Origin of the sequence: Brevundimonas pondensis (genome assembly GCF_017487345.1) — a bacterium.
Classification (GTDB): domain Bacteria; phylum Pseudomonadota; class Alphaproteobacteria; order Caulobacterales; family Caulobacteraceae; genus Brevundimonas; species Brevundimonas pondensis.
In genome coordinates this window covers 805,846-863,516 of the sequence record NZ_CP062006.1, presented here as the reverse complement: position 1 = coordinate 863,516, position 57,671 = coordinate 805,846, and the positions used below count along the sequence as shown (strand labels likewise).

The window sequence follows — 57,671 nt, the reverse complement described above, 5'->3', positions numbered from 1 at the left end:
ACCGTCCTTGTCTCGATCCACGATCTGGGCGGTGGTGTAGCTGTAGATGCGTCCCAGCCTGGCGTCCGTGCCGATCACCGCATCTTCGGGCCGCAGCAGACCGGTCATGGTCTTGTCGACCTGGCTCAAACGGGTCGAGTTCCGGCTCGTGTCATTGCGGAAGTTCAGGCGATTGCCGAACTCGTCCTTGGCGTACTCATTGAACTGACCCCGCAGGTGAAAGTCGTGGTCCGCGCCGCGATAATCGAGGCTGGCGTTCAGGCCATGACGCTCAACCTCGGTCTCGCCGAAGCCCAGGTTCACGCCGCGCATGACGAAACTGGCGGTGTCCCAGCCCATGGTCTCGCTGTCGGCGTACCAGACCGGCGGCTGATTATCGCCGTCCACCCCGTTCTGCTCGAACTGAGACTTGCGGCGCGACCAGCTGCCGGTGACGAACAGGCCCCAGTTGTCGTTGAACTGTCGGCCGAACGAGCCCGAAATCTCGCCCGACTTTTCGTCGTCGAACTTGTCCAGCATCCCGGCCGAGGCCGACAGGACGCCATAGACCGGATCATGGTCAAAGGCCGTCGGCGTGCGGATGTCGATAGTCCCGCCCAGGGCGTCGCCGTCACGATCCGGCGTCAGGCTCTTGATGACGGTGATCGAGTCGATGCCCTCGGGCGGCAGAAAGCTGAGACGCACGCCGCGATAGAAGTTGTCGCCCGGCGAGCCGGCGCCGCCCATGCGGACGCCGTTCATCGTGTAGTTGTTCAGTTCGGTCGACAGGCCGCGGATGGTGATGCGGTCGCCCTCGCCCGTGGTGTGGTTGCGCACGGCGTTGACGCCGGGCAGGCGCGACAGGGACTCGGCCACGTTGTTTGCCGGTAGGTCGCCCATGTCGTCGGCGCTGATGACGTCTGAAATGAAATCGGCCTTGCGCTTGGCGTCCAGCGAACGACGCAGGCCCGCGGCGTAGCCGACCACCTCCACCTCCTCCACCTCGAACGCTTCGGGCGAAACCTCGCCCAGATCGGCCGATTGACGCACCAGGGTCAGAACGCCGCGCACCTCGCGCGCCTCGACGCCCGAGCCGGCGATCATGCGGCGCAACGCCTCGCGCGGCGCCAGCGCCCCCGCAACGGCGTTGGACACCCGCCCACGCGTCAAAGCGGGATCAAAGATGATCTGCAGCCCCGTATCTCGCGAAAGGGTCTGCAAGGCGCGGCCCAGGTCCTGGGCCGGAATGGAAACGGCGACGCGCGCCTCAGCGCCGCTGGCCGCCTGACGGGCGTGCGCCGGTGCGGCGGCGGAGGCCAGCACAGCGATAGCGGCCGCCGTCAGCAGACCGGTCTTGTGGATACGCATGCGATAAATCCCCTGCGATCGAACGTGATCGTCACGGGGTTAGACGAGCAGAGAAGCGGTCCTGACACCTGTCATGAAAACTTGCTCTGGCGGTCGCCTAACCTTCGGAAATCTCGAACCGATCCGGCCCCTTTCGGGTCAAGGTCAGACCATGAAGCCGCGCGATCGCCTCCAAGGCGTTCTCAGGCTGATCATAGGCGAAGCGACCGCTGACCTGAATGCGCCGCACCGCAGCGCCCTTCAAGTCCACCTGAACCCCCGAAGCCCGCTCAAGGTCCTCGGCCACCCGGCCCAGGGAGGCTTCATTGAATTCCAGCCATCCCTTGGCCCATGAGGGAATATCCGTGCTGGCCTCGGGGCGGATCAGGGAGGCCCGCTCGACCACGCCCCCGGATACGATCGCCTTCTGGCCCGCACGAACACGCATGGACATGCCCCGGTCAGATGTGACGTCCACGACGCCCTCAAACACCACGACCTCTACAGCATCGCCGCCAGCCGACTTGCGCTGATCGACGTTGAAGCGGGTGCCGACGGCGGTGACCCGCACCCCGTCCACATCCACGGAGAAGGGACGGGCCTTGTCCGCCGCCACCTCAAAGAAGCCCTCGCCTTTCAGGTGCAGCAGGCGCTCCTGGCGTCCCAACTCAACCCGCACCTCGCTCAATCCGTTGAGACGCACCTCCGAACCATCGGCCAGCACAACCGGCGCCGGCGTCCCGGGCGTGCCGACAAGCCGTTCGCCTCTCGGCAGCATGTTGACGCCGATAATGATCGTCACGGCCGCCGTCGCCAGACCCGCGCCCATCGCCGCCACGAGCCGAGGTTGTTTGAACCAGGTTTCCCGCCGCGCCTGCCGGGTGTTTCGAGCCTGTCGCAGGTCGCGCCCGGCGCGTGCGAGAGCGGGGTCGTCGATCAGCGCCTCATGGCGACGCAGCAACGCCTGGCGATCCGGCCGATCCTTCAGCCACGCGTCCAGTTGCACCTGTCGCTCCGTCGTCCAGCCAGATGCGCGTTTCATATCCGCCCAAAGCGCCGCGGCCCGGTCCTCCGAGGGTCTGATGCGTCTGGTTGTCATTGATCGCCCCCCGCCGCCTTACGCAAATCCCGGGCAGCGCGGCTGTAATGCTTCTGCACCGCAGCGACCGATATCCGAAGATCGCGCGCAATGGAATCATAAGACTGCTCATCAGCCCGACGGCGCAGGAAGACCTCACGTCGCAAGGGCGACATCTCCTCAAGAGCCCTGCGATACGATTCCAGACGCTGGCTCATCTCCAGCGCCTGGAACGGCGTGGCCGCACTGTCGACGGGAAGCTCCGCCTCATCCAGATCGTCAAGCCCCAGGCTCTCATCTCGCCGCGCCCGGTCCGTCAGAATGTTCCGCGCCGCGCGTCGCACATAGGACATGGGGTCAAGGATCAGGGTTTCGCGCGCCCGCGCCAGAACGCGCATGACCGCTTCCTGCGCCACGTCCTCAGCGTCAGCGCCGGAAGAGACCCGACGACGCACATAGGCCAGCAACGTCCGGCTATGCGTCGCCAGCGCGCGCCCCACCTCCTGCTCGTGACTGACCAACGCAACGCTCCCCGTTGGCGCCCCTATAGGGATGGCACGTTACGGTAGCCGCGCCCTTCGGTGTCAGATTTGCGTCAAACATAGGTTTGCAGAGCAACGAGGCATGTCGTCATATCGACGGAGATCGTGATTCCTGGGGGCTTTATCATGAAACATCTGCTGGTCGGCCTGTCGGCCGTCATCCTCGCCACACCCGCGCTGGCGCAATCTGTTGATCGCGCCGCGATCAACGGCATCATCGATCAGGGTTTGAACCACAGCGAGGTGATGCAGACCGCCGCCTACCTGACCGACAGGATCGGTGGTCGCATGACCAATTCGCCGCAGATGCGCCAGGCCGAACAGTGGAGTCAGCAACGCTTCCGCGACTGGGGACTGTCCAACGTCCGCGCCGAGGGCTTCGAGTTCGGACGCGGCTGGTCCATCGTCCGTTCCAGCGCGCGCATGACGTCGCCGCGTCCGATCGAATTGCGCGCCATTCCGGTGGCCTGGACGCCCTCGACCAATGGAACCGTCAGCGCCGGCGTCGTCGTGGCCCCCATCACCAAGGTCGAGGACTTCGACAGGTGGCGCGGCAAGCTGTCCGGCAAGATCGTCATGCTGACCCGTCCCGACACCGGCTCGGAACCGACCGAGCCGGCCTTCCGCCGCTGGACCGACGCCGAACTGCGCGACCGCAACACCTACATGCAGCCGCAGCACGTCCACGTTCCGGTCGAACGCCAGCTGAAGATGGCCGAGTTCAGCGGCCGACTGGACGCCTTCCTGGCCGAAGAAGGCGCCCTGGCCTGGGTACGGATGTCGCAACGTGACGGCGGTCTGCTGCACGGCACGGGCTATACCTACCAGGTCGGCGCTACGCCCAAGCTGCCTGGCATGGAGATCGCCGCAGAGGATTACCGTCGCCTCGCTCGTCTGGCCCTGACCGACACGCCGCCGACGCTGGAACTCGTCAGCGAGGTCCGGTTCCACGATGAAGACGTCAACGCCTACAACATCCTGGCCGACATTCCCGGCTCGGACCGCTCGGGCGAGTACGTCATGGCCGGGGCTCACCTGGACAGCTGGGTCGCCTCGGACGGCGCCCAGGACAACGCCGCCGGCAGCGCAGTCGTCATGGAGGCTGCTCGCATCCTGTCGCAGTTGAAGGTCAAGCCCAAGCGCACCATCCGCTTCGCCCTGTGGAACGGCGAGGAGCAGGGCATCCTGGGCTCCCTGGCCTATGTCGATCGCTATCTGGCCACGCGCGCGCCGTCGTCGGACCCGGCCCTGGCCGCCCTGCCCAGCAACCGCACATGGCGCAACCGCTGGCCGATCGAGCCGCGCCCCGGCTATCGCGACCTGGTCGCCTATTTCAACCTCGACAACGGCTCGGGCAAGATCCGCGGCATCAACGCCGAGGGCAATGTCGCCGCCGCCCCGATCTTCCAGGAATGGCTGGCCCCCTTCGCCAGCATGGGCGCCACCACTGTCTCGCTGCGGCCCTCGGGCGGCACCGACCACGTCTACATGCAGACGGTCGGCGTCCCTGGTTACCAGTTCATCCAGGACCCGCTCGACTATTCCAGCCGCATCCACCACACCAGCATCGACAGCTATGACCACCTGAAGCCCGAAGACCTGCGTCAGGCCGCGGTGATCCTGGCCAGCTTCCTGCTGAACGCGGCCAACCGCGACGCGCCCTTGCCGCGCATGCCGCTGCCGACCGAGCCGACGCCGACCGATCCGTTCGCCTACCCCGCGGCGGACTGACCACGACTGCGGTGAGCGAGCGCAGGCCCGCTCACCGCCCCTCTCCCATAAAGATGCGGAGTTCCCGATGACCGTTCAGCCCCGGCCTCTTCCACGCCGCGCCCTTTTGGGCGCAGGTCTGGCGCTCGCCGCAAACGGATGCGTTACACCCAGGAACGTGGCTGCGGCGTCGTCACCCGACATCTGGACCTTCGACCGTCTGACAGCCGTCGGGGGCCATGCCGTCACTGCCGAAGGCCAGCCGCTTCTGATCGACTCTCCCTATGGGCGCGCCATCCGGTTCGACGGTGTCGACGACGCCCTGTTCATCGACAACCACCCTCTGGCGGGGGCCAGGCATTTCACCTTCGAAGCCCTGTTCCGGCCCGACGGCGGGGCGCACGAGCAGCGCTGGTTCCACCTGCAGGAGGCGCCCCCGACGACGGACGCCACGCAATGGCCTGGTACGCGTTTCCTGTTCGAAATCCGGGTCTATGACCGCCAGTGGTCGCTGGACGCCTTCACCAAGGGGCCCGGCTATAACCAGACCCTGCTCTTCCCGGACCGGCTGCACCCGGTCGGTCAATGGGCCCACGTCGCCCAGACCTATGACGGGACGACCTATCGCAGCTTCGTCAACGGCGTGCTGCAAGGCGAGGCCCCGCTGGCCTTCCAGCCACAGGGCGCGGGCGCGACCTCCGTCGGCTGCCGCTTCAACCGTGTGAACTACTTCAACGGTGCTGTGCGGGCTGCGGCCTTTTCGCGTCGGGCTCTGGCGCCTTCGGCTTTTTCCCTGTTGAAGTCATGACACCGGTTTCTCAGACGTCACCGTGACGACAGGAATGTTCCGATGCTGACCCGCCGATCCGCCCTTTTGACCGGTCTCACCGCCGCGGCCCTGCCCTCAACCAGCCTGGCCGGAGCTCAGTCCAGCCCGCGTGCGAACACCCGGGTCGGCCCCGTCATCGGTCGCCGTCAGGAGGGGATCAGCGTCTTCAAGGGTCTGCGCTACGGCGCGCCGACACGGCGCTTCCAGCCGCCCGCGCCGCCGACGCCCTGGCGCGACCCGGCTGCCGCCTTCGACTATGGCGCCGCCAGCCCACAGCGGGGCGACGAGCCGAACCAGAGCGAAGACTGTCTGTTCCTGAACGTCTGGACGCCCGGCGTCGACGCTGGCCGCCGCCCTGTCATGATCTATATCCATGGCGGGGCCTATTCGAGCGGATCAGGATCGGAGCCGCTCTATGACGGGACGCGGCTTGCCTCGCGCGGCGACGTGGTGGTGGTGACGCTGAACCATCGGCTGAACGCCCTGGGCTACGCCTATCTGGCGCGGCTGGCGCCGGGGTTCGAGGACTCGGGCAATGTCGGCCAGCTGGACCTGATCCTGGCCCTGCGTTGGGTGCGCGACAATATCGCGGCCTTCGGCGGCGATCCCGGCCGGGTCATGGTCTTCGGCCAGTCGGGCGGCGGCGCCAAGATCGCGACCCTGATGGCCATGCCCGCCGCCAGGGGCCTGTTCCACTGCGCCGCCACCATGAGCGGCCAGCAGGTCACGGCGTCCGGCCCCGTCAACGCCACGACCCGCGCGACCGCCTGGCTGAAGGCCCTGGGCCTGACTCCCGACCGCGCCCACGAAGCAGCCGACCTGCCCGTTGAGCGTCTGCTGGAAACGCAATCGGTCGAAGACCCCATCCTCGGCTACGGCGGGCTCTACTTCGGGCCGGTGCTGGATTTCCGCAGCCTGCCGCGCCACCCCTTCTATCCGGACGCCGCGCCGCAGGGCCTGACCATCCCCATGATCATCGGCAACACGCGCGAGGAAACCCTGGGCTTCATGGGCAACGACCCGAAGAACCTCGGCCTGACCTGGGACACGCTGGCCGCGCGGATGCCGCCCGGCGTCATGCGGATCGACATCACCCCCGAAGCCGTGATCACCGCCTATCGCCGGATGCATCCCGACTGGTCGCCAGATCAGGTGCTGATCGCCGCAACCACGGCGGGTCGTTCATGGCGCGGCGCGGTGATCGAAGCCCAGGAACGAGCCCAGGCGGGCGCCCCGGCCTGGGTCTATCAGCTGGACTTCCCAGGCGAGACGGCCTCGGGCCGGAAGGGCGCCTTCCATACCGCCGACATCCCTCTGGTGTTCGACAATGTGAATGCGCCGGGGTCGCGCACCAGGGGACCGGGCGCGCAGGTGGTAGCCGATCGCATGAGCGACGCCTTCATCGCCCTCGCTCGCGACGGCGATCCCAACCACGCGGGCCTGCCGCGCTGGGATCGCTACGAGTTGCCGACGCGCCAGACCCTGCTGTTCGACGTCGAGCCGAGAATGGCCAACGACCCGCGTGGCGACGAGCGGGCCTTCTTCTCGGCCATCCCCTACATCCAGCCGGGAACCTAGAGGGGAAAGTCCAGGCGGGCGGCCCAAGCGCGCGCCAGCTCCGGCCAGACCGCAGCCGGCCGCCCCTGGATCAGGCGGACGCCGAAACCGTGGCCGCCTTCCTGGAACAGGTGGACCTCGGTCTTCACCGAGGCGGCTTTCAGCGTGGTCAGCAGCATCAGACTGTTCTCGACCGGCACCGAGGCGTCGTCCATAGCGTGCAGCAGGAAGACCGGCGCCGCCTCGGTCCAGTTCATCCGTTCCAGAGAATAGGCGGCGATCCGCTCCGCCGTCGGCGCCTCGCCCAGCAGATGCATGCGCGACCCCGCGTGGACATGCGGACCGCTCATCGTCGCCACCGGATACATCAGCACCGTCAGATCAGGGCGCAGCGAGACCTCGTCCACCGCATCGACCGGGGCATAGGTCGCATCCGTCCGCGCGCTGGCCAATCCGGCCAGATGCCCGCCCGCCGACGCCCCCAGAACCGCGATCCGATCGGGCCGCACGCCGAACTCGGCAGCGCGGCTGCGGATCAGGCGGATAGCGCGCTGCGCATCCTGCAAGGGCGCATCCGCTCCCGCCGACCAGCCGTCTGCGGGCAGGCGATAACGCAGGACGAAACAGGTCGTGCCGCTGGCGGCGAAGACGCGGGCGACGTCGAAGCCTTCCTTGTCCAGAACCGACCAGCGGTAGCCTCCGCCGGGGATCAGCAGCATGGCCGAGCCATTGGGCTTGTCGGGCCGCATCACCGTCATGATCGGGTCGGTGGTGTATTGGGCGTAACGGTCGCGATAGGCGGGATCGGTCGAGCGTTCGGGGACGATGGGGCTGACCGTCACCCCCTCCCCGCCCGGCGCGCCGTTCGGCCACAGACGGACGACCTCGGTCGGATCGGGCGGCGCAACGGTCTGCGCCCCGACGCTGACGGGCAGGGCCGTCGCCAGAGCAGGGGCTGCAGCCCCGATGATCAACAAACCACGCCGGTTCACATCCATTGCCGCCTCCTGTCGGAATTGAAGAAGGGCGCTCGCCCCCTCAGACGAGCGCCCCTCTCGGCGTCAGGTCATCAGACCTTGGCCGGTTCGTATCGTGGCGAGATCAGATGGATCACCAACAGGGCCACCAGATAGGCCGAGGCCGCCACCACGAAGATCGGGGTATAGGTGCCGATCTTGTCCAGCACGAAGCCGGCGTACTTGGCCATGATCATGCCGCCGATGCCGCCCAGCATGCCGCCGATGCCGACGACCGATCCGACAGCGCCACGCGGGAAGACGTCGCCCGGGAAGGCGTAGAGGTTGGCCGAGAAGCCCTGGTGAGCCGCCGTGGCCAGACCGATGATCAGCACCGCGATCCACAGGTTGGACGCGAAGGCGGCGAAAGCGACCGGAACTGCGCACAGGGCGCACAGCAGCATGGTAAGCTTGCGCGCCTTGTTCAGGCTCATGCCCTTGTGCATGAACCGTGACGACAGCCAGCCGCCGCCGACCGAACCGACGTCGGACAGCAGATAGATGGCCACGATCGGCGGACCGAAGGTCTTCAGGTCCAAACCATAGCTCTTGCCCAGGAAGTCAGGCAGCCAGAACAGGAACATCCACCAGATCGGGTCGATCAGGAACTTGCCTGCGGCGTAGGCCCAGGTTTCCTTGACCGTCAGCAGCTTCTTCCAGCCGATCTTCTCGACGGTGTCGGCGGGGTCCTGCTCGATCCATTCCAGCTCGGCCGTGGACAGCGTCTTCATTTCGCGCGGGCGGCGATAGACGATCAGCCAGATCGGCAACCAGATCAGGCCCAGCAAGCCGGTAATGACGAAGGCCATCTGCCAGCCGAAGCTGAGCACCAGAACCGGAACCAGCAAGGGCGTGACAATGGCGCCGATATTGGTGCCGGCGTTGAACAGGCCGGTGGCGAAGGCGCGTTCCTTCTTGGGGAACCACTCGGCCACGGCCTTGATGCCGCCCGGGAAGCCGCCAGCCTCGCCGACACCCAGGATCATGCGGGCCATGATGAAGTGCGACAGATCGCGGGCCCCGCCGTGCATCATGTGGCCGATCTGCCAGATGAAGAAGGCGACCCCCAGGCCCCAGCGCGCGCCGATCTTGTCCATCACCCGACCGAAGATCAGGTAGAAGACGGCGTAGGAGGCCTGGAACCAGAAGACGATGTCGGCATAGTCCGTCTCGGACCAGCCGAACTCGGTCGACAGCGTCGGCTTCAGGAAGCCGATCATCTGGCGATCGACATAGTTGATGACCATGGCCGCGAACAGCAGCCACATCACAATCCAGCGGTACTTGCCCGCCGGCGGCGCCGTCACGCGGATCGGCCCCTCCCCGGCGGGTGCGGCTTTCGAAGCGTCACTCATGGTACGAGACCCATTCCCTTTGGTTTCCTCGGCGCGCCCCGTCTTCTTGACCATCCTGAACGGCGGACAGGTTCGCGCAGTGATTAGATACTAGTCTGACGTCGGATGCGGCGCGGCCTTCACGACCGTGCAACGGACTTCCCCCACGCCTTCGAACACGCACGTCGACTCACTGCCGGCGTAGATGCGATGCACGCCGGTGACGGCGCCGGTCGAAACCAGCGTCCCTGCCGTCAGCGGACGGCCCCAGCGCGCGCAATGCTCCAGCAGGAAGCGCACCGATTCCAGCGCACCACCGGCCAGCGAGGGCGAGCCTCCCCTGCCGACGCTGACGCCGTCGATGACGGTTTCGACCTGGATCGCATCCATGCGATCGCGCCAATCGGTCAGTTCCGGGCCGATCACCAGACCCCCGTTGTTGCCGAAATCCGAGGCGACCACGGCCGAGCCCAGATCGTTGATGGCGGACAGCGGACTGCCCGCCAGTTCCACGCCGATGAAGACGGCGTCGATCTGATCGGCGGCCTCCTCGATGGTCCAGTCTGTCTTGGCGGGGTCTGCGTCGGCGCCGATGCGGGCGATGAACTCGGCCTCAACCGCCGCGAATCCGCCCTCGATGGCGGGCAGAGGGGTCGGCGCCTCGCCCGTGGTCCAGACATTGCCGGCGAATATGGCGCCGGCCAGACGGTGGATGCCCAGGGTCGACTGCTGCGCCGGAGGCACGCCGCCGACCTTCCAGCCCACGACCTTGTCCGGGTACAGGGCGATGGCGGCGTCCTGAATGGCGTAGGAGCGCGCCATCTGCCCGGGCGCTTCCCCCGGATAGCCCGGCACAGCGCGCGCAGCGAGACGCGCGTTGACGAAGGTCTCGGCGACAGCCTGATCGGCGTTCGGCGTCTGAACGGGAGCCGCCGTCATGCCTGGCGCTCCGAAAGAATGATCTGGTCGGTCAAATGACGCCCCATTGGAAAACGCCCGATAATGGGCGGGTTAGGAAACCGGTGTCAATCCGCCTTGAAAACTGCCCATGGCGCGCGACGCCAAGCGGGGCTATGCCTAGTGTCAAACAAGAACACGAAGGGGAACGCTGTTGTCGCAAGACGATTCGCGCTCAGCCAAACCGGGCAAGCGAGCCACCATCAACGACGTCGCCCGCGTGGCCGAGGTCTCGAAGAAGACGGTGTCGCGCGTCATCAACCAGTCGCCCTTCGTGCGCGAGGACACGCGCGAGCGGGTCCAGGCCGCGATCGACGAACTGGGCTTCATCCCCGACCCGCAGGCGCGGGGCCTGGCCTTCCGCCGGTCCTTCCTGGTCGGCATGATCTACGATCAGCCCAGCCCGACCTATGTCGTCAACATGCAGCAGGGCATCCTGGACGCCCTGAAAGGATCGGGCCTCGAGCTGGTCGTCCATCCTTGCAGCCGGAACTCCCCTACCCTGCTCAAGGACATTCGCGGCTTCGTCGAGCGTCAACGCCTGTTCGGCGTCATCATGCCGCCCTCGGTGTCCGAAGACGATGCAGTGATCGAACTGTTGCGCGAACTGGACTGCCCCTATGTCCGCATCGCCTCTCTGGCTCTGGATGAGCCGCAGAACATGGTTGTGACCAACGACTGGATCGGCGCCGCCGAAGCGGCGCGTCATCTGGCTGATCTGGGCCATCGCCGTATCGCCCTGGTACGCGGCCTCGCCTCATTCCGGTCCTCCGCCGTGCGCGGTCAGGGCTTCATCGACGCCCTGGCGGAACGCGGCATCGCCCTGACGCCGGAATATGACCTTCAAGGCGCCTATACCTACGAATCCGGCGTCGAGGCGGGCCACGCCCTGCTGTCCCTGCCCCAGCCGCCGACCGCCATCTTCACCCTGAACGACGACATGGCCCTGGGCGTCATGCAGGCGGCGCGCGAACGGGGCATGGAACTGCCGCGCGACCTGTCGGTAGTCGGTTTCGACGACCTGCCCATGGCGGCGCGGGTCTGGCCCAACCTCACATCAGTCCGGTTGCCGATCCGCGAAATGGGCCAGATGGCGGCTGAAAAGCTGCTGGCCCCCATGCGCGGTGTCGATCCTGCCAAGCTGCAGCAGCCTGAGGTCCGGCCGGCGCTTGTGGTGCGCAGCTCCGCCGCGTCCCTGGGCTGACGATCCCGCTTGAAAGACAGAGGCGGTCGACGCCTGCGCGCCGACCGCCTGTTCTTGCGCCCTTCAGAGCACGGATTACGCGCTGACGACGCTCTTCAGATTCTCGCGAATGCCCTCGTCGGTGGCGTTGGCGAAGAAGTATTCCTGGAACTTTTCACCGGCCACAGTCGCCTTCAGCAGGTCCTGGTCGATGGACTTAAGCACGGTCAGCATGTCGTTGCAGGTGACGGACTTCAGGTCCTTCAGGATGCCGCGGTTCTTGGCCATGATCTCGGCGCGCTCCTTGGGATAGCCCAGACCGCGCTCGCCCTCGAACAGCTTGCGATAGACGTCCTGCAGGTTCAGCTCGGCCGCCCAGCCGAAGCCCTTGGCGTAGGGCATGGAGATGGCGTTTCCGTCGTTGATCTGACCGAACAGGAAGGCGTCGGTGGGATCGATCACCAGGCCGCAGAAGACGCCCGGCATGGAGTTGGCGGCCAGCATGGAGCCCATGCCCGTGCCGCAGCCCGTAACGACGAAGTCGGCGGCGCCCGAGTTCAGCAGGATGCCCGCCAGAAGCCCGTTCATGACGTAGGTCAGCGAGACCTTGTCCTCAGGCGTGTACATTCCATAGTGAAAGACCTGATGGCCCAGAGGTTCTGCAACGGCGGTCAGGGCGGCATGCACTGTCTCGCTCTTCGCAGCCTGGCTGTTCTCGATGATAAGCGCGATCTTCATTGGGTTTCCTCTCGGGCTAGGCAATCTGCTGCCGACTGTCGGCGAATTTCGGGCGCCCCAGGTGCGACATGGCAGCGTGAGCGATCCAGAGGTGTTTTCAGCTATGGCCTAGCCATCCGGGTCGGTATATGACACCGGTTTCCTACCCAGACAAGCCGGGACCCGTCCCGACGTCAAAACGACATCTAGAGGAAATGTCCACGTCATGAGCAATCCGTTCGACTTGACTGGCAAGGTCGCCCTGGTCACCGGGGGCAACACGGGCCTGGGTCAGGGCATCGCCCTGGCGCTGGCTGCGGCAGGCGCCGACGTCGCCTCGGTCGCCCGGCGCGCGTCTGACGACACGGTCGGCAAGGTGCTGGCGAAGGGGCGCAAGGGCGTCTCGATCCAGGCGGATCTGACCTCGATCGAACCGGTCGAACGGATTCTGGACGAGGCGACCGCCGCTCTCGGCCCTGTCGACATCCTGGTGAACAACGCCGGCATCATCCGCCGCGCCGACGCCGTGGACTTCTCGGAGCAGGACTGGGACGACGTCATGAACGTCAACCTCAAGGTCCTGTTCTTCCTCAGCCAGGCGACCGCCAAGCGCATGATCGCCGACCAACGCGGCGGCAAGATCATCAACACCGCCTCGATGCTGTCCTATCAGGGCGGCATCCGCGTGCCTTCCTACACCGCGTCGAAATCCGGCGTGGCGGGCCTGACCAAGCTGATGGCCAATGAGTGGGCCAGACACGGCATCAACGCCAACGCCATCGCCCCCGGCTACTTCGCCACGGACAACACCCAGGCGCTGCAGGACGACCCGGTGCGCTCCAAGGAGATCCTGGGCCGCATTCCGGCCGGGCGCTGGGGCGATCCGACGGACCTGGGCGGCGCCGCCGTCTTCCTGGCCAGCCGCGCCAGCGACTATGTGCAGGGCATCACCCTGCCGGTCGACGGCGGCTGGCTGGCGCGCTGATCCCGCGCTAGCGTCCAGACCATGACCAAAGACCAGTCAGCAGCAGCCAGGCCTCAAGCCGCGAGCGACCGCGTCGCGAGCCTAGGCCCCAAGAATGGCGGCCGTATCCTTTGCTTCGGCGAGATGCTGCTGCGGTTCAGTCCGAATCAGAACGAACTGCTGCTGCAGTCCCCGGCCCTGACCGCGCGTCCGGGCGGGGCCGAAGCCAATGTCGCCGTCGCCCTGGCCCGCTTCGGCGCGCCGGCGGCGATGGCCACCGTCCTGCCCGACAACGCCCTGGGTCAGGCGGCGCGCGACGAGGTGCGGCGCTACGGCGTGGACACCGCGCCCGTCATCTTCGCGCCGGGCCGCATGGGTCTCTACTTCCTGACGCCCGGCGCCGTTCGCCGTCCGTCCGAAGTGCTCTACGACCGCGCCGGTTCGGCCTTTGTCGAGCGCGTCGCCGACGCCTTCGACTGGGACGCCCTGCTGGACGGCTATGAGTGGCTGCACGTTTCCGGCGTCACCCCGGCCACCGGCCCCAACGGTTCACGCGCGGCCGTTGAGCTGGTCGAGGCTGCCGTCAGCAAGGGCGTTCGCGTCAGCTACGACGGCAACTTCCGCGGCAAACTGTGGGAACAATGGGCCGGCGATCCGCCCGGAACCCTGAGCCAGATGCTGGCCGGGGCCGAGATCGCCTTCGCAGACGATCGCGACTTCGCCCTGGTGCTGAAGACGAAGTTCGAGGACGCCGATCCCCATGCCCGGCGCCGCCTGGCCGCCGCCGCCGCCTTTGACGCCTATCCCCGCCTGCAACGCATCGCCTGCACCCTGCGCGTGCAGGAAAGCGTCGCCGATCAGGCCCTGTCGGCGGTCATGCTGACGCGCGGCGCCGATGGCGAAGTCGTCGAGACCTCAACCGAGGCCATCCACATGACCGGTGTCGTGGACCGGGTCGGCGGCGGCGACGCCTTCGCCTCGGGCGTGCTGTTCGGCCTGTGGAGCGGCTGGTCGGATCAGGAAGCGCTGGACTTCGGTCTGGCGGCGGCGGGTCTGAAACACTCGGTGCCGGGCGATTTCAACCTGTTCACCGCCGCTGAGGTGCGCGCGGCCATGGGTGACGGCGGCTTTGACATCCGTCGCTGACGGCTTCGTGAAAACCAACGCGTTTCCAGTCGCGCATCGGCACTAGGAAACCGGTGTCAATCATGATTAGCTTCGCTGAATTCAAGCAGCCGCGAGAGCTGCGAGGCGACGCATCCGAGGAAGACACCATGACGCTCATGAACCGCCGCGCCCTGCTGGCCGCCGGCGCCGCCGCGACCTTCACGGCCGCCTCCGCCCCTGCCCTCTCCCCTGCTCTGGCCAAGACTGTGCTTCAGGCCGCGCCCGACCGCGCCGCCGTCATTGCCGCGATGAAGCGCGCGACCCGCTTCATGACCGACGAGGCCGCCGTCGAGGGCGGCTATGTCTGGAACGTCCTGCCCGACTTCTCGCGCCGCTGGGGCGAACTGGAAGCCTCGCCGACGATGATCTGGGTTCAGCCTCCGGGCACGGCGACGGTCGGTCACGCCTTCCTCGACGCCTATCACGCCACCGGCGACGAGCAGTTCTACGAGGCGGCCAAGTCCGCGACCGACGCCCTGGTGCGCGGCCAGCACCCGGCGGGCGGCTGGAACTACGTCATCGACACGGCGGGCGAGGAGTCGCTGAAACGCTGGTACGCCACCTATGGCAAGAACGCCTGGCGGATGGAGGAATTCCACCGCTACTACGGCAACGCCACCTTCGACGACGCGGGCACGGCCGAGGCATCGCAACTGCTGCTGCGGGTCTATCTGGAGAAGCGCGAGCGCAAGTATCGCGCCCCGCTGGACAAGGCGATCCAGTTCGTCCTCGACGCCCAGTACGCCAACGGCGGCTGGCCCCAACGCTATCCCTTCGTCCAGGGCGGCGGCGTTCACGGCCACGAGGACTACACCCCCTACATCACCTTCAACGACGATGTGGCCGGCGAGAACCTGGAGTTCCTGCTCTACGCCTATCAGGGGCTGGCGGTGAACGGTCGCGGCGATGCGCGCCTGCTGGACGCCATCCATCGCGGCATGGACATCTATGTGAAGACCCAGCAGCCCATGCCTCAACCGGCCTGGGGCCTTCAGCACTTCCCCGACACGCTGAAGCCGGCCGGCGCTCGCACCATCGAGCCGCAAGCCTTCGCCACCCACACCACGGGCGCCAATATCAAGTCGATGCTGGGCTTCTATCGCCTGACCGGCGACCGCAAATACCTGACGCGCCTGCCCGAGGCCCTGGACTGGCTGGATCAGGTCAAGACGCCCCAGAACCTGATCGCGCCGGGTCGCACCCACCCGACCTTCATCCTCGAAGGCTCGAACACCCCAGTCTATATCCACCGGCGCGGGTCCAACATCACCAACGGCCAATATTATGCGGACGCCAACCCGAACAACCTGATCGTCCACTACGGCTCATTCCGCAACGTCGACACCGCCGCCCTGCGTCGCGAGTACGAGGAACTGGCCGCCCAGTCGCCCGAGGAAGCCAGCCGCAACTCGCCGCTGAAGGCCCGCGCCGGGTCGCTGAAACTGCCAAAATACTTCACCCTGCAGGACGTGGACGTCTGGGACATGTCGTCGGACGCGCGCCGTCTGGCCAAGCCCGCGCCAGGCCGCGCCGCTGAACTGGTCGCGGGCCTGAACGCGCGCGGCTACTGGCCCTCGCCCCTGACCACCACCTCGAACCCCTATATCGGCGAGGCCCCGGCGGCGGTGACGGGCGGCGAGTATCAGACCACCCGCGTCGGCGACCTGTGGGACACCTCGCCCTACAATACCGACTATCCGGTCGAGTGCGTCTCGACCCAGGTCTTCATCCGCAACATGGGCGAACTGATCGAGACCCTGGCGGGGTGATCAGCGGTAAAGTTGGCGCCTAGAGATAGGCGCCGACCTGCCAGGGCACGAACTCGTTGTCGCCGATGCCCAGAGCCTCGGACTTGGACGGCTCGCCCGAGGCCACGGCCAGCATCCGCTCGAAGATGGCGCGACCGACCGCCTCCATCGCCACTCCCGTCAGGACCGGCGAAGCGTCGATGTCCATGTCCTCGTCCATCCAGCTCGCCAGTTTGGCGTTCGAGGCGACTTTGATCGACGGCGCGGGCTTGGCGCCGAAGACCGAGCCACGTCCCGTGGTGAAGACGATCAAATTGGCGCCCGAGGCGATCTGGCCCGTCGCCGAGCAGGGATCATAGCCGGGGCTGTCCATGAAGCTCAGGCCCTTGGCCGTCAGCGGCTCGGCGTAACCGATCACGTCGTTCAGCGGCGTCGAACCCGACTTGGCCACCGCGCCCAGCGACTTCTCCAGAATGGTCGTCAGTCCACCCTTCAGGTTACCGGGCGACGGATTGTTGTTCAGCTCCATGCCGTGTTTGTCGGCATAGGTGCGCCACCATTCCAGACGGGCGTTCAGCCTGTCCGCTACCTCTTGCGAGGCCGCACGGCGCAGCAGCAGGTGCTCCGCGCCCCAGATCTCGGGCGTCTCCGACAACATGGCCGAGCCGCCGTGCGCGACCAGCAGGTCCACCGCAGCCCCCAGCGCCGGATTGGCTGTCACGCCGGACCAGCCGTCCGACCCGCCGCATTGCAGACCGACCGTCAGGTGCGAGGCCGACACCGGCTGACGCTCGACCTTGGCGGCCTCCGCCACCAGTTCGCGCACGACTTCGATGCCCGCCTCGATGGCGCGGGCCGTGCCCCCGGCCTCCTGAATGGTCAGGGCGCGCAGGTGCGGTCCAGCCTCCAGACCCTCATTGGCCAGCCAGGCCGGGATCTGATTGGCTTCGCAGCCCAGGCCGACAATCAGGATGGAATGGAAGTTCGGATGCCGGGCGTAGCCCGCCAGCGTCCGCTGCAGCAGGGTCGTGTCGCTGGACAGCGACGACCCGCCGCAACCGCCCTGATGGGTGAAGGCCACCACCCCGTCCACGCCCTTGGGCAGGCTGGCGTCGGGGAAGGCGTCGGCGATCCGCCGCGCCACCGTGGCCGCGCAGTTCACGCTGGTCAGGACGCCGATGTAGTTGCGGGTGCCGACCCGGCCGTCAGCGCGGACGATGCCGTTGAAGGTCGCGCCGGACAGCGGCGTCGGCGCATGGACGTCCGCCCCCACCTCGGCCTCACGCCCGTCCTCGGCCATGGCCAGGTTGTGGACGTGGACATGATCGCCTACCTCGATGGGGGCTATCGCCCGCCCGATGACCTGACCATAGCGGCGGACCAGACCGCCCGCCTCCACGGCATGGCGAGCGATCTTGTGCCCGGTGGCGATGTCGGCGCGCGCGGGCGCAGCCAGACCCTCGGGCGTGTCGCCTGCAGCGATGTCATCCAGAGCGATGGCCACATCATCGGCGGGGTTCAGGATCAGGACGCGGCTCATGCTCTACTCCGTCACACGGCGCGCGGCCTCGACGGCGCCGTTCTCTCTCAAGGACAGGAAGGCGCCCGTTACCGCCTCGACAAAGCGCCGATCGGTCGCCAACGATGCCGGGAAGACCGCTGACAGGGTCAGCAGGGCGCGGACCTCGGCCTCGTCGTTCTCGGACGCCGCGATCAGTTCGGCTGTGCGCGCCGCCAGAGGGTCGTCGACCACCACGGTCTCTCCGCTCTCGGTCACGCCCTCCTGCCAGCGCATCCAGGCGGCGACGCCCAGCGCCAGGGCTTCGATCCCCTGCCCGGCGGCCAATCGCTCGGCGGCGCCGGCCAGCAGCCGTTGCGGCAGCTTCTGCGAGCCGTCCATGGCGATCTGGCGCGTCCGATGCATCAGAGCCGAGTTGGAGAAGCGGGCCATCAGTTCGTCGCGATAGGCCGACACGTCCAGCCCCGGCGGCGGGTTCAGCGTCGTCTGCGCCTCGTCCCACAGAGCCTCGATAAAGGCGCGGAAGGCCGGGACAGCCACGGCCTCATGCACATGCTCATTGCCCGACAGGGCGCCGAGATAGGCCGTCGCCGAATGGGCGCCGTTGAGCAGGCGCAGCTTGGCGTCTTCCCACGGCGCGACCGCGTCGGTCAGTTGCACGCCGAAGGCGACAAAGTCGGGCCGCTCGCCCGCGAACCAGTCCTCGATCACCCACTGGGTGAAGGGCTCGGCCTTGACCATGCCCTGGTCCTCGAGACCGAGGCGGGCGCTCAGCCGGGCCACGTCGTCGGGGATGGTCGCCGGCACGATCCGGTCGATCATGGTCTGGGGAAAGGCGCCCTCGGCCTCGATCCAGTCGGCCAGCGACCGATCAACATGGCGAGCCATGGCGATGACCCCGGCGCGGATGCGCTGGCCGTTATGCGGAAGATTGTCGCAGGAGATGACGGTGAAGGGCTTCAGCCCCGCCGTCTTGCGCGCCTGCAAGGCCGCGACGATGAAGCCCGGCGCGGTGCGGGGCGCGGCGATGTCGGCCAGATCCGCCGCCACCTCCGGATCGTCCATCAACAGGACGCCGGTCGCCGGGTCGAGGCGATAACCCTTCTCGGTCACGGTCAGGGTGACGATATGGACGTCGGCGTCGGCCATGGCGGCGACCAGGGCTGCGGGGTCTTCCGCCCCCACCAGAACCCCTCGTCCGGCCCCGATCACCCGCAGGTGCTCATCCGAGCCGTCGCGAACGACCAGGGTGTAGAGGCCGTCCTGCGGGTTCAGTTGGTCGCGCACGCCCGGCGAGCGCAGCGAGGCGCCCAAGACGCCCCAGCGCAGGTCGCCGCTCTTCAGCGCATCGTCGAACACCACCGCCTGGTGGGCGCGGTGAAAGGCGCCGATGCCCAGATGGACCACGCCGGTCTTCACGTGACTACGGTCATAGGCGGGGCGCGCGACCTCGGCGGGCAGGCCCTTCAGGGCCGCGTCGTTCAGGCGGGTCACAGCTTGTAGGCCGCCTTGACCAGACCATAGGTCAGGGCATGGGCCAGCTCATGGGCCTCGTCCTCCTCCATCCGGTGTTCGACCACCATCTTCGCCAGGAAGCCGCAGTCCATGCGCCGGGCCACGTCGTGACGCGCCGGGATCGACAGGAAGGCGCGCGTGTCGTCGTTGAAGCCGACGGTGTTGTAGAAACCCGCCGTCTCGGTGACCTGTTCGCGGAAACGACGCATGCCCTCGGGGCTGTCATGGAACCACCAGCTCGGCCCCAACTTCAACGCCGGATAGTGACCAGCCAAGGGGGCCAGTTCGCGGCTGTAGGAGGTCTCGTCCAGGGTAAACAGGATCAGGGTCAGGCGCGTGTCAGACCCGAACCGATCCAGCAGCGGCTTCAGCGCCCGCACATAGTCGGTCTGGGTCGGAATATCGCAGCCCTTGTCGCGGCCAAAGCGGTTGAACACCGTGGCCGAGTGGTTGCGGAAGCTGCCGGGGTGAAGCTGCATCACCAGACCGTCCTCGACCGACATGGCGGCCATCTCGGTCAGCATCTGGCCGCGGAACAGTTCGGCGTCTGCTGGCGTCGCCGGGGCGGTCGAGACCCGCTTGAACAGGGCCTCGGCATCCGTTTTCGACAGGTCGGCGGTGAAGGCGGTCGGGTGGCCGTGGTCGGTCGAGGTGGCGCCCATCTCGATGAAGAAGGCCCGGCGGTCGCGCAGCGCCTGCAGATAGCCGCCCCACGACATCGTATCGCGGCCGGTCTGCTCGGCCAGGATCTTCAGATTGTCGCGGAAGCCCTCGTAGTCCGGGTCCAGAACCGGGTCGGGGCGATAGGCGGTCAGGACCCTGCCCTTCCAACCCGAGGCCTTGATGACCTTGTGGTGTTCCAGCGCGTCGAGCGGGCTTTCCGTCGTGGTCAGGACCTCGATGTTGTAACGGTCGAACAGGGCGCGCGGCTTGAAGGCGTCGGTCTGCAGCGCCGCGTCGATGACGTCGTAGTAGTGGTCCGCCGTCTCGGCCGACAGGCGCACGTCGATGCCGAAAGCCTCGGCGTAGACCCAGTCGTGCCACATGCGCGAGGGCGTGCCGCGGAACAGGTGATAGTTCTCGGCGAAGCGGCGCCAGATCTTGCGCGGATCAGCCTCGACCGGGCCGCCGTCGGCGCGCGGCACCCCCAGGTCCTCCATCGCCATGCCCTGCGAGTGCAGCATGCGAAAGACGTAGTGATCAGGCGTGATCAATAGCTCGGCCGGGTTGGCGAAGTTCTCATTGCCCGCGAACCAGGCAGGGTCCGTGTGGCCGTGCGGGCTGATGATCGGCAGCCCCTTCACCTCGGCATAGAGACGGCGCGCGACGGCGCGGGTGTCGGCGTCAGCCTGAAACAGACGGTCGGGGTTCAAGCGCAACGGCTGGGTCATGCGAACTCTCGAAGCGGAGATACAGGCCCGCGGATGCTCGGGCTGGTGAAAGACGATTCGCATGTCGTGGCAGACGCGCGGGGCTGGGTCGGCATGATCATCTCCCTGTGCGCCGCCCGCCTCGATGCGGTCGGTCATGGTTTTTCTGTGCGCGGTCAGGACGTTTGCACCCCGCCGGATCGACGTTCGCCATCGCCTTGCCACACGCAGAAAACTATGCGTAGCTATGTATGACACCGGTGCCATAGCGTGACAAACGCAAATGACACCGGTTCCCGCGATCGCGGCGGCTGGAACGGGGACGTGCGATCCCCGAAAGGCTCAACTGGGAGGAGGATATAGATGACCCACCACGCTACCCGTGCGCGCCATGCGCTGACCCTCGGCGCCTCTTTGGGCGTTCTGACGCTCGCTCTGGCCGGCGCCGCGCAGGCGCAGCAGGCCGAGCCGGAAACGACAACCGTCGATGAAATCGTCGTCACCGGCTTCCGCGGCAGCCTGGCCCAGGCCCTGAACGTCAAGAAGCGCGAGGCCGGCGCTGTCGATGTTATCGTCGCCGAGGACATCGCCGACTTCCCGGACCAGAACCTGGCCGAAGCCATCCAGCGCATCCCGGGCGTCGCCATCACCCGCGACGCCGGCGAAGGCCGCAACATCTCGGTGCGCGGTCTCGGCCCCGATTTCACCCGCATCCGCATCAACGGCATGGAGGCCCTGGGCACCACCGGCGGCACAGACAGCTCGGGCGGCACCAACCGCGGCCGCGGTTTCGATTTCAACGTCTTCGCCTCGGACCTGTTCAACAGCATCACGGTGCGCAAGACCGCCTCGGGCGAAACCGAGGAAGGCTCGCTGGGCGCCACGGTCGATCTGCGCGCCGCGCGTCCCTTCGACTACAAGGACGGCCTGACGGTCGCCGTCTCCGGGCAGCTCGGCTACAATGACCTGGCCCAGAACGCCGACCCGCGCGGCGCCTTCCTGATTTCCAACACCTGGGCCGACGGCAAGTTCGGCGCCCTGCTCTCGGTCGCCTATTCGACCCGCGAGGCCCTGGAAGAAGGCCACAGCACCGTGCGCTGGCAGGGCGGAAACATCGGCCGCGCCGGTCAGGGCCAGGGCGTGATCAACGCCTTCACCCCTCGCCTGCCGCGCTACGGTATTCTGGAACACGATCAGGACCGCCTGGGCGTCACCGCCGCCCTGCAATGGCGCCCCAGCGATGCGACCGAAGTCAGCCTGGATGTCCTCTACGCCGACTTCAGCGCCACTCGCTTCGAACACTTCCTGCAGGCGCCGGACTTCAGCGCCAGCGGAAACGCCGGCCGCAACGGCATCATCGTTCGCGACTCCTTCGTCGACGCCAACGGCAACATGCTCTATGGGCGCTTCGACAACGTCGATGTGCGCTCAGAGTCCCGCTACGACGAGTTGTCGACCGAGTTCACCCAGGTCACGCTGAACTTCAAGCATGACTTCAACGACCGCTTCCGCATGGACGCCCTGGTCGGCTCCAGCAAGTCCGAGCACGACAACCCGATCCAGACGACCCTGCTGTTCGACAAGACGGACTCGCAGAATTACGTCTATGACTATCGCCAGAACTCGAACCTGCCGCTGATCACCTACGGCTTCGACGTCAACGATCCGGCCCAGTGGCGCCTGTCGCAGATCCGCATGCGGCCGCAGACGGCTGACAACACCTATGACACCGTCCAGGTGAACACGGTCTTCGACATCAACGACAACGTCCAGCTGAAGACCGGCTACTTCTTCAAGGACTATACCTTCGCCACGACGGAACAGCGCCGCGATCCGGCCAGCTGCACCCCGCCGCTGGCGGTCACAGCCAATGCCGAGGCCTGCATCCCCGCCGCCGTGGCTGCCGCGGCGATCGGAAGCTACAGCCGCTCGGTCGGCTTCTCGGACGGTTGGGACATTCCGTCGGGCACGGCACTGAACTGGCTGATCCCCGACTATCAGAAGGCGGCCGACCTGTTCGGCTTCGACAACTACGCCCTGAGCTGGATGCCCGCGAGCGGCAACAACCGCTCGGTCGAGGAAAAGACCACGGGCGCCTACGCCCAGGTCGACTTCGACCTCGACACCGCCTTGCCGATCCGTGGCAATGTCGGCGTGCGATACGTCACCACGGACCAGTATTCCAAGGGCTACCAGATCGCCGCCGGCACGCCGATCCAGGTGCGGTCGAGCCGCAGCTATGACGACTGGCTGCCCTCGGCCAACATCGTCATCGAACCGCGCGAAAACCTCCTGATCCGTCTGGCCGCCGCCAAGGTCATGGCGCGTCCGGGCCTGGGCAGCCTGACCCCCGGCGGCAGCGTCTCGGTGTCCGGCAACAACCGCACCGTCAACTCGGGCAACCCCCTGCTCGACCCGACGCGCGCCACCACCTACGACATCGGCGTCGAATGGTATTTCGCCCCGGAATCCATTCTGGCCCTGGGCGTCTTCCACAAGAAGATCGACAGCTTCGTCGCCACCAACGCCGTCACGGCCCCCTTCACCGGCAACGCCTTCGGCATTTCCGACAGCGTGGCCATCGCGGCCTGCGGCTCGGTGGCCGGTTGCTCGCCCTCGGCCGACTGGGTCTTCAACCAGCCAGTCAACACCGAAGGCGGCGACCTGACCGGCTTCGAAGTCTCCTACCAGCAGCCCTTCACCTTCCTGCCCGGCATCTGGTCCAACTTCGGCGTGATGGCCAACTACACCTTCGTGGACTCGGAGATCGAATATCCGAACGGCGTCACCAACACCCTGACCGAACTGTCCAAGAACGCCTACAACGGCACGCTCTACTACGAGGACGAGCGTTTCAGCGCCCGCGTCTCGGGCACCTACCGCGACGGCTACCTGACTCAGGTTCCGGGCCGCAACGGCAATGCGATCGAGGGCGTGGTCGACACCTTCAACGTCGACGCCTCGGCCTCGTGGCAGGTCAACGACAGCTTCACCCTGACGCTGGAAGGCATCAACCTGACCGACGAAGTGCCGACCCAGTACGTCGGCGACTACAACCTGGTCTCGGTGCACCACCACACGGGTCGTCAGGTGTTCGCCGGCTTCCGTTACAAGTTCTGAGCAGACTTCCACCGTACTCCTGAACGGTGAACTCGGCGCCGGCGATCTGATCGCCGGCGTCTTTTTTCGTGTGCTGACGGTAAGGAGGTCCTGAAACGGCCCGGAGAGGGTTATGAGGAAGGGGATTCCGAGCCTTGGCTCGCTATGCCTCGATCACGCCCCACGCAGGAGTCCCGAATGGGCCGCTGGAACACGCGCAAACGCCTTGATGAAACCCCGCGCGAGGGACAGGCCCTGGCGCGCACCCTGAGTTGGCCTCATCTGGTCGCCATGGGCGTGGGCGCTATCGTCGGCACGGGCATTCTGACCCTGATCGGCATCGGAGCCGACAAGGCCGGGCCGGCGGTCCTGCTCTCGTTTCTCATCGCAGGCTTCGTCTGCGCATGCGCAGCCCTGACCTATGCCGAAATGGCGACGATGATCCCGGCCTCGGGCAGCGCTTACACCTACAGCTATGTGGTCATGGGTGAAATCGCCGCCTGGATCGTCGGCTGGAGTCTGATCCTGGAGTACAGCCTGGTGGTCAGCGCCGTGGCTGTCAGTTGGTCCGGTTACGCCGCGCCTCTGCTGCAGAACTGGATCGGCATGCCCATGGCGCTAATGCAGGGCCCCCACGCAGGCGGCATCGCCAATCTGCCGGCGCTGTTCATCATTATGGCCGTCGGCGCCCTGTTGATCGCCGGCGCTCGCAAGAGCGCCTCCCTGACCCTGCTCCTGGTGGTGGTGAAGCTGTCGGCCCTGGCGCTGTTCGTCTGGTTCGCCCTGCCTCACTTCAACGCCGCCAATCTGGAGCCCTTCAGCCCCTACGGCTTCACTCGCGCGATGGGCCCCGACGGCGTCGAACGCGGGATCATGGCGGCGGCGGCTATCATTTTCTCGGCCTTCTACGGCTTCGACGCCATCGCCACGGCGGCCGAGGAGACCAAAAATCCCAAACGCGACCTGGCCATCGGCATAATCGGCTCCATGTTCGCTTGCGCCGCGATCTACACCCTGATCGCCGTCGCCGCGCTGGGCGCGACACCCTTCACCCGTTTCGCCAACAGCCCGGAGCCACTCGCCCTTATCCTGCGCGAAATCCAACAGCCGGGCGCCGCCCGCTTCCTGGCGATCACGGCGGTCATCACCCTGCCGACAGTCATCATGGCCTTCTTCTACGGGCAGAGCCGCGTCTTCTTCGTCATGGCCCGCGACGGCCTGCTGCCCCATGGCCTTTCAAAAGTCTCGGCGCGGGGCGCACCGGTTCGCATCACGCTTTTCACAGTGGCGATCGTCGGCGTCATCGCCGTCTTCCTGCCGCTCGACGAAATCGTGGCCCTGGCCAACGCCGGCACGCTGGTGGCCTTTACCGCCGTCGCGGTCTGCATGCTGATCATGCGCCGGCGCGTTCCTGACGCGCCTCGGGGCTTCCGCACGCCTCTCGCCTGGATCATCGGCCCCATAGCCGTGCTCGGTTGCCTCTATCTGCTTTTCAGCCTGCCGCAGACGACCCACTTTGGGTTCCTGATCTGGAATCTCGTCGGGCTTGGCTTCTACCTGCTCTATGGTCGGCGACACAGCCGAGCAGGCACAGGCGGTTAAAGCGTCTCCACAACCGAGACGACGATTTGCAACCTATTGCATAATATCGAGACTGCGATACCTGTTATGCAACTGGATGCATAACAGGCCGCCGCCATGCCCTATCCCGAACTGCTGAAGCCGCTCGATCTGGGCTTCACCACCCTGAAGAACCGGGTGCTGATGGGCTCGATGCACGTCGGGCTGGAGGAGGTCGAGAACGGCTTCGAGCGCATGGCCGCCTTCTACGCTGAGCGGGCGCGCGGCGAGGTCGGACTGATCGTCACCGGCGGCATCTCGCCCAACGAACGCGGCCGTCCCATGCCCTGGGGCGCCAAGCTGACCACCGAGGAAGAGGCCGAGCATCACCGCCGGATCACCGACGCCGTCCACGCCGAGGGCGGCAAGATCGCCCTGCAGATCCTGCATTTCGGCCGCTACGCCTATCACCCCGACCTTGTCGCCCCCTCGGCCATCCAGGCCCCCATCACCCCCTTCGCCCCCATGCCCTTACCGGCGAGGAGGTCGAGCAGACCATCGCCGATTTCGTCAACTGCGCGGCCCTGGCTCAGTCCGCCGGCTATGACGGCGTCGAGGTCATGGGGTCCGAGGGCTATCTGATCAACGAGTTCATCGCCGCCCGCACCAACCAGCGCGACGACGAATGGGGCGGCGCCTATGAGAACCGCATCCGCCTGCCGATCGAGATCGTGCGCCGCACGCGTGAGAAGGTCGGCCCCGACTTCATCATCATCTACCGCCTGTCGATGCTCGATCTGGTCGAGGGCGGCTCGACCGCCGACGAAGTGGTGCAACTGGCCAAGGCCATCGAGGCGGCGGGCGCCACCATCCTCAACACCGGCATCGGCTGGCACGAGGCCCGCATCCCGACCATCGCCACCAGCGTTCCGCGCGCCGCCTTCGCCTGGGTGACCAAACGACTGAAGGGCGAGGTCTCCATCCCCCTGGTCGCCACCAACCGCATCAATACGCCCGAGGTGGCCGAGGGCCTGCTGGCCGAGGGCTATTGCGACATGGTGTCGATGGCCCGCCCCCTGCTGGCCGACGCCGCCTTCGTGCAGAAGGCGCGTCAGAACCGCGCCGACGAGATCAACACCTGCATCGGCTGCAACCAGGCCTGCCTGGACCACACCTTCGCCGGCAAGATCACCTCCTGCCTGGTCAACCCGCGCGCCTGCCACGAAACCGAACTGGTCATCGCCCCGGCTGAAACGGCCAAAAAGATCGCCGTGGTCGGCGCCGGCCCGGCCGGCCTCGCCTTCGCCGTCACCGCCGCCGAACGCGGCCACGACGTCACCCTGATCGAAGCCGCGAACGAGGTCGGCGGCCAGTTCAACATCGCCAGAAAAATCCCCGGCAAGGAGGAGTTCGGCGAAACCCTGCGCTACTTCCGCAGGCAGCTGGAACTGACCGGGGTCAAGCTCCGCCTCAACACCCGCGCCGAGGCGAATGCCCTGGCCGACGAGGGCTTTGACGAAATCGTCCTGGCCACCGGCGTCAGCCCGCGCACGCCCGAGATCGACGGCGTGGATCACCCCAGGACCCTGTCCTACCTCGACGTCCTGCGTGACGAGGTCCCGGTCGGCAAGACTGTCGCCGTCATCGGCGCCGGCGGCATCGGCCACGACGTCAGCGAGTATCTGGTCGAACGCCATGAGCCGCCGTCGATCGACCGCTTCTTCCGCACCTGGGGCGTCGATCCTGAGTACAAGACCGCCGGGGGCCGCACCGCGCCGCAGGTCGAACCGGCCGAGCGGCAGGTCTTCCTGATGCAGCGCTCGACCGGCAAGGTCGGCGAGCGTCTGGGCCGCACCACCGGCTGGATTCATCGCGCGGCGCTGAAGATGCACGGCGTCGTCACCGCCAGCGGCGTCTCGTACAATCGCATCGACGACCAGGGCCTGCACGTCACCATCGACGGCGCCGAAAAGACCTTGCCGGTCGATCATGTCGTTATCTGCGCCGGTCAGGAGCCCCTGCGCGACCTGCACGACGATCTGGTCGCGCGCGGCTGCTCGGTCCGCCTGATCGGCGGGGCCGACGTCGCCGCCGAACTGGACGCCAAGCGCGCCATCGACCAGGGCGTGCGCCTGGCCGCCGCTATCTAAGGGAGGGAACCCCATGACGACGCTGAACCTGCACCCCGCCGCCGCCGCGTCTCTGGCCAGATGGCACGACATGGTGGCGCGCGCCGACGTGAGCGATCTGCGCGCCATCGTCCACCCGGACGCCACCTTCCGCTCGCCGGTGGCCTTCAAGGCCTATCACAGCGCCGACGCCCTGATCCTGGCGCTCGGCACGGTCATCACCGTGTTTCAGGACTTCGCCTACCACCGCGAAGCCGCCACGGCCGACGGCCTGAACGTGGTGCTGGAGTTCAGCGCCCGCGTCGGCGACCGGGGGGTGAAGGGCATCGACTTCATCCGCTTCGACGAGGACGGCCTGATCACGGACTTCGAGGTCATGATGCGCCCCATGAACGGGGTTCAGGCCCTGGCGGTCGAAATGGGCGCGCGCCTCGGGACGCTTCTGCCCGCCTTCAAGGCCTCCTGAGGTTCGGCTATTCAGCCCCGATGTCCCTGCCCCATGCTCTTCTGACGTCGCTTGCCGAACGCCCCGGTTCCGGGTCCGAACTCGCCAGCCGCTTCGACCGCTCCATCGGCTATTTCTGGCAGGCGACGCACCAGCAGATCTATCGTGAACTGGCCCGACTGGAAGCCAATGGCTGGGTCAGAAGCGTCGCCATTGAAGGCGCGCGCGGTCGCAAGAGGCGCTACGATCTCCTGCCCCAGGGCCTTGAGGAGCTCGCCCGGTGGACGGCAGAACCCATGGATCCGCCCGCCATACGCGACGAATTGATGGTCCGCCTGCGCGCCGAGAGCGTGATCGGACCAAGCGCCCTCGCGCAGCGGCTAACGGAAATGCTGAGTCTGCATCGGCAAAAACTGGCCGCCTATCAGGCCATAGAGCGACGCGACTTCGTCTCCTCTTCATCCGATCGCCGACGTCGTCTGCAGCACCTGGTGTTGAAGGCCGGCGTGGATTTCGAACGCCAGCGCATCGCCTTTTATGAAGACGCCCTGTCTATTCTGGAAGACGATGGCTGATCCGCGCTTTTGGTCATGCTCCCCCAGAGGTCTGGCGATCTGGCTGCCGCCCCCGCCGTCCAGTTCGTCCTGGCGCGCGAAGCAGCCAGCCGGGCCTTCCCCCGTCAAACGACGAAGAGCACGACAAGAGCGACGAAGACACGATACAAAATTCACAACCCGCTACTGACCGGACGAAAGTCGTCGCAACGCCCTTACGAATACGGACACTGCGACATTCCAAGGACGGAGCCGAGGTTGAACCTGTACCGTGATCTGCACATGGCGGATATGCCTGAAAATCGTCTGTCCTCGGGCGATCCCGGCAATCTGCTTCTGATTAACCTGGGCGACGACGAACCCCACGCGCTCGGCAGCTACCTGGAACGGGCCGGCTTCATCGTCTCGGCGACGACGTCTCTCGACCATATGCGTGACAGGGAAGTCTCTCTGGCCGGTCACTTCGATGCCGTGGTGCTCGCGGCGCGCCTGCCGAACTGTGCAGCCCTGGGCGCGGTCCGTGACCTGAGCCGTCCGGATAGCCCGCCCCTGCTCGTCGTCGCCCTGGAGGGTGAAGTGGTTGAACGGGTTCTGGTCCTTGAAATGGGCGCTGGCGATCTTGTCGGACGTGAGACCGCGCCACGCGAAGTTCTGGCGCGCTTGCATCGACTGATACGTCGAAAGCCTGAAACGCCCCTCCCGTCGCCAGTCCTGCCGACCTTCGACGAAACCTGGACCATGAAACTGGCCCAGCGCGCCCTCATTACGCCGAAGGGACAACACATCAGCCTGAGCGGCAGGGATCAGGCGCTGCTGGAAGTCTTCACACGACACGTCGACGGCTTCATTCTTGAGGATGATTTTCCTCGCGGCCATATTCGCACGGCCATCAGCCGCCTGAAGCGAAAGGTCATGCTGAATTCAGGCGTGGAGCTGCCGATTCAGAACGTCTGGGGCCAAGGATACCGCCTCGATGCAGTGCTGGTGACGCAGTGAGCCTGGAGAGCCCCCGTCCCGAGAGCATCGACGCCGGCCAAAGGCCCGCACCTGCGCGGCTCATCAAGCGCAAGGCCGTCATCACCGTGGAATATGAGGCGCTGGATAATTTTGACGTCCGCGCCCAGGAAAGCGAGATTCGACGGGTCCTTTCCGATCTGCAGCCGCGTTTTGATCGCCTCGACGTGCGCTTTCAGGATCGCAGACCCCGCAGCGTCCCGCGCGCGGCCGCTCCGGATCGGATCTGGACGCGGGACCGAAGAACCTTCTAGCCCGCCACCGCGCCCCGTCGCCCCGGATCGCCGGCGTGAAGAATGGCCCGTAGTTGCTCCGCCAACATCAGCCCCGCGGGCGTCGGCGCAAGGTGGCGCGTCCGGCCGTCGCGCCCGCGCGACAGCTCCACCAAGCCCAGCCCATTCCCCAGGGTCCCGGCCTCTCCTGCGACAGCCATGGCCCGAACGCCACGCGACACGACCGCATCATTACGCCCGCACAAGGCGGAAAGCTCCGTCATGCGAACCCCCTCGCATCTGATGATATGCAGGAACATCGCCGCCTGACCCAGGCTCAAGCCAGGGGCCGCGCGCTCAAATTCTCCCAGAGCCGCCAACAACACATCGGTCATCCGGTCCATGTCTCGTTCCATCACCGCCCCCCTCTTCCAAACCGGGCACATTGTGGCGGCTCCCTGTCTTTTCCGACCGCGCCAAGACCCCGCTTCATCGATTTCACTCCAGACCTGTCTCGCGAAAAGCGACGCTTCGTCGCGTTAAGACGCGACTTCGCCGACGGGGCTTTGCGCCACGACGTCGTTGATGCTTCTTCGCAATGCAGGAGGCGGAATGAACACGCACGACGACTGGACGCACAGGGCAGGCCCATGGGCCTTCAGCCGACTGGATGGCATGGTGGTCGTGCTGACCATCGTCTTCTGGACGATCAACGCCCTGCAACTCGGCGCCCGTTCCCTGATCTCTCCCACAGACTTCAATCAACTGGACGGCGTGATCCTGGCTCGCCTGGCCAGTCTGGGCACCGGCATCATCCTGACCCTGAGCATGTGGCTCTTCCTGCGCCGCCTTGGCGAGACGCGCGCCTTCGCCTGGTTTTGGCGCGCCGCAGCCCTGGGTCTCGTGGTCTGCCTGATCCACACAGTGCTGAACGCCGGCTATTTTCGTCTGTTGACTGACTATCACATTCAGGCGGGCGAGCATTTCCTGCGTCCGCGCAACCTCGCCTCAACCTACATCTCCTTTCTATGGCCGATCATGACATGGTCAGCCCTGTGCGCTGTCATGGTCGCCAGCGACAACCTACGTCGCCAGCAAGCGCGAACGGCCCAGGCCCAGGCGGCAGCCCAACAGGCCCAGCTTGCCGCCCTTCGGTTGCAGATTCAGCCTCACTTCCTGTTCAACACGCTGAACGCCGTCTCCAGCCTGATCGGCGAAGGACGAACACAGGAGGCGGACACAACCCTTTTGCGGCTCGGCGCCTTCCTCAGACATACCCTGGCCGCGGCGCCGCACGACCGCGTCAGCCTGGCCAGCGAACTCGAGAACCAGAACCGCTATCTCGACATCGAGGAGATCCGTTTCTCGGATCGACTACTGCGTCGCATGGCGGTCGAGCCCCAAACCCTGTGCGCCCTGGTGCCGGGGCTGATCCTTCAGCCATTCGTGGAGAATGCGGTCAAGCACGGCCTGGCGCGCTCGCTGGACCCGGTCACTCTGGAGATCGGGGCCCGCCGCGACGGCGCGCGCCTGGCGTTGTGGGTCAGCGACAACGCCGCCGGGCGCCCGCACGACAGCACCCGGGGGCATTTCCTGAATCAGGGTCTGGGCCGAAGTCTGGACAACGCGGAACAGCGCCTCAGGCTGTTGTACGGTCCCGACGCCTCCTTGCGATACGGACCCGGATCGTCTGGAGGATGGCGCATCGATCTCGATCTTCCTTTCGAGGCCGCCGCATGAAGGTGCTGATAGCCGACGACGAGCCCCTGGCCCTGGCCCGGATGCGCCAGGCCCTGGCCTGCATTCCCGAAGTCGAACTGATCGCGGCCGCGCGCTCGGGAGAAACGGCGCTGCAGTTGATCCGCAGCCTCGCGCCCGACATCGCCATCCTCGATATCGAAATGCCGGTCATGGACGGCCTGGGCGTCGTCGCCCGGTTGCGCCAGAGCGATACAATCCCCGAGATCATCTTCGTCACCGCCTTCACCCAGCATGCGGTTCAGGCCTTTGAGCTCAATGCGGCCGACTATCTGACCAAGCCGTTTGAATTCGAACGGCTGCGCGCCGCGATCCGACGCGCACGTGGGCGGCTGGAGGCCCGGAACTCGGATCAGCGCTTTGCCGAGCTTCAGGCTCTGGTCGCCACGCTGCAGCAAGCATCTCCCCCCTCCTCACATGAAACCGAAATATGGGTGAGGCGGGCCGACGGCCTCTATCGACAACCCCTGGATGAGGTCGACCATATCCTGGCCCAGGGCGACTACGTCGAACTGCACACACGCGGCGCATCCTACCTGGTGCGCGACACCATCAGCGCCCTGGAGCAGAGGATCGATCCGGCACGCTTCGTGCGCTGCCATCGCTCGGTCATCATCAACCTTGCCTTCGTACGAGGAATGCGTCGACGCACCGGACGCAAGATCATTCTTACCCTTCTCGACGGCAAGGAAATCCAGGTCGGGCCCAGCTACTGGGAGCAAATAACAAAAACAATGAACATAAAACCATGGAGAAAGTCGAATTAGCGATAAATAATTGCAACATCGCAATTAATATTTACGTGTCGCAATTGTTGCTACAATCTCAATAATACAAAACATACAGAAGGATTTATTGCCCACATCTGCCCCGTAAGTACTGTTCACCCGCTCCATCACGACACGGTCGATGGCGGAACAATCTTACAAACTGCGCGCCCGCAGGGTGCGCCGGGAGGGCATTGATTTTGAGAACTCATCTTTTCCGCCGGCATCTGCTGGCCACCACCATCGTCGGCGGCGCCCTGGCGGCGGCCATTCCGGCTCTGGCGCAGACAGCCCAATCCTCACCGGGCGCCAACGAAGCCACGACCGTTGACGAAATCGTGGTGACCGGGTCGCGCATCGCGCGCCCGAACCAGGATTCGCCGGTTCCGGTCTCGGTGATCACAGCCCAGCACATCGAGGCCACGGGCCAGATGAATACGGGCGACATCCTGCGCACCTTGCCGGAAGCCGGCGTCTCGACCTTCACCCCGACCACAACGACCTTCGCCACGGCCAACAATGGCGTCACCACGGTCGATCTGCGCAATCTGGGCGAAAACCGCACCCTGGTTCTGGTCAACGGCCGTCGTCACGTTGCAGGCGTCGTCGGCAGCCAGATCGTCGACTTCAACACCATTCCGACCGACTTCATCGAGCGCGTCGATGTCGTGACCGGCGCCGCCTCGGCCGTCTACGGTTCCGACGCCCTGGCGGGCGTGATCAACATCATCACCCAGAAGGACTTCGAGGGCCTGGAACTGTCGGCCCAGGGCGGGATCACCGATCGCGGCGACAACGAAAACTACAAGATCGGCCTGAAGTTCGGCTCCAACTTCGCTGATGATCGCGGGAACTTCGTCGGCTCGCTGGGCTGGCGGAAGACCGGGTCGGTCTATGCCCGCGACCGATGCGACCGCCAGATGTGCGTCGACGCAGGCGTCACCAGCGCACGCGATCAGGTGCCCGGGATATTCTCATCCTACATCCCGCGCGGCACGGCGCTGATTCCCCGCCCCGGCGGCCTGGGCAATCTGACGCGCGTGGTCGATGATAGCGGCGCGGTCGTGCCCTACACCAACGCTGGATTCGGCTATAATCGCGCGGCCGAACGCCAGCTTTACGTCCCCGAGGAGCAGATCCGCTTCAACGGTCAGGCGACCTACAACATCAATGACAACCACCGTTTCTTCTCGGAGATGTCGCTCTTCCACGGCCGCACCTCCAGCGAAATCGAGGGCAACCCGGTCGGCTCGGACAACATCTACACGAACGAGTTCGGGATCGATCAATTCCCCGACTGCCGCGACTTCGACGGCGATGGCGACAGCGAGTGCCGCTATGGCGTGCCCATCGCCAGCGCCATCGTGCCGACAGCCCTGGCCAACGCCGTACGCGCCCAGAACCCCGGCGTGGCCGACAGCGATCTGGTCGTCGGCTTCCGCCGCCGCATCAACGACGTCGGCAACCGCGGCAATGATTCCGAACGTTCCATGGCGCGCCTGGTCGCCGGGTTCGAGGGGGATATCACCCCGAACCTCAGCTATGAACTCAGCCTGAACTATGGTCGTTCGGACTATGACCAACGCACCAATGGCGACGTCATCACCAGTCGCTTCAAGGACGCCCTGGACGCCGTCATTGTCGGCGGGGAAACCGTCTGCCGCGACACCGTGGCCCGCGCCCAAGGCTGCCGCCCGATCTACGTCTTCCAGGAAGGCGGCATTTCCAAGGAAGCCGTCGACTACTTCAAGGCCTCGACGGGTCTGGACGCCTTCCAGGAGCAGTACATCGTCAACGGCTATGTGAACGGCACGCTGCCGAACGTCTCGCCGGCCGGGGACATCGGCTTCGTCATCGGCGTCGAGTATCGTGAAGAAGAAGCCCGCTCGACCCCCGACCCCCTGACCCAGAAGGGTCTGGCGACCGGCAATCTGACGCCGGAAACGCGCGGCGCCTTCGATGTCCGCGAAGCCTTCGCCGAACTGCGGGTCCCGTTGCTGGCGGACCTGCCCTATGCGCAGGCGCTGGATCTGAACCTGGCGGCGCGGGTGTCGGACTACAGCACCGTCGGCTCGACCACAGCCTGGGCCGCCTCGCTGGAGTATCAGCCGGTCGAGTGGCTGAAGCTGCGTTCGCAATACGCCGTGGCCGTACGCGCGCCCAACATCAACGAGTTGTTCAACGCCGGCTCGCAAACCTTCCCGATCGTCACCGACCCGTGTGAAGGCGTGACCCTGCTCAACGGTCAGGCCGCCTTCTTCAACACGCGCTCCAACATCGCTGACCCGGATGTCGTGCTGAACAGCGGCGTGGACGCCTCGACCATCGGCAACGCCGTGGCCCAGGCCTGTATGCTGGACCCGGCGGTCGTCGCCCGTGTCGCACGCGACGGCGGCTTCGCCCTGACCCAACCCGAAAAACAGGGCACGACAGGCTTCAACATCGGCAACCCCGATCTGACGCCGGAAACTTCCAAGACCTTCACCGCGGGCTTCCTGTTCAACCCGCGCTGGAACGACTGGTGGTCGCGCCTGTCGGTTTCGGTCGACTACTATGACATCTCCATCGACGACGGCGTCGGCACCTACGGCCGCCAGACCTCGCTCAACCGCTGCTACGAGAATGCGGCGTCCTATGTCCCGACCTCGCCGTTCTGCGGCGGCATCCAGCGCTTCGCGGCCGGATCCTCGGTCGGCGCCCTCAACCAACTCGACATCCGCAACCTGAACCTGGCGGTGATCAACGTCGAAGGCCTGGATCTCAAGGCCAGCTACAGCCTGGATCTCAACGACGCCTTCCCGGCGCCGTCGATGGACCTGGGCAGTGTTTCAGCATCGCTGACCTACAGCCACCTGCTGGACTTCGGCTCGACCGCCTTCCCCGGCGCCGCGTCGCAGACTTTCGCCGGAACCGTCGGGTCGCCCGAGAACGAAGCCGTGCTGAACCTGCTCTACGCCCGCGGTCCGCTGCAGGCGACGGTCGGCGTCCAGTATGTCGGCGAAGCCGATACCGGCCACTTCAACGAAGCATGGAAATCAGCTCTGCCGTCGATGACCTTCGTCAACGCCCAGGTCCGCTATGAGTTGAATGAGCGCGTCAACGTCTACGCGGGCGTCGACAATGTCTTCGACGAATACATGTTCATCGCCGGCACCAACGGCGACAACGGTCAGGCCACCGGTTGGACCACCTTCCCCGACGTCTACGACGGCCTGGGACGGCGCTTCTACGGCGGCTTCCGCTTCAGCTTCTGATTGAAATCGAAGCTACCGAGACCGAAGGGTCGAGCGCCAGCTCGACCCTTTTTTCGTTCACCCTCGGCCGTTGCAGCGCCCGGTCCCCCGCACAGAACCTCAACAAGGAGCTTTTCAACAGCGCGGCCGAAAGGCAGATACCGTGTGATCAGCCTCCCCGTCGACGGATCGCCATGAACGCTCACGCTCCCGCCCTGATCTCTCAGCCCGTCTGCGCTCCGTTGACGCCGGCGGCCCTGTTTCTGGTCCTGAATATCGCACCAGGCGAAGCGGCCGAAACCGCTGTGCGTGAGCTGTGCGGCGACCTGTCGTCCCTGCTGCGCGGCGTCGGCTTCCGCGACCTGCAGGGTGAGCTGAGCTGCGTCATGGGCTTCGGGTCGGAGGCCTGGGATCGCCTGTTCGGCGCGCCCCGCCCGAAGAACCTGCATCCCTTCCGTGAAATCAACGGCGTTCACCGCGCCGTCTCGACGCCCGGCGACATCCTACTGCACATCCGCGCGATGCGCCCGGACCTCTGCTTCGAGCTGGCCATGCACGTCATGGATCGCCTCGGCGAAGCCGTGACCACCGAGGACGAGGTGCACGGCTTCAAATTCTTCGACAACCGCGACCTGCTGGGCTTCGTCGACGGCACGGAAAACCCCGTGCCCCAGGTCGCCGGCGCCGCCGCCCTGGTGGGTGACGAGGACCCCGACTTCATCGGCGGCAGCTACGCCATCGTCCAGAAATACCTGCACGACATGAAGGGCTGGAACGCCCAGCCGGTCGAACGCCAGGAAACCATCATCGGCCGCTTCAAGCTGTCGGACATCGAGATGAAGGACGAGGCCAAGGCTCCCTACGCCCACAACGTCCTGACCAACATCGACGACGAAAACGGCGAGCAACTGCAGATCGTGCGCGACAACATGCCTTTTGGCGAAGTCGGCAAGGGCGAGTTCGGCACCTACTTCATGGGCTATGCCCGCGAACCCGGCCGGATCGAGCGGATGCTGGACAACATGTTCATCGGCTCGCCGCCAGGAAACTATGATCGGCTGCTGGACTTCAGCCGCGCCGTGACGGGAACCCTGTTTTTCGTTCCCACCGTGAATTTCCTCGACGACGTCGAGGCCTGACCGAAGGCGACGCGACATGGGCGACAGGTTCAGGATCGGCGATCATGTCGCCTGGAACTCGGAGGCCGGTCGCGTCTCGGGCGTCATCATCGCCGTCCACACCCAGGACTTCGACTACAAAGGGCACACCCGCCACGCCACGACGGCTGAGCCGCAGTGCGAGATCCAGAGCGACAAGACTGATCATGTGGCCGCCCACAAGGGCGCGGCGCTCAGCCGGCTTCGCTGAGCGCCGCCTACCCGGCCTTTTCCATTGCCTCGGGCTGCTCGACCCGCGCCGCCGCCCCGGCGAGGGCGGCGAACAGTTCGCCGACCTCGATGGGCTTCTTCAGCACCCCATCGACACCAGCGGCGCGATAGCGGCTGACGTCCTCGGCGAAGACGTTCGCGGTCAACATGAAGATCGGCATTTCGCGGGGCAGACCGCCCATGGCGCGGATGGCCCGAACCGCTTCCGCCCCATCCATGCGCGGCATACTGGCGTCCATCAAGATCAGGTCGAAGGCGTTGACCTGAACAGCCTCGACCGCCGCCAGGCCGTCCTCGACCAGGGTCAGCTCGACACCCAGCGGCTCCAGCAGGACCTGCAGCACCTGGCGGTTGGCGGCGTTGTCCTCGGCGGCCAGAACCCTCAGGGGACGATCCATCGACGCCTCCAAGACATCGACCGGATCGACGTCCTGAACCGCAGCCCCCGCCTCGGCGGGGAACTCGAACCAGAAGCGGCAACGGCCGTCGGGGGTCTCGTCCTGGCCGATGGTTCCGCCCAGGCTGGCCATGTTGCCGGCGCAGATGGCCAGGCCCAGCCCCGTGCCGCCGACCTGGCGGCCGGAATCCGTCTGCTCGAAGGCCTCGAATATCCGTGCGCGGTCTTCGGGGGAGACCCCGGGTCCCTGATCGATGATCTCGACACGGACCTGATAACGGTCCCGGGTGCGCTCGGCGCTGACCGCCAGCACCAGTTCGCTGCCTTCCGGCGAGAACTTCAGGGCGTTGGACAGCAGGTTGACCATGGTCTGCTCGATCTTGCCCTTGTCCGAGACCAGGGCGCAGTCGTCGGGCAGGCCGTCGAGATCAATGATCAGGTCCACGCCCATTTCCTTTGCGCGGGGGGTCCAGACGCGCCCGACGGCGTCCATGGCGCCGCCCAAGTCGAAGGTCCCCATATGGGCCGACATCTTGCCGGCCTCGATCTGGGCCAGATCCAGAACGGCGTTGAGCAGACGCAGCAGCATGCCCCCGGATTCCCGCACCCCGTCCACCAGGCTCTGCTGCCTGGGCGAAAGCGGCGTGCGCGCCAGGCCCTCGGTCAGCCCCAGCACCGCGTTCAGCGGCGTGCGGACCTCATGGCTGGTCACCGCCAGGAAGGCCGACTTGGCGCGGTTGGCCGCCTCTGCTGCGACGCGCTGGGCCTCGGCCTCCTTGACCATGCGCTCCAGTTTGGCGTTGCGGGCCTTGGCTTCGGCCTCGGCGCGACTACGCTCGATCACCCGGCCCAACTGGACGCCGATCTGGGCCATGGTCCTGAGGATGGCCTCATCCGGTTCGGCGACCTTGTAGGAGAAGAACTCCAGCACCGCCGCCACCTCCCGGCCCACCATGACCGGAAAGGCGAAGGCCGCGCGCAGGCCGCATTGCTTGGCGACCTCGGTGCGAAGGAAGTTGTCGGCGATCGTAACGTCAGGAATCCAGACGGGAGTCTTCTCCGCCATCACCCGGCCGGGCAAGCCTACGCCTGCAGTGAAGGTGAAGCTCTCGGATCGGGAGCAGAAGTCGGCGGCGTCCTCATTGTCCCTGACCCACCACAGACGGGTGGAGGCCATGACGACACGACGACCATGCTTGCGCACATAGGCGTGGCCGACGGGCCAGCCGGTAAAGCCGCAGACCTGCTCCAGCGTCGTCTTCAGCGCGGCGTCGGCGTCCTGACTGAGGTTGCAAGCCACCGCGATCGTCTCCAGCAGACGCAGTCGTTCGGCGCGAAGGAACAGCTCGCGGGTGCTGCCCTCGACGATGGCTTCGGCAGCGCGCCGCGCGGCCCGCTCGCGCTGCAGACGGCGCTCCAGGCGCGTCGTGTAATCGTCGTGATCTACTTCCACTCGGGGACCTCGTCAGGCCGCGAACCGCGGCCAGTGAACATGAAAGATGCATCGATCGTCCCCTCGGTCGATGCATTGCGGATGCTGGACATCCAGGTCCTCGCCATAATGGGCGCCTGCGCCTTCAAGGAACCCCTGCCCCAGGGCGCACAGGCGACGGGTCGAACGATAGTCCAGGCTAAGGCTTCCGTTCGCGCCCTCGCGGATATGGAAATGAGGACATTCCGCGCCGACGTAGATCTTGCGGACCTCGAAATGGATAATGTCATTGACGCCCAGGACAAAGGTGCGGGCGGACACATGCTCGTCGAAGAAGCCCGGGAAAAGCCTGGCCAGGTGAGGCATGGCCTCCTTCCCGAACCAGCGCAGGACTTCGGCTGACGACAAGCCCAGCTTCGCCCCGGCGGCGTTCACCAGGGCCGTCATGTCCTCGTCGGGATAGCTGCCAGCCGACGTATAGACACCGTCGACTTGCGCCGCGTCAATCAGATCGTCCCAGACATCTTCGCCGTGGTGTTGGCTGACCACGTCCTGCAACAGGTTGAAGATGATGCCCTTCATAGTCTCACTCCGGCCAGAGGCTCTTCCGACCGGTAGGCTTCCAGGCTTTGTAATATAGTTAAGGAAACCGCCGTTCCCGGCCGAATTCCAGCACCCCGCCGGGCTCGGAAGGTTAACAGAATTCGGGAACCATCAGTCGATCCCCTGGTTCATCTGCAACCTCGACAGGAGACGTCATGGCTGCAGCAGACCCGCATGATCGCACTGAGCCGATGTCGGCCTCGAAAGACAGGAGATCCGTGCTGGTCACGGGCGCCGCCACCGGCTTCGGACGCGGCGTCGCCCTTGGCCTGGCGCGGCGCGGCCACCGGGTCTGGGCCGGGTGCCAGATCTGGCCCCAGGTCTGGGAACTGCGTCAAGTGGCGGCGACCGAAGGCCTCGAGATCGAAGTCATCAAGCTCGACGTCCTCAACGAGATCGACCGGACCAAGGCCTTCGACCTCGAGGTCGACGTCCTGTTCAACAACGCCGGGATCATGGAATCCGGCCCCATGGTCGAGATCCCGCTCACCGTCGTGCGCTCCGTGTTCGAGACCAATGTCTTCGCCGCCCTGGAACTGGCCCAGGGCTTCGGGCGCAAGATGGTCCGGGGCGGCGCGGGCCGCATCGTGTGGACCTCGTCCGTGGCGGGCCTGGTCAAGGTGCCGTTCGACGGCGCCTATGCGGCGTCCAAACACGCGGTCGAGGGCCTATGCTCCGCCCTGCGCGAGGAGTTGAGGCCCTATGGCGTTCAGGTCGTGACGGTGAACCCCGGCGCCTTTCGCACCGGCTTCAACGACACCGGCATGGAGGCGATGGATCAATGGTGGGGTCAGGGCGACCGCGTGGTCGAGCACTGGCCGGTACGCGAGCTGACCCATCAACACGACCCCGCCGAAATGATCGAAGCCATCATCGAGGTCATCGAGGCTGAACAGCCCCCCCTATCGCACCGTCCGCCCTGCCGCCGCCGAAGAAATGGCCCGGCGTGAACAGCTCGCGGAATGGGAGCTGATCGTGTGACCGTCGCGTGCGAGAACTGGAGGGCCCAGGCCCGCCACGACTTCATCGTGATCGGTTCCGGCGCCGGCGGCGGCCCCTTGGCGGCCAATCTGGCCGAGGCGGGCTTCAGCGTCTTGCTGCTGGAAGCCGGCGACGATCACACCTGCCCCTACTATGAAGTGCCGATCATGCAGGCTCACGCCAGCGAAGATGCAGCCATGCGCTGGGATTTCTTCGTCCGGCATTACGCTGACGAGACCCGTCAGCGGCGCGACTCCAAGTACCGTCCCAAGCAGCAGGGCGTACTCTACCCACGCGGCGCGACCTTGGGCGGATCGACCGCCGTCAGCGCCCTGGTCACGATTTACCCGCACAATAGGGACTGGGACTATCTGGCGGAACTGACCGGGGATCCCGACTGGTCAGCGCAAGCCATGCGCGCACGCTTTCAGCGTCTGGAAGCCTGGCGCGGCCGCGATCCCGACGCCGCCGCTCCCGCACGCCCCGGCGACGCTTCGCGTCGCGGCTTCGACGGCTGGCTCAAGATCACCCGCGCCAAACCCGATCTGGCCGGGCGCGAGCCCTGGTTCCTGGACATCATCAACGCCATCGAGGCGGAAAGCCGCGCCATCTACGCGACGCCCGAGGCCGTCGTCCTTCCCAATGATCCCAACGACTGGCGCTTCGTCAGCGCAGGTGTCGAAGGCATGAGCTTCATCCCCGTCGCGGTCGATAATGGCCGACGCAATGGCGCCCGCGAGAGGATCCTGGCGGTCCGGCAGGCTCACCCCGAGCATCTGGACATACGACAACACACCCTGGCGGCGCACATATTGTTCGAAGGCGACCGCGCTGTCGGGGTGGCCTGCCTGGAGGGCGCGCATCTGTATAGGGCCGACCCGCAAGCTCAGACGCATGGACCAGGCGCGCCGTGCGAGGTCTACGCTCGTCGAGAAGTGATCATCGCAGGCGGCGCCTTCAACACCCCACAACTACTGAAGCTGTCCGGCATCGGACCCAGGGAGGAATTGGAGCGCCTGGGCCTGCCTGTGCGACTGGATCGGCCTGGCGTGGGCGCCAATCTTCAGGACCGCTATGAGGTCAGCGTCGTGCACCGCGCGGTCCATGACTATCCAGTCTTCGCCGGCGCCGCTCTTGACGTGCCAGGCCGGGGCGCCGCGGGCGACCGGCTGTTCCAGGAATGGCTGGCCGACAAGGACGGCCCCTACAGCACCAATGGCTCCCTGGCCGCCTTCATCGCCCGCTCCAGCGTGGCCGAGAGCGAGCCGGACCTGATCGTCTTCGCCTTGCCGATCGACTTCCACGGCTATTACCCAGGCTACGCCGCCGAGAGCGCGGCAAAGCATGATCGTCTGACCTTCGTGGTTCTCAAGGGCCACACCCGCAACCGCGCGGGAACAGTGCGCCTGGCCTCTACCGATCCCCGCGACCGGCCGATCATCGATTTCTCCTACTTCGACGAAGGATCGGACGATCAGGCCCATGACCTGAGGGGCGTCGTCGATGGAATACGTATCGCACGCCGGATCGCCGCCCGCCTCAACGGCATGATCGCCGAAGAGCTGATTCCTGGCCCCCAGGCCAGAGATCAGGCCGAACTGGAGCAGTTTGTCCGTGACGAGGCCTGGGGCCATCATGCCTCCTGCACCTGCGCTATCGGCGCCAGGGATGACCCCATGGCGGTGCTGGACAAGGACTTCAGGGTCCATGGGGTGCAGGGGCTCAGAGTGGTGGACGCCAGCGTCTTTCCACGGATCCCCGGCCTGTTCATCGCCAGCGCGGTCTACATGGTCAGCGAGCGCGCCAGCGATGTCATCATCGCCGAACACTGCGTCCCGCCGAGTTGAAATCTTGAGTCCAGGAGATGACCATGCGCGAAGGAATAGACCCTGCCGCTCCCCCCAGCGGAACCGGCTGCAAGGAATGTCTGGAAAGCGGAGGCTGGTGGGTACACCTGCGTCGCTGCGCCCAGTGCGGCCACATCGGCTGCTGCAACAGCTCGCCCAGCCAGCACGCCACCGGACATTTCCATGAAACCGGCCACCCCGTCGTGCGCAGCTTTGAACCCGGCGAGACCTGGTTCTTCGACTACGTCAGCGGTGAAGGCTTCAGCGGCCCGGACCTGGCGCCGCCTATGTCTCGCCCGCCAGAACAACCCGTTCCCGCGCCGACCGATCGGTTGCCGGCCGATTGGATGAACAGAATCCGCTGAACCGAACCTGCGTCAGGCCCGTCTGGTCCCCAATGCGCCCCGACGCCGCCGGTTGCGCCGCCTCCCGAGAGACGGCGCAACCCTGGAGTCAGAAGCTGTAACGCAACCCCAGACCATAGGTCGCCGGGGCGCCGACCAGCCGGGAGGCGCCGTTCAGCTCAGGGAAATAGACCTCGTCAGTAATGTTCCGGCCATAGGCGTAGATCGCCCAGTTGGATGCAGTCTCCAGATCCATTCGCGCGTTCAGAAGGGTGTAGGCCTCAGCCGTATTGCCCGGCGCCGCGTTCAGGCGATTGCTCTCCTCGCCGTGATGCGAGACGGACAGACGGCTGTCCAGACGCCAGCCGTTGGCCAGCATCAGGCCGTGGTTCAGGGAGACGGTCGCCGTCACGTCCGGCGCGCCCGGCAGGGGATCGCCGACCGTCGACAGCACCTCGGCTACGCGCGCGGAGCTGAACGAAATGATCTCCGTGTCCAGGAAGGCGGCGGCGACGTCGAGGTCGAGGCTCTGGTTCGCGCTTTCAAACAGCACGGCGTTGAGCGCAAACTCGACGCCCTTGCTCTCGGCTTCGCCGACGTTGGCGCGGCCGTTGGTGTCATTGGCCAGGCGGGTCGTCGCCTGCAGTTCCTTGAACGCATAAGAGAAGACATCGGCAGACAGACGCAGACGGCTCGTGGTCCAGCGCAGTCCGGCCTCATAGGCGGTGACGGTCTCGGAATCGAACGGCAGGGTCTCGGCCTGGGTGAAGATGGACGTGCCGTCGAAGCCGCCGCCGCGATAGCCCGTCCCCGCCGAGACAAAGACATTCAGGTTCGGGGAAAAGGCGTATTTGGCCGTGACCCGACCAGAGACATTGTCGTCCTCGAACGATCGGTCCCAGATGAAGGGATTGGTCGTGGCGAAGGTGGTGGTGAAGGTCGAGATGCCCCACGGGTCAAGGTCGTCGTTGCGGCCGCTGAAGGTGGCTTCGTCCCGCGTGTAGCGCAGGCCGCCCGACAGGGTCAGCTTCTCGGTCAGGTCATAGTCGACCTGGCCGAAGACGGCGAAGCTGTTACGGGTCTGCTTGTGCAGATTGTCGTACTTCGTCCGGGCCGTATAGCTGGTCCAGTGGGTGTCGAAGTCGATGTCGTCCGTGACGTAGAAGCCACCCACGATCCAATCCAGACGGCCGCCGGTATCGTCGCTGAGACGCATCTCCAGCGAAGCCTGGCTCAGGGTTTCGTCCGCGTCGAAGCGCGAGGCCGGATAGGGAGAGCCGTCGCCGTTGCCCTGGACCGAGCGGGTCGTGCCCTGGACATTGCCGATCACGGCCAGGTTCAGGTTGTCGGCCAGGCGATGCTCCAACGCACCCGACACGCCGTAGATGTCGATGCTCTGGGTCGGATATTCGGACGAGTAGAACTCATAGGGGTCGTCGTTCTCGCCCGCATTGGCGATGTTGCTGTCCAGCGCCGCCGAGATGCGGTCGTACTGGCGCGTGTCGCCCCGGTCGCGGCTGCCGAACAGTTTCAGCGTCAGCTTGGTCTCGGGACTGAAATTCAAGGCCACGGTGGCGCGACCGGCGAACAGGTCCTGGTCGCCGAAGCCCTCGCGGCGGCCAGGATCGACGATGGCCGGGACCTGGGTCTGGACGACGCCGCCGATCACCGGACGATACCCGGCCAGGTCGCCTGCGCCCGCGCCCGTCATGAAGCCGCCGCCCTGTTCGGCCAGCACGGCCAGACGCACCCCGACCTTGTCGCCCAGCGGGCCGCCGACGGCCGCCTCCATGGCGGTGTAGTCATGACTGCCGATCTCGACGCGGCCCGAGCCTTCGACCACGTCGCTCGGCCCCTTGGTGATGGCGTTGATCACGCCCGCCGTGGTGTTACGGCCATAGAGGGTGCCCTGAGGCCCCTTCAGGATCTCGACCCGATCCAGGTCGAACAGGGGCATGCCCAGATAGGCGTTGGAGGTCTGGTAGACCCCGTCCACATGCAGGGCGACCGAGGGATTGCCGTTGGGCTTGTAGTCATCGGCGCCGCCGATGCCGCGAATGCTGATCAAGCCGTAGTTGGTGCCGCCGAAGGCGTAGTTGACCGAAACGCCCGGAACCTCGTCCACCAGGTCGGTCACACTGTCGATGCCGCGGCGGCGGGCATCTTCGCCGTTCAACACCGTGACCGCCAGGGGCACGTCCTGGATGCGCTGGGCGCGCTTCTGCGCGGTGACGATCACATCCTCGATGGCCGTGACATCTTCGGCTCCGGCGTCAGCGCGGGCGAGCGTAACAGAAAAGGTGCGCGCCCCGACCGGCGTCACCGTCAGGCCCGTGCCACCGACCATCTGACGCAAGGCCTCCGCCGGCGTCAGGACGCCCACCACGGGATTGGCGCGACGGCCGCGCACGGCCTCCGGTGCGAACAGCACCTGCACGTCGGCGTCGCGCGCCAGCGTCGTCAGCGCCTCCTCCATCGGTTGGCTTTCAATGGCGAAGGAGACCGCTGCACCGCCGCCCGACGACTGGGCCACAGCCGGCGTGGCCGCTGCGATCGCGGCCACGGCCGAGCAGGCCAGAAGCGTGCGCTTGAAGGCGCTCGCGCGCGGCTTGAAGATGAACATGATAGCCCCTGAGATCTGGTCAGCCGCTCGTCGGCGGCTCCCCCTCAGAAACGAAAGGCGGCGCGCAGACCCCCACCCCGTCTTGGAAATTTCATCAAAGCGTAGCCGCCTCGTCAGACGGTTTCCTCGGCGATCCGATCCGCCATTCTCCGTCCGTCGTCCGCTGCACCGACAGGTCGAACCCGCGCGCCAGGGCCAGGACGAACTCCTGCGCGCCGTCATAGCGGAACGAACCCGAGATGCGGACTTCGCCAGCCGCCCGATCCATCAGGGTCAGTCGATCCGCCGAGTAGCGATTGAAACGATCAACCACCTCGCCAAGCGGACGATCACGCACGACCAGCCGCCCCATCCGCCACGCCGTCTCGAGTTCGACATCGGCGCTCACGGCCCGCATTTGGCCCGCCTGAACCTCCCCTCCCTGACCATTGGTCAGGACCAGAGGCGCACCCGCCCGGCCCCGTCCGGCCACCCGCAGTCGCCCCTGTTCGACCACCACCTCTGAGCGCCCGTCCTCATGAGCCGTCTGGAACCGCCCCTGATCTATCGTCAGCAGTTGCGCGCCGACGCGCAGGACAAACGGCGCAGCAGCGGGCTGGATATGGAAATAGGCCTGGCCGGTCTCGAGAACCGCCGCGCGACGATCCGCGCCGAAACCCAGGCGCAACCGCGACGACGGCGCCAGGGTCACTTCCGACCCGTCCGGCAAGGGCGCAGTCAGCCTCTGGCCCGCCTCCGTCGAGATCAACGCCCGCGCGGAAGACGCCGCCGTCACCACCCACAGCCCGCCGCAAGAGGCCGCAACGGCCCCGCCCGCCAGGCCGAACAGGGCCCGTCTTCGCGTCAGGCGTCGAGCGTCAGGCCCCAGGGCCGTCGCCCGCAGCGCCAGCACTTCCGGCTCTCCGGCGTCAAGTTCCATCAGGCGCCAGGCCTGCTGGCAGCTGCGATAGGCCAGAGCATTGCCGGGGTCTTCTCCCAGCCACCGGCGGAACTCGATGTCACCCTCGACACCGGGCGGATCGCCACTGTTCATCCGCGCGAACCAGAAGGCCGCCGCATCGGCGTGATCGTCGTTGCTCGGCTCAGGGATGACGGAAGTCATCAATGGCCACCCTCGAGCAGATCGAGCCGCAAGGCCGTCATCGCGCGCGTCATGTGCTTTTCGACGGCGCTCACGGATATGCCCAGTCGCCTTGCGATCTGCGGATAGGTCAGGTTCTCGAAGCGTCGCAGGATCACGACCTGACGCGCCCGGGGCGGCAGGGCGTTCAGCGCCGTCAGCATCCTTTGCAGGCGCTGCTTCCCCGCGACGATCTGCTCGGCGCCCGGCGCCTCGCTTGGCGCGACCAGATCGTCGATCTCCACGTGGCGCCCATGCCCCCTGGCCTGTTCATAGCGCCCCCGATCCCGCGCCATGTTGGCCGCCGCCTCGAACACATAGCCATCGATGTTTTCAAGGCTGAGCAGATCAGCGCGACGCAGCAGTCGGACGAAAAGGTCCTGCACCATTTCCTCTGCATCGGCACGCGACGCCGACCGGCGCAGGAAGAAATGAAACAGAGGCCCCCGGAGCCTTCGTGTCAGCCCCCCGAATCCATCCTCGGACGCAAGGCCTGACTGCGGAACATCCGCGGCGATCAGTGTATCTGTCTGTTGGCTCACAGGCGGCTGATGACGTCCAAGCGTCACCGCATGATGTCGATTGCACGACAATCACATATCAACCCCGGCACCTGCGACGCAGGGAGGAAAACCGTCACACAGCGTCGCTATGGGCGTCCCGATACAGCGGCGCGAGACAAGCTCATGAATATGTTCAAACGGATCGGCGCCACTTTCGCCCTTGCCCTGTCCCTGGGCGCATCGCTGCTGGCGGCCGCAGCTCCCGTCAACGCCGAGGTCTTCACCATCGCCGTGGTGTCAGACACCCAGAACTACGCCGACATCACCCTGCCGCAGCCTCGCGGCGCCGATACCTTCAACCAGCAGATGCGCTATCTGGTCGATACGAGGCAGGACAAGAACCTGGCCTTTGTCACCTTCGTCGGCGACATCGTCCAGCACGGCGACGGCCAGTTCCGTCAGCCAGTCCCCCAAGCCGAGGGGGAATACCGCGACTTCGACACCCGCGAGGAATGGGACATCGCCAATCGCGCGATCTCGATCCTCAGCCGCAGCGACCTGCCGTTCGGGATGGTTCCCGGCAACCATGACTACGACAACTACGCCTGGTGGACCCAGGACGGCGGTCCCGGCGCCTCCAAGCCCCTGACGGGCGGTCGCACCTGGAACCTCTACTTCGGACCGGCCTCGCGCCATTTCGTCGGCAAGGCCTGGTACGGTGGCGCATCGGACAATGGCCTGAACAGCTATCAGACCTTCGTTGGCGGGGGGCAGGAGTTCCTGCATCTGTCGCTTGAGATGGAGCCGCCCCAGACCGCGCTGGACTGGGCGCAAGGCGTGATCGACGCTCATCCGGGCCTGCCCGTCATGATCACGACCCACGAATGGCTGCGTCCTGATGCGCAGGAGCGATCCAACGGCTACGACAGCTACTTCCCCGGCGCCGACAACCTTACCCCCGATCAGATCTGGGACCGCTTCATCCGTCAGAACGCCATGATCTTCATGGTCCTGAGCGGACACAACTACACCCGCCCGGTTGACGGCGTGTCCAACGGCGAGAACCTGCGGATCGACCTCAACGACGCCGGACATCCCGTCTATCAGCTGATCCAGGACTATCAGGGCAATACGGTCGGGCCGGAGGGTACGGCGGGCTCGGCCAACGGCGGCGCGGGCTGGCTGAGGTTCATGGCGTTCGACACCGAAACCCGGAAAATACGCTTCTACACATACTCGACCCTGCTTGATCGCCATGCCGGCCTTGATGGAGAGGCCACCTTCGGCGTCGCGCCGGAACGATCAGCGTTCGAGCTGGACTTCCCGCCACAGCTCAGGCGCTGATCCGGTTGATCGTGACCAGGCTGTCTGCAGCCTTTCAATGCCGGGACCTTGCGGCCAGACAAGACGCCAAACACGGATTTTCAGATCGACACCCTGCCGCCGGCAAACATGCGAAGTGCAAATGAAACACATGCGTTCATTTCATTTTCCGATAAGTCAGCCCGCCAATATGCTGGCCGCTCTTCGCCAGTCATGAGGTCCCCTTGTCTGATCTTTCAGGTTTGAGCCGTCGGTCCCTGATGGGCGTCGCCGGTTTCGCCGCGACCGTCGCGGCCGGAGGCAGCGCCGCCATGACCCGAACCACGACAGCAAGCGTTCAGAGTGACGCAGACGCCGCCGCGCCGGCCCATTTCATCCTGAGCGATGTCACGCTTGAGGACGGCTTCGTTCGCGATCAGGGCGAGATCATCGGCACGCGAACCGGCCGCTACGACCTGGAAATCAAGGACGGGCGCATTCTGTCCGTGACGCCGACGACCGCCGCCGGCTCCTCCGCCCTGCCCCGTCTGTCGGCCAACGGTCGCCTGGTCCTGCCGGCGTTCCGGGACATGCACATCCACCTGGACAAGACCTTCTACGGCGGGCCATGGCAGGCGCCGCGCCCGCGCAAGGGCAAGACGATCATGGACATGATCGCCCTGGAACGAAGCCTGTTGCCCGAACTCCTGCCCGTCTCGCGCGAGCGCGCCGAGGGGCTGATCGACCTGCTGCTGGAGCACGGAACGACCACGGCGCGCAGCCACTGCAACATCGATCCAGTCAGCGGCCTGAAGAGCCTGGAGCACCTCAACCAGGCGCTGGAAAACTATCGGGGCCGTTTCAGCTGCGAGATCGTCGCCTTCCCGCAGCACGGCCTGCTGCTGTCCGAGGTCGAGCCCCTGATGCGCGAATCCATGGGCATGGGCGTCGCCTTCGTCGGCGGCCTGGACCCGACCAATGTGGACGGCCGGATGGAGGCCTCGCTGGACGCCATGTTCGGCATCGCCGTCGATTACGACAAGGGGGTGGACATCCACCTTCACGAAAGCGGCGCGTCAGGCGCGGCGGCCATCCGCTACATGCTCGACACGGTGGAGAAGACGCCGTCGCTCAAGGGACGCCTGACCCTCAGCCACGCCTTCGCCCTGGCCAATCTGCCACCCGCCGATCTGGATGCGACGGCCGAGCGCATGGCCGCCTCGGGCGTGTCGGTGGCCTCGACCATACCGATCGGCCGCTCCATGATGCCCCTGGCGCGCCTGCGCGAGAAGGGTGTGCGCCTGATGTCCGGCACGGACAGCGTCATAGACATGTGGTCGCCTTTCGGGTCAGGCGACATGCTGGACAAGGCCAACCTCTACGCGCAGCTTTACAGCGGCAGCGACGAGTTCGGCCTGTCACGCGCCCTGGCCATCGCGACCGGGGACGTCCTGCCCCTGAACAACGCAGGAGAGAGGGCCTGGCCCAAGGCCGGCGACGCCGCCGACCTGGTCCTGACGGACGCCAGCTGTTCCGCCGAGGCGGTCGCCCGCACGTCAAAGCGAGCGGCGGTCTTCCATGGCGGGCGCATGGTGTTCGGCGCCCTGACCTAGGCGGGGCTCAGCCGTTCAGGAACTGCTGCAGCCGCGGCACGACGTAGTCGAGGAAGACCCGCACCCGTTCCGGCATGCGCGGGCCGCCCAGGAAGACGGCGTGAATCTCTTCCTCGTCCCGCTCAATCACGTCGCCCAGCACCTCCACCAGGCGACCGGCGGCCAGGTCGGCGCGGACATGGTAATCGCCCATCCGCGCCAGCCCGACGCCGGCCAGGGCCATGCGCCGGACCGTCTCGCCGTTGTTGCCCAGCAGGGAGCCGTGAACCACGCGCTCCACCACCCGCCCGCCTTCCTTGAGCGGCCAGACCGGCACGGCGCGACGAAAGTTGAAGCCCAGACAATTGTGCCGCGACAGGTCCTCGACGGTGCGAGGGACGCCGTAGCGTTCGAGGTAGTCGGGCGAGGCGACGATCTTGCGGTGCGCCACGCCGATGCGGCGGGCAAGCATGCCTGAATCCGGCAGGCGTCCGACCCGGAAGGCGACGTCGGTGCGGTCGAGATAGAGGTCGACGATCTCGTCCGACAGCGACAGGTCCACCACGATATTGGGATAGGCCTGCCAGAAATCCGGCAGCAGCGGCTCCAGTCCCAGCACCCCGAGCGCGACAGAGATGTTGACCCGCACCCTGCCGCCCGTCGCCGCCGCCCCCTGGGACAGCTCCTGCTCGATCAAATCCAGATCCTGCAGCAGGGTCAGGCTGCGCTCGTAAAAGGTTTCGCCTTCGGCCGTCAGGGACAGGCGCCGGGTCGAACGCTCGATCAGACGAACGCCCAGCCGGGCCTCCACCCTCGAGATCAGCTTGCTGACGGTCGAGGGCGTCATGCGCAACAGCCGGGCGGCCTCGGAAAAGCTGCCCGTCTCCACCACGCGCAGGAAGACCTGCATCTCGCCGGCCCGATTGTCCATCGCCGCGTCATCCTTGATTTGATTTCACAGATGATGGGAAATTCGGCGCGATTATCAAGCTTGGAGCCAAGCCCTACTTCCCGCGGCGTCCTTCAGGGGCGTTCAGCGAGGAGTTTTCAGATGCAGACCGTCACCGTTCACGGCGCAACCATTCCGGCCTTGGGTTTCGGCGTCTTCCGCATGTCCGACGCGGAGGTCGAACGGGTCGTTCCCGCCGCGCTCGAGGCTGGTTTCCGCCACTTCGACACCGCCCAGATCTATCAGAACGAGGCCGCGCTCGGCCGGGCCTTGCAGGCCGCCGGCGCGCGTCGCGAAGACCTGTTCCTGACCACCAAGGTCTGGGTCGACAACTATGGCGCCGACGCCTTCGCCGCTTCGGTCGATGAGAGCCTGGAGAGGCTGAAGGTCGATCAGGTCGACCTGTTGCTGCTGCACTGGCCCGCCGATCAGGTCCCGATCGCCGAACAGATCGAACGGCTGAACGCCGTCCAGGCGGCGGGCAAGACGCGCTTCATCGGCGTGTCCAACCAGAACATCGCCCAGATGAGGGAATCGATCGCGCGTTCCGCCGCCCCCATCGTGACCAATCAGGTCGAACTGCACCCCTACCTGCCGCAACAGGCGCTGGTCGCCGCCGCCAGGGACGCGGGCGCGGCCGTCACCGCCTACTACGGCATGGCCGACGGCGCCGTGCCCCGGGACGAAACCCTGCAGCGAATCGGCGCCAAGTACGGCAAGAGCGCCGCCCAGGTCGGCCTGCGCTGGCTGATCCAGCAGGGCCACATCGCCCTGTCCAAAACCGCCAACCCCGCTCGCCTGGCCGAAAACACCACCGTCTTCGACTTCGTCCTGGACGAGGCCGACATGGCCGCCATCGCCGCCCTGACCCGCGCCGACGGCCGTCTGGTCAGCCCGGCCGGCCTGGCCCCGACCTGGGACGCCTGAAGATGACGCAGATGGACACCACCGCCTCCATGACCGCTGCGCCGACCACCACGCCCGCCCACGCCCGCTGGGCCCTGCTGGCGCTCGCCGTGGGCGCCTTCGGCATCGGCACCACCGAGTTTTCGCCCATGGGCCTGCTGCCCGTGATCGCCGAGGGGGTCGATGTCTCGATCCCCAAGGCCGGCCTGCTGATCAGCGCCTATGCAATCGGCGTCATGATCGGGGCGCCGATCATGACCCTGGCCTTCACCCGCTTCGGCAAGCGCACCGCCCTGATCCTGCTGATGGCTATCTTCACCATCGGCAATCTGATGTCAGCCATGGCGCCCGGCTACTTCACCCTGCTGGCCGCGCGTCTGGTCACCAGCCTCAACCACGGGGCCTTCTTCGGCCTGGGCGCCGTCGTGGCCGCCAGCGTCGTGCCGAAAGAGAAGCAGGCCAGCGCCGTCGCCGCCATGTTCATGGGTCTGACCATCGCCAATATCGGCGGGGTGCCGGCCGCCACCTGGATCGGCCAGCAGGTCGGCTGGCGCATGGCCTTCGCCGGCACGGCCGTGATCGGCGTCCTGGCCATTGCGGCCCTGTGGTTCGCCCTGCCCAAGGGCGAGCGCGGCGTCATGCCCGACGTCCGTCGCGAACTGCACGTGCTGACGCGCCCGCCGGTGCTGCTGGCCCTGGCGACCACGGTCATGGGGGCCGGCGCCATGTTCACCCTCTACACCTATGTCGCGCCGACGCTCGAAACCCTGACCGGCGCGTCGAACAGCTTCGTCACCCTGGGTCTGGCCCTGATCGGGGTCGGCTTCACCATCGGCAACTGGCTAGGCGGGCGACTGGCCGACTGGTCGCTGGACGGCGCGACCAGGATTTTCCTCGGCGCTCTGGCGGTCATCATGTTCGTCCTGCCCTTCGTGTTCAGCAGTCCCGTCGGCGTCGCGATCGGCCTGCTGCTGTGGGGCGGCGCGGCCTTCGCCATCGTCCCGCCGGTCCAGATGCGCGTGATGGAGGCGGCGTCCGAAGCCCCAGGCCTGGCCTCATCCATCAACGTCGGCGCGTTCAACCTGGGCAACGCCCTGGGCGCAGCCGTGGGCGCGGCGGTCATCAGCCTGAACCTGGGCTATGCGGCCGTGCCTGTCGCCGGGGGGCTGCTGGCCGCCGTCGGTCTCGGCCTGGTGCTCCTCGCCGCACGGCGCCCCTGAGGCGTCCCGGCTTCAGACGAACCGGGCCGCCAACACCGCCTGCATCAGCGCGACCAGCTCGGAGGCCGGCCCATCGCCTTCCCAGGCATAGAGGGAAACGGCGATGGCGGCCTCCGTTCCCAGGGGCGGATAGGGCCGCAGCCTGTGTTTCCGGGCCGTCCCGACCGGTAACAACGACACCCCCAGGCCGGCTTCCACGGCGACCAGGACATTGTTGAGGCTGCTGCCCGAAAAGGCGACATACCAACGACGCTGTTCGCGCTCGATCCGCTCGAACATCACGTCTCGATAGAGGCCGCCGGGCGGGAAGGTCACCAGCGGAATGGGATTGGGCCATTCAGACGGCGCGTCGACGCTTTCATACCGGGCCATGGGCTCCCGGAAGGCGGCGCGGCAATCGACGCCCGGCTCATAGTCCTTGACCACCGCAATGTCGAAATCACCGGCGCGGTAACGTCGGTTCAGGTCGCGGCTCAGCCCGCTGACCACGTCCAGACGGATGCCGGGATGCCCCGCGGCGAAATCGGCGAACACCGCCGCCATCGCCGGGTTCATGATGTCCTCGGGCACCCCGATGCGAATGGAGGCGACGCCCGCCGTGTCGCCCAGAGCGGCCTGGGCCTCCTGCTGCAGCGCCAGCAGTCTGCGCGCATAGCCGAGCAGACGTTCCCCCACAGCTGTGGGCAGGACCGGGCGCGCCGATCGCTCGATCAGGATCGCGCCCGTCGCCTCTTCCAGACGCGCCAGTTGCTGACTGACCGTCGACTGGGTCGAGTGCAACCGCTCGGCAGCCAGGGTGAAACTGCCAGCATCAACGACAGCGATGAAGGAACGCAGAAGACGGGGATCAAACATCTGGCGGCGCCTCAGTCGATGGGTGCCTACCCATAGCTTCAGGATGGATGGGAAAGGCGCCAAAAAGCCAACTGCAGAGACAATCGGCCGCCCGCGCCTCGAGAACCGTCTTCCGAAGACGGCGACCGTCGCAACGGGTCGACCATCAACCGGTCGCTTTCAGCCTGCATGACCACAGGCAGGTTTGACTGTCACGACGTCTGCCGATAGGTCTGCCAACGCAAGCACACGCCGCGCTGCCGAGACAAGCTCCGAGAGCCCACCCAGAATCAAGCCAGTTACGGATTTGACCGAGCTCGACATCCGCTCCCTGATCATGGGCAATCCCGTGGCGCGCGCCTTCGCCATCACCGGCGACGCCTGGACCCAGTTGATCATGCGCGAGGCCTTCTACGGCGTGCGCCGGTTCGGCGTGTGGCGTGATCGCCTGGGCACGCCGCGCAGCGTGCTGACCGACCGCCTGCAAAAGCTGGTGGCCGCCGGCCTTCTGGCCCAGACGCAGATCGAAACGGGCGCACGAACGGAATACCGCCTGACGGAAATGGGCCTGGACATGTTCGGCGTCGCCGTCATGCAGGGTCAGTGGGAGAAGGTCTGGGCCCAGTCGCCGCTTCAGGAACGCTACGCCATCGCCTTCTTCGATCGCGACACCGGACGTCGGCTGAAGCCTGCGGTTCTGACCCGCGCGCATGGCGTCGAGGTCAAGGCCGACAAGGTCGCCTGGAAGCCCGGTCCGGGCCTGATCGTCATTCCTCCGCCGACCTCGCGTCGCCGCCGGTCGGCCCCGATCGAGACCGACCGTCCCATCATCGACCGCTCGACCGAGATCATGGGCGACTACTGGAGTTGGGCGGTGCTGTCCGCCGCCTATTTCCGCCTACGTCGCTTCGACGAGATTCACGCCGCCCTGGGCGTGGCGACCAACATCCTGGCTGACCGCCTGAATCGCCTGGTGCTGCACGGCGTGCTGGAGAAGCGCCCCTATCAGACCGCTCCCGTGCGCTTCGAATATCGACTGACCGAAGCCGGTCTGGCCCTCTACCCCATCGTCCTGGCCATGCACGGCTGGAGCCAACGCTGGCTGGTCGAGGCGGACGAAGCGCCTTTGACCCTGGTCGATCGCGCCAGCGGCGAGGCCATCACCCCGGTCGTTTGCGATCTGGATAGCGGCGAGCCGATGGATCCGCGTCGCATCCGCTGGGAAGTCGAAGCCGCGCCCCACGCCGTGGTCCCATAAAAAACCGCCCGCCGAGCCGAAGCTGGACGGGCGGTGAGTCAGGACCGGAGAAGCCGGATCAGAAGGTCTTGCTGACCGCCACGCCGAAGGAACGCGGCGCCCCAAAAACGCTGAAGCCGATACTGGCGTTCTTGATGATGTGCTGCTGATACTCCTCGTCGCCGAGGTTCTTGCCGTAGACCGAGACCTTCAGGCCGTTCGGCGCTTCCCACGACGCGAAGGCGCTGATCAGGCCATAGGAAGGCACCAAGACTTCGGGCGCGTTCGACGGATCGAAGTAGAAATCGTCCGTCCATTGATAGTCGGCTCGCGCCGACAGGACGCCGCCGAACACATCCCACTGACCGTCGGCATAGAGCGTGAACTGACTGTCCGGCGAACGCGGCAGGGCGTTGCCATCGTAGGGCAGCGTCAGACTTCCCGACGTCGCGTTCGAGGTGAACTTGGCGTCCAACTGGGTATAGGAGCCGCCGATGGTGATGTTGTGGTTCACGGCAAGGGCCGTTTCGAGCTCGAAGCCCCGCACCTCGGCCTCGGCGTTGGACGTCACCAGGGTCAGACCCAGAAGCTCATAGACCTGCAGGTCCGTGTAATCGAGCATGAAGGCCGCCGCGTTCAGGCGAAGCCGCCCGCCCGCCAGGGTCGTCTTGGCGCCGATCTCGTAGTTGTCGAGCAACTCGGAACGGAGCGGCGTCGTGGCCTGAAGACCGGTCTGCGCGGCGCTGGGATAGGCGCCTGCCTTATAGCCCCGGTCGTAGCTGACGTAGAACCGCATGTTGTCCAGAGGCTCGACCGCCAGCGCCAGCTTCCAGGTCGGCTCCTCGAAGGAGGTGTCCGCCTTGACGTTGTAGGGGCTGCCGGTCGGCCCCAGGGGGATGCCCGCCGGCGGATTGGCGCCGCCTTCATTGTCGATGGCGACCTGATGCACTTCGCGCTCGTCATGGGTCCAGCGCGCGCCGACCGTCAGCTCCCAGATGTTCGCGAACGGGACCGTGGCCTGGCCGAACAGGGCGTAGCTGCTGTTGGTCGCGTCCTGGTTGAAGGTCACGTCACCCCCCAGCGACGGCGGGGCGATCGGCAGGGCCGTCTGGACCAGGAATCGTTCCGAGCGCTCGACCTCTTCGCGGAACATGTAGAGGCCGGCGACCCAGTCGATGTTCGAACCCGACTTGGACGTCAGGCGGAACTCCTGGCTGATCTGCTTGGCGTTTTCCTCAGCCCGGTCGTCGACGGACAGGGGGAAGCCCGGGAACGGCAAGCCGCCCAGATTGTCGCGCCAGTTGTAGTCGTTGCTGCGATAGGAGGTCAGCGACACCACGTCGAAATGCTCGGCCCCCGACCATTCCGCCCGACCCGTCAGGCCCCAGTTCTCACGCTGCTGATAATTGTCCGCCGAAGAGAAGCTCTGACGCACGTCCATGCCCGCGCGCAGCGAATTGACCAGGGTCACGAAGGGCGCCGGGGTCGATGAGGCCAGGACCGGAATGCGGGCGTGACCCTGCATGTCGTCCTTCGAATAATCGACGCCCCCCAGGAAGCTCCATTCCCCCGCGTTGTGCAGCACCTGGGCGCGGACGCCGAACTGCTCGCCGCCCTCGAGGCTGCGGCCGCTGGGCAGGCTTTCGGCGTAGCCGTCGTTCTGGTTCCAGCGCAGGGCCAGACGACCCGCCGTGTCCTCGCCCAGTTCGCGGTTCAGCACGGCTTCGACGCCCCGCTCGTCGAAGCTGCCGAGGCGTCCGGTCAATTGGGCCGAGTTCTCGAAACGCGGCTTCTTCGTATAGACGTTCAGCGCGCCGCCGGAGGCGTTGCGTCCATAGAGGGTCCCTTGCGGGCCGCGCAGGATCTCGACCCGCTCGACGTCCAGGAAGGCCAGGGAGCTGGCGCCCGCGCGGCCGATGGACACTTCATCGATCGACACGCCGATCGAGGGGTCGCTGGCGGCGGAGTCGCTGGTCGTGCCGACCCCGCGAATGAAGATCTGCGGCTCGCCGATGTTGAACTGGGTCAGGGTCACGCCGGGCGCCTTGCCCGCCACGTCCTGAATGCCGGTGGCCGCCGTCCGCTCCAGGGTCTCGGCGTTGAAGGCGGTGATGGCGATCGGCACGTCCTGCAGGCTCTGCTCGCGGCGCTGGGCCGTGACGACAACGTCGCCGACCGTCACGGCGGTCTCGGACTGGGCTGATTGCGCCATGGCCGGTGCGGCCAGCCCGGCGGCGAGCAACAGCGTGGCGGCCGACGCGCTGAATGCGGTCTTTCTCATGTTTCGCTCCCTGACCTCACCGGCTCCGTTGATCGGATGCTCCTCGGTCGAAAAGAAGCTTGCGCTAGCGAACCGTGTTTGCAAGTCTTTTTATGCAAGTCATGAAAGGAGCCGCCCTCATGAGACCGGATGGATGGACTTTGGCCGCCCTCGCCTGGGTCGCTCTGGCGGCGATCTGGCTATTGGCAATGCCCGGAAAAACACGCGGCAAAGCATGGCACTACGTCATGATGGCCGCGCCGCTTGTCGCCTTCGCCGCCGCCTTTGCGGTTCCTCCTTCCTTGCTGCATGAAACCTTGTTCATCTGGATCGCCAGCGGCGGCGCCATCCTTTCCATCGTCGCCCTGGGCTGGCTGGCGGGGACGCTGAAGCGCAATCACGGCCTGATGGACGTGGCTTATCCGCTGGCCCCGCTGGCGGCTGCGGGGGTGATCTTCGCCCTGTCCGGCCTGCCGCTGGACCTGTTCAGCGGCCTGTTCCTGGTGAGCCTGGGCGTCTGGTCGATCCGACTGGCGATCCAGACCTGGGGTCACAACATCCATGCCGAGCGTCAGCCTTACGCCCACTGGCGCAAGAGCTTCGGACCGACGTGGTTGTGGTGGAGCGCCTTCCAGGTCCACCTGCTGCAAGGCGTGACCGTCTGGCTGTGGTGCGCGCCCTTCGCCTTCATCCTGACGGCGCCCGCGCCGCGCCCGGCGCTGCCGCTGTTGCTGGGCGGCGCCGTCTGGCTGACGGGCTTCGCGTTGCAGAGCACGGCGGATCGCCAGTTGGCCGACTTCAAGCGCGCTCCCGCCAACCGGGGCGGCCTG

The 57,671-nt window shown here is 66.2% G+C and carries 47 protein-coding genes (2 of these 47 only partly in view); 28 read left to right on the top strand and 19 right to left on the bottom strand.

The annotated features are described in order from the left end of the window. The 3 genes from IFE19_RS04475 to IFE19_RS04465 form a co-directional block, all read right to left on the bottom strand. Positions 1-1,347: the 5' portion of a TonB-dependent receptor gene (locus tag IFE19_RS04475; RefSeq protein WP_207826065.1), read on the bottom strand. It extends 1,806 nt beyond the left edge of the window; the window shows 1,347 of its 3,153 coding nt (coding positions 1-1,347); the start codon lies at positions 1,345-1,347; the stop codon falls past the left edge of the window. A gap of 97 nt (positions 1,348-1,444) precedes the next feature. Continuing rightward, a complete protein-coding gene (locus tag IFE19_RS04470) occupies positions 1,445-2,332 on the bottom strand; it encodes a FecR family protein (RefSeq protein WP_207826063.1) in 888 nt (295 codons plus the stop codon). Positions 2,333-2,421: 89 nt separating this feature from the next. Continuing rightward, positions 2,422-2,859: a sigma-70 family RNA polymerase sigma factor gene (locus tag IFE19_RS04465; RefSeq protein WP_263972827.1), complete on the bottom strand. Its 438-nt coding sequence runs from the start codon at positions 2,857-2,859 to the stop codon at positions 2,422-2,424. A gap of 213 nt (positions 2,860-3,072) precedes the next feature. Here IFE19_RS04465 and IFE19_RS04460 point away from each other — a divergent pair, with 213 nt between their 5' ends. The 3 genes from IFE19_RS04460 (at position 3,073) to IFE19_RS04450 (ending at position 7,063) form a co-directional block, all read left to right on the top strand. Continuing rightward, on the top strand, positions 3,073-4,677 hold the full coding sequence (locus tag IFE19_RS04460) for a M20/M25/M40 family metallo-hydrolase (protein WP_207826060.1): 1,605 nt from the start codon (positions 3,073-3,075) through the stop codon (positions 4,675-4,677). 67 nt (positions 4,678-4,744) lie between these two features. Continuing rightward, entirely contained in the window at positions 4,745-5,464 is a 720-nt protein-coding gene (locus tag IFE19_RS04455) for a LamG domain-containing protein (protein ID WP_207826058.1), read from the top strand. 42 nt (positions 5,465-5,506) lie between these two features. Continuing rightward, the gene (locus IFE19_RS04450; protein WP_207826056.1) at positions 5,507-7,063 is read left to right on the top strand and encodes a carboxylesterase/lipase family protein; all 1,557 of its coding nucleotides are present in this window, start codon (positions 5,507-5,509) and stop codon (positions 7,061-7,063) included. Here IFE19_RS04450 and IFE19_RS04445 read toward each other — a convergent pair. The 3 genes from IFE19_RS04445 to IFE19_RS04435 all read right to left on the bottom strand — a co-directional run bounded on the left by IFE19_RS04445 (position 7,060) and on the right by IFE19_RS04435 (position 10,331). Further along, the gene (locus tag IFE19_RS04445) at positions 7,060-8,040 is read right to left on the bottom strand and encodes an alpha/beta hydrolase (protein WP_207826055.1); all 981 of its coding nucleotides are present in this window, start codon (positions 8,038-8,040) and stop codon (positions 7,060-7,062) included. The two genes, IFE19_RS04450 and IFE19_RS04445, sit on opposite strands and share 4 nt — an antisense overlap. Before the next feature lie 71 nt (positions 8,041-8,111). Next, the gene (locus IFE19_RS04440; protein ID WP_225910480.1) at positions 8,112-9,326 is read right to left on the bottom strand and encodes an MFS transporter; all 1,215 of its coding nucleotides are present in this window, start codon (positions 9,324-9,326) and stop codon (positions 8,112-8,114) included. A gap of 177 nt (positions 9,327-9,503) precedes the next feature. Beyond that, complete coding sequence (locus IFE19_RS04435) at positions 9,504-10,331, bottom strand: 2-keto-4-pentenoate hydratase (protein ID WP_207826053.1); 828 nt, start codon at positions 10,329-10,331, stop codon at positions 9,504-9,506. Positions 10,332-10,500: 169 nt separating this feature from the next. On the opposite strand from IFE19_RS04435, the gene IFE19_RS04430 reads away from it, so the two are divergent. Then, on the top strand, positions 10,501-11,553 hold the full coding sequence (locus IFE19_RS04430; protein ID WP_207827404.1) for a LacI family DNA-binding transcriptional regulator: 1,053 nt from the start codon (positions 10,501-10,503) through the stop codon (positions 11,551-11,553). A gap of 75 nt (positions 11,554-11,628) precedes the next feature. On the opposite strand, the gene IFE19_RS04425 is transcribed toward IFE19_RS04430, so the two are convergent. Next, positions 11,629-12,270 (bottom strand): RpiB/LacA/LacB family sugar-phosphate isomerase, encoded by a 642-nt coding sequence (locus IFE19_RS04425; protein WP_207826052.1) that lies wholly within the window; start codon positions 12,268-12,270, stop codon positions 11,629-11,631. A 205-nt stretch (positions 12,271-12,475) separates the two neighbouring features. On the opposite strand from IFE19_RS04425, the gene kduD reads away from it, so the two are divergent. From kduD to IFE19_RS04410, 3 genes are all read left to right on the top strand, one after another. Further along, positions 12,476-13,234, top strand: coding sequence for a 2-dehydro-3-deoxy-D-gluconate 5-dehydrogenase KduD (kduD, locus tag IFE19_RS04420; protein WP_207826051.1), 759 nt, complete (start codon positions 12,476-12,478; stop codon positions 13,232-13,234). Positions 13,235-13,357: 123 nt separating this feature from the next. Continuing rightward, the gene (locus IFE19_RS04415; protein WP_263972813.1) at positions 13,358-14,359 is read left to right on the top strand and encodes a sugar kinase; all 1,002 of its coding nucleotides are present in this window, start codon (positions 13,358-13,360) and stop codon (positions 14,357-14,359) included. 128 nt (positions 14,360-14,487) lie between these two features. Further along, on the top strand, positions 14,488-16,149 hold the full coding sequence (locus IFE19_RS04410; RefSeq protein ID WP_207826048.1) for a pectate lyase: 1,662 nt from the start codon (positions 14,488-14,490) through the stop codon (positions 16,147-16,149). 19 nt (positions 16,150-16,168) lie between these two features. Here IFE19_RS04410 and IFE19_RS04405 read toward each other — a convergent pair whose 3' ends face one another. The 3 genes from IFE19_RS04405 to uxaC are packed head-to-tail and all read right to left on the bottom strand — an operon-like array spanning position 16,169 to position 20,553. Further along, entirely contained in the window at positions 16,169-17,668 is a 1,500-nt protein-coding gene (locus IFE19_RS04405) for a UxaA family hydrolase (RefSeq protein WP_207826047.1), read from the bottom strand. A gap of 3 nt (positions 17,669-17,671) precedes the next feature. Beyond that, on the bottom strand, positions 17,672-19,141 hold the full coding sequence (locus IFE19_RS04400) for a mannitol dehydrogenase family protein (protein ID WP_207826045.1): 1,470 nt from the start codon (positions 19,139-19,141) through the stop codon (positions 17,672-17,674). Next, a complete protein-coding gene (uxaC, locus tag IFE19_RS04395) occupies positions 19,138-20,553 on the bottom strand; it encodes a glucuronate isomerase (protein WP_207826042.1) in 1,416 nt (471 codons plus the stop codon). Before uxaC ends, IFE19_RS04400 begins: the two co-directional genes overlap by 4 nt. Positions 20,554-20,895: 342 nt before the next feature. Here uxaC and IFE19_RS04390 point away from each other — a divergent pair, with 342 nt between their 5' ends. The 7 genes from IFE19_RS04390 to IFE19_RS04365 all read left to right on the top strand — a co-directional run bounded on the left by IFE19_RS04390 (position 20,896) and on the right by IFE19_RS04365 (position 29,315). Then, complete coding sequence (locus tag IFE19_RS04390; RefSeq protein ID WP_207826033.1) at positions 20,896-23,652, top strand: TonB-dependent receptor; 2,757 nt, start codon at positions 20,896-20,898, stop codon at positions 23,650-23,652. A gap of 177 nt (positions 23,653-23,829) precedes the next feature. Continuing rightward, positions 23,830-25,233: an amino acid permease gene (locus IFE19_RS04385; protein ID WP_207826032.1), complete on the top strand. Its 1,404-nt coding sequence runs from the start codon at positions 23,830-23,832 to the stop codon at positions 25,231-25,233. A gap of 96 nt (positions 25,234-25,329) precedes the next feature. Further along, entirely contained in the window at positions 25,330-25,833 is a 504-nt protein-coding gene (locus tag IFE19_RS17980; RefSeq protein WP_318780465.1) for an oxidoreductase, read from the top strand. Next, on the top strand, positions 25,749-27,341 hold the full coding sequence (locus IFE19_RS04380; protein WP_318780473.1) for an oxidoreductase: 1,593 nt from the start codon (positions 25,749-25,751) through the stop codon (positions 27,339-27,341). The genes IFE19_RS17980 and IFE19_RS04380 overlap by 85 nt, the downstream gene beginning before the upstream one ends. Before the next feature lie 13 nt (positions 27,342-27,354). After that, positions 27,355-27,786 (top strand): nuclear transport factor 2 family protein, encoded by a 432-nt coding sequence (locus IFE19_RS04375; protein WP_207826031.1) that lies wholly within the window; start codon positions 27,355-27,357, stop codon positions 27,784-27,786. Positions 27,787-27,806: 20 nt separating this feature from the next. Then, complete coding sequence (locus tag IFE19_RS04370) at positions 27,807-28,340, top strand: PadR family transcriptional regulator (RefSeq protein ID WP_207826030.1); 534 nt, start codon at positions 27,807-27,809, stop codon at positions 28,338-28,340. A gap of 237 nt (positions 28,341-28,577) precedes the next feature. Continuing rightward, positions 28,578-29,315 (top strand): response regulator transcription factor family protein, encoded by a 738-nt coding sequence (locus tag IFE19_RS04365; protein ID WP_207826029.1) that lies wholly within the window; start codon positions 28,578-28,580, stop codon positions 29,313-29,315. Between the two features lie 268 nt (positions 29,316-29,583). Here the strand turns inward: IFE19_RS04365 and IFE19_RS04360 are convergent, their stop codons facing one another. Then, positions 29,584-29,829 carry a hypothetical protein gene (locus IFE19_RS04360; RefSeq protein ID WP_207826028.1) on the bottom strand — a complete coding sequence of 82 codons (246 nt, stop codon included), beginning with the start codon at positions 29,827-29,829 and terminating at the stop codon, positions 29,584-29,586. 328 nt (positions 29,830-30,157) lie between these two features. Here IFE19_RS04360 and IFE19_RS04355 point away from each other — a divergent pair, with 328 nt between their 5' ends. From IFE19_RS04355 to IFE19_RS04335, 5 genes are all read left to right on the top strand, one after another. Beyond that, positions 30,158-31,285, top strand: coding sequence for a sensor histidine kinase (locus tag IFE19_RS04355; RefSeq protein WP_207826027.1), 1,128 nt, complete (start codon positions 30,158-30,160; stop codon positions 31,283-31,285). Beyond that, entirely contained in the window at positions 31,282-32,070 is a 789-nt protein-coding gene (locus tag IFE19_RS04350; protein ID WP_207826025.1) for a LytR/AlgR family response regulator transcription factor, read from the top strand. The genes IFE19_RS04355 and IFE19_RS04350 overlap by 4 nt, the downstream gene beginning before the upstream one ends. Before the next feature lie 200 nt (positions 32,071-32,270). Then, a complete protein-coding gene (locus IFE19_RS04345) occupies positions 32,271-35,324 on the top strand; it encodes a TonB-dependent receptor plug domain-containing protein (protein ID WP_207826023.1) in 3,054 nt (1,017 codons plus the stop codon). A gap of 173 nt (positions 35,325-35,497) precedes the next feature. After that, on the top strand, positions 35,498-36,442 hold the full coding sequence (locus IFE19_RS04340; RefSeq protein ID WP_207826021.1) for a Dyp-type peroxidase: 945 nt from the start codon (positions 35,498-35,500) through the stop codon (positions 36,440-36,442). Positions 36,443-36,458: 16 nt separating this feature from the next. Beyond that, a complete protein-coding gene (locus tag IFE19_RS04335; RefSeq protein ID WP_207826019.1) occupies positions 36,459-36,671 on the top strand; it encodes a hypervirulence associated TUDOR domain-containing protein in 213 nt (70 codons plus the stop codon). Positions 36,672-36,678: 7 nt separating this feature from the next. Here the strand turns inward: IFE19_RS04335 and IFE19_RS04330 are convergent, their stop codons facing one another. After that, the gene (locus IFE19_RS04330) at positions 36,679-38,541 is read right to left on the bottom strand and encodes an ATP-binding protein (protein ID WP_207826016.1); all 1,863 of its coding nucleotides are present in this window, start codon (positions 38,539-38,541) and stop codon (positions 36,679-36,681) included. Between the two features lie 12 nt (positions 38,542-38,553). Beyond that, positions 38,554-39,102, bottom strand: a complete 549-nt coding sequence (locus IFE19_RS04325; protein ID WP_207826015.1) for a heme NO-binding domain-containing protein — start codon at positions 39,100-39,102, stop codon at positions 38,554-38,556. A 176-nt stretch (positions 39,103-39,278) separates the two neighbouring features. Here IFE19_RS04325 and IFE19_RS04320 point away from each other — a divergent pair, with 176 nt between their 5' ends. Genes IFE19_RS04320 through IFE19_RS04310 form a run of 3 tightly spaced genes read left to right on the top strand, consistent with a single transcriptional unit; the run spans position 39,279 to position 42,316 of the window. Beyond that, positions 39,279-40,073 (top strand): SDR family oxidoreductase, encoded by a 795-nt coding sequence (locus tag IFE19_RS04320; protein ID WP_207826012.1) that lies wholly within the window; start codon positions 39,279-39,281, stop codon positions 40,071-40,073. Positions 40,074-40,100: 27 nt separating this feature from the next. Further along, positions 40,101-41,951, top strand: coding sequence for a GMC family oxidoreductase (locus IFE19_RS04315; protein WP_207826010.1), 1,851 nt, complete (start codon positions 40,101-40,103; stop codon positions 41,949-41,951). A 23-nt stretch (positions 41,952-41,974) separates the two neighbouring features. Beyond that, positions 41,975-42,316, top strand: a complete 342-nt coding sequence (locus tag IFE19_RS04310; RefSeq protein ID WP_207826008.1) for a UBP-type zinc finger domain-containing protein — start codon at positions 41,975-41,977, stop codon at positions 42,314-42,316. Positions 42,317-42,404: 88 nt separating this feature from the next. Here the strand turns inward: IFE19_RS04310 and IFE19_RS04305 are convergent, their stop codons facing one another. From IFE19_RS04305 to IFE19_RS04295, 3 genes are all read right to left on the bottom strand, one after another. After that, positions 42,405-44,918, bottom strand: coding sequence for a TonB-dependent receptor domain-containing protein (locus IFE19_RS04305; protein ID WP_207826007.1), 2,514 nt, complete (start codon positions 44,916-44,918; stop codon positions 42,405-42,407). Between the two features lie 94 nt (positions 44,919-45,012). Beyond that, complete coding sequence (locus IFE19_RS04300; RefSeq protein WP_207826005.1) at positions 45,013-46,020, bottom strand: FecR family protein; 1,008 nt, start codon at positions 46,018-46,020, stop codon at positions 45,013-45,015. Then, positions 46,020-46,580 (bottom strand): RNA polymerase sigma factor, encoded by a 561-nt coding sequence (locus tag IFE19_RS04295; protein WP_207826003.1) that lies wholly within the window; start codon positions 46,578-46,580, stop codon positions 46,020-46,022. Before IFE19_RS04295 ends, IFE19_RS04300 begins: the two co-directional genes overlap by 1 nt. A 144-nt stretch (positions 46,581-46,724) precedes the next feature. On the opposite strand from IFE19_RS04295, the gene IFE19_RS04290 reads away from it, so the two are divergent. Then, positions 46,725-47,885, top strand: a complete 1,161-nt coding sequence (locus IFE19_RS04290; protein ID WP_225910397.1) for a metallophosphoesterase — start codon at positions 46,725-46,727, stop codon at positions 47,883-47,885. Positions 47,886-48,088: 203 nt separating this feature from the next. Next, on the top strand, positions 48,089-49,456 hold the full coding sequence (locus IFE19_RS04285; protein WP_207826002.1) for an amidohydrolase family protein: 1,368 nt from the start codon (positions 48,089-48,091) through the stop codon (positions 49,454-49,456). 7 nt (positions 49,457-49,463) lie between these two features. Here the strand turns inward: IFE19_RS04285 and IFE19_RS04280 are convergent, their stop codons facing one another. Then, the gene (locus IFE19_RS04280; protein WP_207826001.1) at positions 49,464-50,366 is read right to left on the bottom strand and encodes a LysR family transcriptional regulator; all 903 of its coding nucleotides are present in this window, start codon (positions 50,364-50,366) and stop codon (positions 49,464-49,466) included. 120 nt (positions 50,367-50,486) lie between these two features. Here IFE19_RS04280 and IFE19_RS04275 point away from each other — a divergent pair, with 120 nt between their 5' ends. Continuing rightward, positions 50,487-51,311, top strand: a complete 825-nt coding sequence (locus IFE19_RS04275; protein ID WP_207825999.1) for an aldo/keto reductase — start codon at positions 50,487-50,489, stop codon at positions 51,309-51,311. Between the two features lie 11 nt (positions 51,312-51,322). Then, complete coding sequence (locus IFE19_RS04270; protein WP_225910396.1) at positions 51,323-52,510, top strand: MFS transporter; 1,188 nt, start codon at positions 51,323-51,325, stop codon at positions 52,508-52,510. 12 nt (positions 52,511-52,522) lie between these two features. Here the strand turns inward: IFE19_RS04270 and IFE19_RS04265 are convergent, their stop codons facing one another. Beyond that, complete coding sequence (locus IFE19_RS04265; protein WP_207825996.1) at positions 52,523-53,365, bottom strand: LysR family transcriptional regulator; 843 nt, start codon at positions 53,363-53,365, stop codon at positions 52,523-52,525. 286 nt (positions 53,366-53,651) lie between these two features. Here IFE19_RS04265 and IFE19_RS04260 point away from each other — a divergent pair, with 286 nt between their 5' ends. Continuing rightward, complete coding sequence (locus tag IFE19_RS04260; protein ID WP_207825993.1) at positions 53,652-54,602, top strand: winged helix-turn-helix transcriptional regulator; 951 nt, start codon at positions 53,652-53,654, stop codon at positions 54,600-54,602. 58 nt (positions 54,603-54,660) lie between these two features. Here IFE19_RS04260 and IFE19_RS04255 read toward each other — a convergent pair whose 3' ends face one another. Beyond that, positions 54,661-56,862 (bottom strand): TonB-dependent receptor, encoded by a 2,202-nt coding sequence (locus IFE19_RS04255; protein ID WP_207825991.1) that lies wholly within the window; start codon positions 56,860-56,862, stop codon positions 54,661-54,663. A gap of 119 nt (positions 56,863-56,981) precedes the next feature. Between IFE19_RS04255 and IFE19_RS04250 the strand changes: the two genes are divergently transcribed. Further along, positions 56,982-57,671, top strand: the 5' portion of a protein-coding gene (locus tag IFE19_RS04250; RefSeq protein ID WP_207825989.1) for a DUF1295 domain-containing protein. Its footprint extends 291 nt past the window's final position; 690 of the gene's 981 nt are visible here — the first part of the coding sequence; it begins with the start codon at positions 56,982-56,984; its stop codon lies beyond the right edge, outside the window.

Excerpts from the sequence above, each read along its gene's own strand:
- IFE19_RS04440 (WP_225910480.1), bottom strand. The coding sequence starts at position 9,326 with ATGTGGCTGCTGTTCGCGGCCATGGTCATCAACTATGTCGATCGCCAG.
- IFE19_RS04280 (WP_207826001.1), bottom strand. The coding sequence starts at position 50,366 with ATGGACAATCGGGCCGGCGAGATGCAGGTCTTCCTGCGCGTGGTGGAG.
- IFE19_RS04455 (WP_207826058.1), top strand. The coding sequence starts at position 4,745 with ATGACCGTTCAGCCCCGGCCTCTTCCACGCCGCGCCCTTTTGGGCGCA.
- IFE19_RS04415 (WP_263972813.1), top strand. The coding sequence starts at position 13,358 with ATGCTGCTGCGGTTCAGTCCGAATCAGAACGAACTGCTGCTGCAGTCC.
- IFE19_RS04360 (WP_207826028.1), bottom strand. The coding sequence starts at position 29,829 with ATGACGGAGCTTTCCGCCTTGTGCGGGCGTAATGATGCGGTCGTGTCG.
- IFE19_RS04325 (WP_207826015.1), bottom strand. The coding sequence starts at position 39,102 with ATGAAGGGCATCATCTTCAACCTGTTGCAGGACGTGGTCAGCCAACAC.
- IFE19_RS04450 (WP_207826056.1), top strand. The coding sequence starts at position 5,507 with ATGCTGACCCGCCGATCCGCCCTTTTGACCGGTCTCACCGCCGCGGCC.
- IFE19_RS17980 (WP_318780465.1), top strand. The coding sequence starts at position 25,330 with ATGCCCTATCCCGAACTGCTGAAGCCGCTCGATCTGGGCTTCACCACC.
- kduD (WP_207826051.1), top strand. The coding sequence starts at position 12,476 with ATGAGCAATCCGTTCGACTTGACTGGCAAGGTCGCCCTGGTCACCGGG.
- IFE19_RS04405 (WP_207826047.1), bottom strand. The coding sequence starts at position 17,668 with ATGAGCCGCGTCCTGATCCTGAACCCCGCCGATGATGTGGCCATCGCT.
- IFE19_RS04425 (WP_207826052.1), bottom strand. The coding sequence starts at position 12,270 with ATGAAGATCGCGCTTATCATCGAGAACAGCCAGGCTGCGAAGAGCGAG.
- IFE19_RS04460 (WP_207826060.1), top strand. The coding sequence starts at position 3,073 with ATGAAACATCTGCTGGTCGGCCTGTCGGCCGTCATCCTCGCCACACCC.
- IFE19_RS04375 (WP_207826031.1), top strand. The coding sequence starts at position 27,355 with ATGACGACGCTGAACCTGCACCCCGCCGCCGCCGCGTCTCTGGCCAGA.
- uxaC (WP_207826042.1), bottom strand. The coding sequence starts at position 20,553 with ATGACCCAGCCGTTGCGCTTGAACCCCGACCGTCTGTTTCAGGCTGAC.
- IFE19_RS04335 (WP_207826019.1), top strand. The coding sequence starts at position 36,459 with ATGGGCGACAGGTTCAGGATCGGCGATCATGTCGCCTGGAACTCGGAG.
- IFE19_RS04435 (WP_207826053.1), bottom strand. The coding sequence starts at position 10,331 with ATGACGGCGGCTCCCGTTCAGACGCCGAACGCCGATCAGGCTGTCGCC.
- IFE19_RS04265 (WP_207825996.1), bottom strand. The coding sequence starts at position 53,365 with ATGTTTGATCCCCGTCTTCTGCGTTCCTTCATCGCTGTCGTTGATGCT.
- IFE19_RS04275 (WP_207825999.1), top strand. The coding sequence starts at position 50,487 with ATGCAGACCGTCACCGTTCACGGCGCAACCATTCCGGCCTTGGGTTTC.
- IFE19_RS04270 (WP_225910396.1), top strand. The coding sequence starts at position 51,323 with ATGGACACCACCGCCTCCATGACCGCTGCGCCGACCACCACGCCCGCC.
- IFE19_RS04340 (WP_207826021.1), top strand. The coding sequence starts at position 35,498 with ATGAACGCTCACGCTCCCGCCCTGATCTCTCAGCCCGTCTGCGCTCCG.
- IFE19_RS04385 (WP_207826032.1), top strand. The coding sequence starts at position 23,830 with ATGGGCCGCTGGAACACGCGCAAACGCCTTGATGAAACCCCGCGCGAG.
- IFE19_RS04370 (WP_207826030.1), top strand. The coding sequence starts at position 27,807 with ATGTCCCTGCCCCATGCTCTTCTGACGTCGCTTGCCGAACGCCCCGGT.
- IFE19_RS04300 (WP_207826005.1), bottom strand. The coding sequence starts at position 46,020 with ATGACTTCCGTCATCCCTGAGCCGAGCAACGACGATCACGCCGATGCG.
- IFE19_RS04305 (WP_207826007.1), bottom strand. The coding sequence starts at position 44,918 with ATGTTCATCTTCAAGCCGCGCGCGAGCGCCTTCAAGCGCACGCTTCTG.
- IFE19_RS04445 (WP_207826055.1), bottom strand. The coding sequence starts at position 8,040 with ATGGATGTGAACCGGCGTGGTTTGTTGATCATCGGGGCTGCAGCCCCT.
- IFE19_RS04355 (WP_207826027.1), top strand. The coding sequence starts at position 30,158 with ATGAACACGCACGACGACTGGACGCACAGGGCAGGCCCATGGGCCTTC.
- IFE19_RS04290 (WP_225910397.1), top strand. The coding sequence starts at position 46,725 with ATGAATATGTTCAAACGGATCGGCGCCACTTTCGCCCTTGCCCTGTCC.
- IFE19_RS04320 (WP_207826012.1), top strand. The coding sequence starts at position 39,279 with ATGGCTGCAGCAGACCCGCATGATCGCACTGAGCCGATGTCGGCCTCG.
- IFE19_RS04310 (WP_207826008.1), top strand. The coding sequence starts at position 41,975 with ATGCGCGAAGGAATAGACCCTGCCGCTCCCCCCAGCGGAACCGGCTGC.
- IFE19_RS04410 (WP_207826048.1), top strand. The coding sequence starts at position 14,488 with ATGACGCTCATGAACCGCCGCGCCCTGCTGGCCGCCGGCGCCGCCGCG.
- IFE19_RS04350 (WP_207826025.1), top strand. The coding sequence starts at position 31,282 with ATGAAGGTGCTGATAGCCGACGACGAGCCCCTGGCCCTGGCCCGGATG.
- IFE19_RS04255 (WP_207825991.1), bottom strand. The coding sequence starts at position 56,862 with ATGAGAAAGACCGCATTCAGCGCGTCGGCCGCCACGCTGTTGCTCGCC.
- IFE19_RS04390 (WP_207826033.1), top strand. The coding sequence starts at position 20,896 with ATGACCCACCACGCTACCCGTGCGCGCCATGCGCTGACCCTCGGCGCC.